We start from the raw sequence: 57,162 nt of genomic DNA, 5'->3' as shown, positions 1-57,162 counted from the left end.
AACGGATGCCCAGGCGCTGAATATAGTCGTCGGCCACCGATGCTTCGGCCGCATCGTTGAGCCAGCCAGCGCCGCTGACGGTGTCGAGCGAGGCCAGGGTCGTATTGACGGCGATGGACTGGCGCAACAACAAGCCTTGTCCCTTGCGGTCTTCCGTGATCATGGCGATGCCCGCTTTCACGGCTGCCTGCGGCGAGGCCAGGGCGGCAGGTGTTTCGCTGTCGCCAAGGAACACGTCACCGGCGTCGGCGCGGTCGGCGCCGAAGATCAGGCGCAGCAATTCCGTGCGGCCCGAGCCGATCAGGCCGGCGATGCCGAGGATTTCGCCCGCGCGCAAGTCGAACGAGGTCGGATTGACGACCTTGCCGCGCGCCAGGCCGCGCACGCGCAGCAACGGCGCGCCGATGGTGCGTCCGCTCAGGTCGACGGCGTCATCGGCCGAGCGGCCCACCATCAGACTGACCAGATCGGCGGCCGAGTGGCCCGCGATATCGTCGTCGCACACGAGCTGGCCGTCGCGCAGCACGGCGATGCGGTCGGCCACGCGCTTGAGTTCTTCCAGGCGGTGGGAAATATAGATGATGCACACGCCTTCGGCTTTCAGGCGCTCGATTTGCAGGAACAGCAATTCCACTTCGCGGTGCGTCAGCATGGCCGTCGGCTCGTCGAGCACCAGCAGGCGGCAGGCGCCGATCAAATTGCGCGCGATCTCGATCATTTGCTGGTGGCCGATGCCCAGCTCGCCCACGAGGGTCCACGGGTCGAGTCCGCCCAAGCCCACTTTTTCCATCTGTTCGCGCGCGTCGCGTTCGAGGCGGCCGCGGTCGATGAAGCCGAAACGCTGCGGCAGATTTTTCAGGTACAGGTTTTCCGCGATCGACAGGGTGGGAATCAAATTGAGTTCCTGCATCACCATGCGGATGCCCAGCGCCTCGGCGGCGCCGCGCGAGGCGGGCTGGTAAGGCTTGCCGTCGAGCAGCATCGTGCCCGTGGTGGCTGGCTCCAGGCCGCAGATGATCTTCGACAGGGTGCTCTTGCCCGCGCCGTTTTCGCCCGTCAGCGCCAGCACCTGGCCGGGGGCAAAGCGCAAGCCCACGCCGCCCAGCACGGGGCCGACATAGGACTTGCCGATGTTATCCAGGGTCAATAGAGGGGTGGCGGCTGATGGCGCCGGGGGGATGTCGGTAGGCATGATAAAACTCCGCGGAATAAGACGGCGGGGCCGGCGCCAGCAATGTTGCTATGGCGCTGGCCCCGGCGGGATCAAACGATCAGGACTTGGCGCCCTTGGCGACCAGTTCGACCTTGGTTTCGATGACGCCACCCAACTCGGCCTGTTTCTTCTTCTGCGCCAGGGCTTTCAGCACGGTGTCGATGCCGAACACGGCTTGCTGCGAACCGAACTGGTCGGCGGTAGCCAGCACGCGGCCATCGGCCAGCATCGGCTTGATGGCGTTGATGTTGTCGTAGCCGACGACGATGACTTTGCCCGTCTTGCCTGCCGCCTTGATGGCGGACACGGCGCCGATGGCCATGTTGTCGTTACCGCACAGCAAAGCCTTGATGTTCGGGTTGGCGTTCAGCATGGCGGCCGCCACCGTGTTGGCAGGAGCGATTTCCCACTGGCCCGACTGCACGCTGACAACCTTGGCACCGGCCGCGTTCATCGCGTCCTGGAAGCCCAGGGTGCGCTGCTGCGCGTTGTAGGTGGTGGACACGCCCTCGATGATGCCGACCGGGTCGCCCTTCTTGATCTGCTTGGCCAGGAAGTCGCCGACGACCTTGGCGCCCTTGCGGTTGTCCGGGCCGACGAACGGCACGCTGATGCCCTTCTCTTTCAGCGCGCCCTCGTCGAGCTTGTTGTCGATATTGACGACGATGATGCCCGCGTCAATGGCTTTTTTCAGCACCGGCACCAGCGCCTTCGAGTCGGCCGGGGCGATCACCAGCGCGTTGACGCGCGAGACGATCATTTGCTCGACCAGCTTGATCTGGCTCGACGTATCCGTTTCATCCTTGATGCCGTTCGACAGCAGGTCGTACTTGGCGGCATTGGCCTTCTGATGCGCCTTGGCGCCATTTTCCATGGTCAGGAAAAATTCATTGGCGAGCGACTTCATCACCAGCGCCACCTTCGGTTTGGCAGGCGTCTGCGCCATGGCCGGCACGGCGGGCAAGGCACACGCCAGGACAGCGGCGGCAATCATTTTCAGGCGAATACGGGATGTCATGAGCGTCTCCAGAGTTGTTGGTCAAGCACGTGTACTGCATGCTTTTTAGGAAATTCGTTGCGCGCAAACGTTTGCGCGAAGCGAATAGTGCCTCAATGCCCTATTACAGTGCAAGCAAAACTGTATGTGCGGTGCAGCAAAAAGGGAGCGCCCAGAGGGAAACGGTCAGGCCGATGCAATCAGCCTGCCGAGGAGAAATGCGTAGCAATCAGACGTTTGTTGCGGGACGGGCACTGGCCCACTGCACCGCCAGCACGCTGGCCAGCACCAGCAGCAAGCCCAGCATCGACCAGCCCGTCATGGCCTGGCCCAGCAAGACCCAGCCCAGCACCACGGCCATCAGGGGACTGAGCAAGCCCAGCGAGGAGACGGCCACGGGCGACAGCCTGGCGATGCCGCGGAACCACAAGGCGTACGCCAGCAGGGCACCGGCCAGGCACAGGTAGGCGTAGGCCAGGACTTGCTGCCAGGACAGCGCCGGCAAGGGCGCATCGGCCAGCCAGGCGACGGGCGCCAGCATCAGGCCGCCGAGCAGCAATTGCCAGCCCGTCAGCGCCAGCACGGGCAAGTCCGGCTTCCAGCGCCGCGTCAGATAGGTGCCGGCCGCCATGCAGGCCGTGCCGCCCAGCGCGGCGGCGATGCCGATCGGTTCCCACACCGTGCGCGGCGACAACAACAAAACGGCCATGCCGGCCACGCCCAGCACGCTGGCAAGCAAGGCCAGGCGGGCCGGACGGCGCCCTTCCACGCCCCAGGCCAGGCCCATCACCAGCAGCGGCTGGATGGCGCCCACCACGGCCGCCAGGCCGCCGGGCAGGCGGTAGGCCGCCACGAACAGCAGCGCCTGGAACACGCCGATATTCAGTGCCGACAGGATCAGCACGCGGGCCCAGTCGCGCCGCGCGGGCAGGCGCCGCATGACAAGCAGCAACAGCAGGCCGGCCGGCAGCACGCGGATCAGGGCAGCAGTGAAGGGCCGGTCCGGCGGCAGCAATTCGGACGTGACGATATACGTGGAACCCCAGATCAGGGGCGCCAGCGCCGTGAGCACGATATCGCCCCAGGCGGGACGGGCAGGAGAGGCTGACATGCACTATCTCGACATGAAGATAAAAATGGAGTGTGGACGCGAACTATCTTTACGTCAAGATAAATGCTGTGCTGTAGCGTGGTATCCATGAAAAAAGCCCGGCATGGCCGGGCTCTGGGAATAATACAAGGCGGCAAGCTGCGCCGCCTGGAGACAGGGCTAATCCCGTACGCGCTGCAGCACCGCGACCGGCATGCCGCCGACGGTGAGCGTGGCCGTGTTGCTGCTGTTGCTCAGGCTGATCTGCATGGCCATACCGCCCCCCTCTTCCGAGGCGATGGTCACGACATTGCCTTCCGTTGCAAAGGTGGCCTTGCTTGCATTGCCGTTCTCGATAATGCTGTCCTTGGTAAATTCCAGGACGCTACCCGTCGAGCCCTTCCATTTGCCCACCAGCGGGTGGCCGCCAAAGCTGAACAGGCCTTTCAGCTTGTCCAGCATGCCCGGTCCTTGCGCGCCGGACGCATGGCGCGCGGCGCCCGCCATGGCCATGGCGGCCTGGTGCATTTGCGCGCGGCCGGTGGTGACTTGCCATTGCTTGTCGACCAGCGCCAGCGGCAGTTGCACTTCCAGGTCGTCGCCCGGCAAGCGTTGCAGGATCAGCGCGCGGTCCGGCGATTTGGCCAGCCACGCCGCTTCATCGGTCAGCGCCAGCGTCGCTGTCGCCATCGCCACCTGCTGCCCGCCCATGTCGCGCACCTGCTCGTAGCCGTTGACACTGGCCACTTTCACGCCCTTGGCCACGCACAGCTTGTCGCCGCGCAAAGCTGCCTTGCCGGGCGCGGCCAGTGCGTAGACAAATTGCGATTGCGCAATCCAGCCACCGCTGCTTTGCTCGACGGGAGCGTTGTACAGGCCGCCACGCACGAGGATATCGAGCCATTGCCGAGTGGAGCTGTCGTACGACGCCACGCGGATTTCTTCCTTCTGGTACGGCAAGTTGGTGAAGCACAGCAGCTTGTCGCGCGCCGCCTCGTCGGCCGCCAGATGGGCGTCGATGGCGCGGCTGAAACTGCTGGCCGATGCCGCCTCGGGCGCCAGCAGCCACGCCAGCGCGCCACCTGCCACGATGACCACCGCCAGCACGCCGCCGGCGATCATCACGTGGCGCCGCTTCACACCGGGCAGCGCCGGAGTCGCGGCCGGCGCGGGTGATGGGGCTGGCGCGGCATTGACGGCCTTGCCGCACTCGTCGCAAAAGCGCGCGTCGGGCGCGTGGGCGGTGCCGCACTGTTTACAGAATTGCGCCATGGTCTGCCTTACTTGAGTTTATGCGCGCATTCGCCGCAGAACACGTCGTCGGACGCGACCGGGGCCTTGCAGCTCGGGCAGTGCAGGCTGTCAGCCGGCGCAGCGGCCGGTGCGGCCGGCGCTGCAGGTGCCGAAGGCGCGGCTGGTGCAGTCGCCTGTTCAGCCAGAGCACGCGCGCGTTCACGCGCTTCCTCGGCTTTTTTCTTGACGGTGGCCAGGCCGTCGTTCAGGCTCGCTTCCGAGGCGCTGAAATCGACATTGCGCGTGGCGTTCAGGTAAATGATGCACACGCCCTTGGTGAAGATCAGGCCCGGCACCACGGCCGCGGCCGCCAGCAACAAGCCGCCACCCAGACCGGCTGCGATGATGTAGCCGGAACCGCCGCTCAGGCCCGAAGCGAAGGAATACATGTTCATCTGGCCGCCCAGGCCCAGGATGCCAGCCGACATGCCGCTGGTCAGCGACACGCCGGTACCGATCACGCCAAAGATCAGCAGCGCGACAAACGAGGTGATCAGGAACAGCAGCACTTCCAGCAGAATCACCGAGACCAGCTTGGTGCGCACGATCAGGTTCAGGCGGGCAATGATCTGGAACACGGTGGCGCCCGACCAGGCGGCAGGGCCGGCCAGTGGCAGCATCACGTAGAACAGCGCAAACACCAGCACGCCCAGCACGATGGCCGACAGCGGGAAGACGACCGTATACAGCACGGGACCGAGCACGGGGATCTTGCAGACGAACAAGATGATGGCGATGGCGAGCATGGCCGCCAGCACGATCAGAAATTCCAGGAAGACGACCGCGATCAGGCGGTGGCTCGTGTACAGCGAGACGAGCACGGCATCAACCAGGCTCATGCCAGGCTGGCCTTGTACATCGCGCATCAGCAAAATGCCCACGGCGTTGGAACCGTAAAACATCACGAGGAAGGCCATCAGACCGCCCAGGAAGCCCAGCAGCACGCTGCTCATGCTGCCGGCGAGCATCGTCAGTACGCCACCGACGAGCACGGCGCCGATAAAGGTCAGGGCCAGCAGGGCAATCGCGCGGAAGTTCTTGATGGCGTCGGTCGCTTCGATCAGCGAACCGAGCGCGGAGGAAAAGGGAAGAGATTTAGGTACTTCTGTGGAAATGGTCATGTCTAGCCTGGAAGGGGGAAATCGGAAGGGGACGGCCTGCCTGGCCGCCCCGTGGTCATGCTGTGTTAGTAGGCCAGCGCCAGTTGCAGGTCGGACGCAGGCGCCTGGCGCTGGACGATCTGCAGCTTGACGTCCTGGCCACCGACGCGCTTGCTATTCAGGTACAGCGCCGTGCGTACCGGGTAAATGCCTTGCGGCACGCCTTCGGGCATGGGAATCGAGAAGCCACCCTTGTAGGCGCCGCTGCCGTTGTTGCTGCTGACCACCTTGCGCACGGTTTTGATCAAGTCGCCATTGGGCTTGTACAGGCTCAATTCTTCTTCCACCAGCGGGTTCGGATCGCGCGTGCCGGCCGCCACTTCGATATACGAATTGGTCTGCGCCTTCTGGCCCGGACGCACGGACGACGGCGTAAAGCCCGTCTCGTATTTCACCAGGGTCGACTGCTCGGGCAGCTTGCCCTTGTTGGCCACCTTGTAGTCGGCCTGTACCTGCTGCGACGTCTTGACTTGCTGGCTTTGATAATTCAAGGCCACGCAGGCGAGCGCGCCCAGGCTGGCGCCCAAGGCCGCACCGCGCACGGTGTTGTTGCCGCCGCCCAGCAAGCCGCCCACGACGGCGCCGATGCCGGCCAGCATGGCCGTATTGCATTCGCCGCTGGCCGCGTCCGTGCCTGCGGTGGTGGTATTACCCGTGGCGCCAGGCCCGCCCGGGGCGGCGCAGCCGGCCAGCATCGAAGACACGACCAGCAGCGCCACCATGGGCTTGGCAATTTGTTTCAAGTTTTTCACGTTATTCTCCGAAAGGAACAAAATAGGAATAGAGGCAAGCTACGGCTTACTCGATCTGGATCTGCGACAGCGCCTTGTCTTGCGCTTCTTTCGCCTTGCGCTTGATGTCGAGCGCATGACGGTTGCCCGTGTCCATGCGGAGCACGGCATTCGCATTGGCAATGGCACAGTCGTATTTGCGCTGGCTCATGCAGTGGCTCGCTTCCGACAGGCTCTCCGTGATCACGCTTTCCAGGCCGGTCGTCTGTTTGACGGGCGCCGGCGGCGGTGTCACCTTGGCGGGCTTGACCGGCTTTTCCGCGACGGGGGCCGGGGCGGGTGCCGGCTCCGGTGGTGGAGCAGGAACGGCGGCCGGCACTGGCGCCGGTTCGGCTGCGGCCGCCGCAGATGCCGTGGCAGACTCGGTCGCCGTGGCGCCATCGAGCACAGGGTCGCTGATGGCCAGCGGCTGCTCGGCGGCAGGCGCAGGGTCCGCCTGCGCGGGCACGGCTGGCGCGGCTTCTGCCACCGCTGCAGCCGGCTTGCTTGACATGAAATAGTAAGCGCCCGCACCGCCCAGCAGCAGCACCGCTGCGACGGCGGCGGCGATCAGTTTCGTGCGGTTGCCAGCCGGTGGACTGTCCGTCTGCACATCGGGGGCGGGAGCTGGCTCGGGTGCAGGCTCGGGTGAAGCTTCGGGCACGGGCTCGGCACGGCGCTTTTCCAGTACGGGCGGTGGCGGCGGTGGGGCGACCGGTTCCGGCCCCGGCCCCGGCGCCGGGGCAGGCTCAACAACAAGCTCAACTGCGGACTCAGTCACTGGCTCGATAGCGGGCGCAATGACGGGTTCCGGCAGCGGCGGCGGCACCGGCACGGCAACGGGCGCCACGGCAAAGCTGAACGCGCACTTGGGGCAGAACTTGGCGTCAGGCTTGCAATCATGGCCGCACTGGCCACAGGCTTTGCCTGGTACGGGAGCGGCTGCGGCAGGAGCAACGGCAAACGTCGTGCCGCAGGAAGAACAGAATTTGGCGCCCGGCTTATTCTCGGCCTGGCAGGAAAGGCATTTCAATTGGCATCTCTTTTCATATCAACGCTGGGAGTCGCGTACGCTGGCGCTTGCCAGAATGGCAGCTTTGTTGCTGTACGGCTAAATATTCAACGAGTATATTTTCAAACCCCAAGTTGCCACAAGGGAAAATTGCCTTTTGCTCTATCCAATTTTTAAATATTGGTAAAAATCCCGCCGTCACGGCAGTCCGCCGCCCCATCCTGGTGCGCAGATAGCAAAAAACCCGGCAACGCTGTACGCATTGCCGGGTTTCAGTCGATGCCCAAGGGCACAGGGTCGTTTACTTGCGCCCGCCCCGTGCTGGCGCCCCATGGCCGCCCTTGGCTGGCGGCTTGCTGCCGCGGCCCATCGGCGCGGCGGCCGGCTTGGCCTTGGTCTTGATGGTCGACAGGATCGATGGACGCACCTTCGACTCGGCGGCCGACGCTTTGGGCGCCGCTGCCGTACCGCCCAGGGCGATGCGGTTCTTGCCCGGCGTGACCTTGAACTTGTCCGGCGTGCCGGCCCCATGCGTCTGGCGGCTGCGTTCGCCTGCTGCCAGGCCGCCCGACTCCGACGACGTCCAGGCGGGGATCAAATGCTTGTCGCCATTGCCGATCAAGTCGCCACGGCCCATGTTGACCAGCGCTTCGCGCAGGATCGGCCAGTTGGCCGGATCCTGGTAGCGCAGGAACGCTTTGTGCGTGCGGCGGATCTTGCCGCTGCGCGCCGTTTCCACCACTTCCGAATCCGCTGTCACCTTGCGCAAAGGATTCTTGCGGGTGTGATACATCGTCGTGGCCATGGCCATCGGCGTGGGCATGAAGGTTTGCACCTGGTCCAGCTTGAAATTGTTTTTCTTCAGCCACAGGGCCAGGTTCAGCATGTCCAGGTCCGTCGTGCCAGGATGGGCGGCGATGAAATACGGGATCAGATACTGCTTCTTGCCCGCTTCCAGCGAGAAGCGGTCGAACATTTCCTTGAACTCGTCATACGCGCCGATGCCGGGCTTCATCATCTTCGACAAGGTGCCCTCTTCCGTGTGCTCAGGGGCAATCTTCAAGAGGCCGCCGACGTGGTGCGTGACCAGCTCTTTCACATACTCGGGCGAACGCACGGCCAAGTCATAGCGCAAGCCCGAGCTGATCAAGACTTTCTTGATGCCAGGAATGGCGCGCGCCTTGCGGTACAGCGAGATGAGCTTGCTGTGATCGGTGCCCAGGTTGACGCAGATGGACGGGTACACGCAGGACAGGCGGCGGCACGACACTTCGATCTCTTTTTCCTTGCAGGCCAGGCGGTACATATTCGCCGTCGGGCCGCCCATATCGGAAATGGTACCCGTAAAACCTTTGGTTTTATCGCGGATATGCTCGATTTCACGCAGGATCGACGGTTCCGAGCGGCTCTGGATGATGCGGCCTTCATGCTCGGTAATCGAGCAGAAGGTGCAGCCGCCGAAGCAGCCGCGCATGATGTTGACGGAAAAGCGGATCATTTCCCAGGCAGGGATATGCGCCTTGCCATAGCTCGGATGCGGGGCGCGCGCGTAATTCATGTCGTACACGCCATCCATCTCGTCCATGGCCAGCGGCAGCGGCGGCGGGTTGAGCCACACGTCGCGTTCGCCGTGCGCCTGTACCATGGCGCGCGCATTGCCGGGATTCGATTCCAGGTGGAACACGCGCGATGCGTGCGCATACATGACGGGGTCATCCTTGACGACGTCGTAGGCGGGCAGGCGCACGACCGTCTTGTCGTGCTTTTCCTTGGCCATGGCCAGGCGCTCTTCGCGGCTCATGATGCGGATCGGCTTGATGACTTCGGCCGATTTCGACGCATTTTCCGTGGCGCAGGCGGTCTTGTCTTCCTGCACCATCTCGTAGGGGCTGTAGTGCGGATCGATCTTGCCGGGCACGTCGACGCGGGTGGAATTGTGCACGCCCCAGTCGTCGCCGGGCAGCCAGCCGGACGGCACCATGAAGGCCGTGCCGCGCAAGTCGCGGATATCCTTGATCGATTCGCCGGCGGCCAGGCGGTGGGTCAGGTCGACCAGCGCCCGTTCGGCATTACCGAAGATCAGCAGATCGGCCTTGGAATCGGGCAAGACGGAACGGCGGACCTTGTCCGACCAGTAATCGTAATGGGCGATGCGGCGCAGCGATGCCTCGATGCTGCCGATGACGATGGGCACGTCGGGATACGCTTCGCGCGCGCGCTGCGCATACACGGTGACGGCGCGGTCAGGGCGCTTGTTCGGTTCCGCATTCGCCGTGTAGGCGTCGTCGGAGCGGATCTTGCGGTCGGCCGTGTACTGGTTGACCATGGAATCCATGTTGCCGGCGGTAATGCCGTAATACAAACGGGGCTTGCCGAGGATGCGGAACGCTTCGGCCGACAGCCAGTCCGGCTGGCTGATGATGCCGACGCGGTAGCCTTGCGCTTCAAGCAGGCGGCCAACGAGGGCCATGCCGAAACTCGGATGGTCGATGTAGGCGTCGCCCGTGACGAGGATGACGTCGCACTGGTCCCAGCCCAGCGCGTCCATCTCGGCACGCGACATCGGCAGGAAAGGCGCCACGGCAGCGCGGGCAGACCGCTTGGGAACGGTCGCAAATAAATTGGTAGGGGAGCTCATAGGGTACGGATTGTACCGGAATTGGCCATTTCCAACCTGACGGCCTGCTTTTTACTGTTGGATTTCAGTACAAAAAACGTTTATTTTTCAATCACTTGGGGAAATGTGGCCCTTGGGGTCAAACCCTTCAGGGGTCTGACCCCAGCTTTTCCCCGGGTTACATCAGATTCCCATATTCGCCAGAATCTCACCAAGCTCCCGCAGCGCCGGCTCCAGTTTCGGATGCTTGACGGCAAACTTGGCCGACAATTCCTGGCTGCGCTCGGCCAGGCCATAGGTGGTCGACTCTTCTTCCTGTTCCTGCGCGGCGCGCTTTTCCATCAGCAACTTGATGTCGACATCGAGTTTTTGCAGCAAACCATGCAGTTCTTCATCGACGGGGCCGCTGGTTTCCAGTGTCGAATGCAGTTGTTGCAACGATTCCTTGAGTTTGCTATCCATGTTTTTTCCTGTCAGTCAGTAAATTGCGTGTCCAGGAACAATTGTTCCACCTTGCTCCTGGCCCACGGGGTCTTGCGCAAAAACTTCAGGCTCGACTTGATGCTGGGATCGCTGATGAAGCAATTGATATCGATGTGCTTGGCCAGGCCGTCCCAGCCGTAGTGGGCTTGCAGGCGCGTCACGATACCTTCCAGGGTGATGCCATTCAAATCTTGCTGACTCATATACTCTTTCGACTGCCTTCTTGTTTACATCTTACTCAATTCTACGCCGCCGGCACGGAAAGCTTGCGTGCGCCATGTCAACGCAACGCAAGCTTCTGATGAGGACGGCTTACTTCGCGTTCAAGCCGCGGCGTTCCAGCAGCGGTTCCACGGTGGCATCGCGGCCGCGGAAGTCGCGGAACAGTTGCAGCGCATCGACGCTGCCGCCGCGCGACAGCAATTTGCTGCGGAACCAGTCGCCATTCTTGCGCGTCAGGCCGCCGTTTTCCTTGAACCAGTTGACCGATTCCGCATCCAGCTTTTCCGACCACAGGTAAGCGTAATACGCGGCCGAGTAGCCGCCCGAGAAGCTGTGCGAGAAGTAGCTGGTGCGGTAGCGTGGCGGCACGGGCGCGTAATCGACACCCGCGTCTTTCAGCGACGCCGCTTCAAAGGCCAGCACGTCGGTCGGGATCTGGCTCGGCGTCAGCTGGTGCCAGCGCTGGTCCAGCAGGGCCGCCGACAGGTATTCCGTCGTCATGAAACCCTGGTTGAATTTCTTGGCCGCCGTCACCTTGTCGAGCAATTCCTGCGGCATGGCCGCGCCGCTCTGGTAGTGCTTGGCATAGTTTTGCAGCACTTCCGGCCAGACGGCCCACATTTCATTGACTTGCGATGGATACTCGACGAAGTCGCTCGGCACGCTGGTGCCGGCAAAGCGCGGGTATTTCACGTTCGAAAACATGCCGTGCAGCGCATGGCCGAATTCGTGGAACATGGTCGTCACTTCATCGAACGTCAATAGCGTCGGCTGGCCGGCAGGCGGCTTCGGAATGTTCAACTGGTTGGCCACCACCGGATGGGTGCCCATCAGCATTGACTGCGACACGTATTCATTCATCCACGCGCCGCCATGCTTGTTGCCGCGCGCATAGAAGTCGGCAATGAACAGGGCCAGCGGCTTGCCGTTGGCGTCCGTCACGTCGTAGACGCGCACGTCCGGGTTGTACACCGGTAGATCTTTACGTTCCTTGAAACTGATGCCGTACAGTTTATTGGCGGCAAAGAAGACGCCGTTGTTCAGCACGCTGTTCAATTCCAAGTATGGCTTCAGCTCGTTTTCATCGAAATTGAAACGCTGCTTGCGCAGCTTGTCCGTGTAGATGGCCCAGTCGGCCGCCGCCACCTGGAAACCGCCTTTTTCCGCATCGACCACTTGCTGCAGGTCGGCCGCTTCGCGGCGCGCGTTGGCGACGGCAGGTTTCGCCAGTTCCGACAGCAGCGTATTGACGGCCGTCGTGGTCTTGGCCGTCTGGTCTTCCAGCGAGTACGCGGCGTAGTTGGCGTAACCGAGCAAGGTAGCCCGTTCGGCGCGCAGTTTCGCCAGTTTCAATACGATGGCGCGATTGTCGAACTCGCCGCCCTGGCTACCCCGGTTCAGCGACGCATCCATCAGGCGCTGGCGTGTCTTGCGATCCGTCAATACGGCCAGCGGCGGCTGGCCGCTGGTGTTCACGAGAGCGATGACGAACTTGCCCGTCAAGCCGCGTTCCTTGGCGGCGGCGGCAGCCGTATCGATATCGCTGTCCGTCATGCCGGCCAGTTCGGCGCGCGTGTCGACGACGATGCTCTTGGCATTCGTTTCCTTCAGCACGTTTTGCGCGAAGGCCGTTTCCAGGCCCGCCTGCTCGGCGTTGTAGGCTTTCAATTTTTCCTTGTCCGCATCGGACAGCTTGGCGCCGGCGCGCACGAAATCCGTGTGATAGCGGGTCAAGAGGCGCAGGGATTCGGCATCGAGACCCAGCTTGTCGCGCTTGGCGTACAGGGTGTCGATGCGGGTAAACAGTTTTGGATTGAGGGTAATCGCATCACCATGCGCGGCCAGTTTTGGCGACACGTCCACTTCCACCGCTTCCAGCACGGCATTGGTATTGGTCGATGTCATGTTGCTGAAGATGCTATTCACGCGGTGCAGCAGCTGCCCCGTGCGCTCGAGGGCCACGATGGTGTTCTCGAACGTAGGCGCCTGGCGGTTATTGGCGATCGCATTGACTTCGGCCAGCTGGCGTTTCATGCCTTCGGCAAACGCCGGCGCGTAGTGCGCATCCTTGATCAGGCCGAACTGCGGCATCTGGAATGGCAGCGGGCTCGCTTTCAGCAGAGGGTTCTGGGCGCTGACGGCGGCGGCGGGCGCGGATTTTGCAGTGGCGGCAGCCATGGCGGATGGAGCGGCGTGGGCCAGCATGACGCTGGCGGCGATGACGAGCAGTTGTGGACGGATCATGACATCTTTCTGAAAGCGCGGGGAAGAGCCGCGATCGCGTCGCGGGCCAGTGGCAGATCATAGCAGCCTGTCACACAGGCGTCATCCAACATGGGCGATCCTGTGGTGCATCGCGCCAACTGCGCGGTTTACCACGGTTTGCGTGGCGATTCGCCAAATAAAAATGGCCGCCCATTGCATGGCGGCCACTGATGTTCATCACCGGCCAGGCCGGTGACGGGTACGAGGATTACTTGCCGTTCAAGCCGCGGCGTTCCAGCAGCGGCTCGATCTTCGCATCGCGGCCGCGGAAGTTGCGGTAGATGTCGAGCGCATCGGCGCTGCCGCCGCGCGACAGCAGTTTATTGCGGAACCAGTCGCCGTTCTTGCGCGTCAGGCCGCCGTTTTCCTTGAACCACTCGACCGTGTCGGCGTCGAGCTTTTCCGACCACAGATACGCGTAGTAGCCGGCCGAATAGCCGCCCGCGAACGCGTGCGAAAAGTAGGTGGTGCGGTAGCGCGGCGGCGCCGGGGCGAAATCGACGCCAGCATCCGTCAAGGCGGCCTTTTCAAAGGCCAGCACGTCGGTCGGGATTTGCGCCGGGGTCAGCTGGTGCCAGCGTTGGTCCAGCAGGGCCGATGCCAGGTATTCCGTAGTTTTATAGCCCTGGTTGAAATTGTCGGCCGCCGTCACTTTCGCCAGCAGCTCGGCGGGAATAGCCGCGCCCGTCTGATAGTGCTTGGCATAGTTTTGCAGCACTTCCGGCCACAGCGCCCACATTTCATTGACTTGCGACGGGTATTCGACGAAGTCGCGCGGCACGCTGGTGCCGGCGAAGCGCGGGTATGTCACGTTCGAGAACATACCGTGCAGCGCATGGCCGAATTCGTGGAACATGGTGTTGACTTCGTCAAACGTCATCAGGGTCGGCTGGCCCGCTTCCGGCTTTGGAATGTTGAGGTTATTCGCGATCACCGGCTTGCGGTTCAGCAAGGTCGATTGGCCCACGTAGGCATTCGCCCAGGCGCCGCCGCGCTTGTTGCTGCGCGCGTAAGGGTCAAGCGTAAAGATGGCCAGCTGCGTGCCGTCTTCATTGAAAACGTCGTAGACCAGCATGTCGGACGTATAGACGGGCAAGTCGGTGCGCTGCTTGAACGTGAGACCGTACAACTTGCCTGCAGCAAAGAACACGCCCTTGGTCAGCACGCTGTGCATTTCAAAGTACGGTTTCAACTGCGTCTCGTCGAAATTGTAGCGTTCGGCGCGTACCTTGTCGCTATAGAAGGCCCAGTCGGCGGCACCCACCTTGAAGCCGCCTTTGCCCGCATCGATGACCTTCTGGATATCGTCCGCTTCGCGGCGTGCATTGACGACGGCCGGCTTCGCCAATTCGCCCAGCAGGGCGTTCACGGCGGTCGTGTCGTGCGCCGTCTGGTCTTCCAGCGAATACGCCGCGTAGTTCGGGTAGCCCATCAGCGCGGCACGTTCGGCGCGCAGTTTCGCCAGCTCCAGCACTTCCTGGGTGTTGTCGAACTCGCCGCCACGGCTGCCGCGCGCCTGCGAGGCGGCCATGATGCGTTCGCGCAAGGCGCGGTTGGTCAGCAGCGACAGCGGCGCCTGGCCCGTCGTGTTGACGAGGGCGATCACGTATTTTCCGTCCAGGCCGCGCTTCTTGGCCAGGCCGGCGGCCACTTCGATGGCGGCCGGCGACAGGCCGTCCAGTTCCTCGCGCGTATCGACGACGACGGCCGACGCGTTCAATTCCTTCAGCACGTTCTGCGCGAACTTGGTCGACAGGGCGGCGAGCTGGCCGTTGTAGGCGCGCAGCTTTTCCTTGTCAGCCGCCGACAGCTTGGCGCCGGCGCGCACGAAGTCCGTGTGGTAACGCTCGAGCAAGCGTTTCGATTCGGCATCGAGGCCCAGCTTGTCGCGCTTGGCGTACAAGGTGTCGATACGCTTGAACAATTTGTCGTTGAGCATGATCGCGTCGCTGTGGGCCGCCATTTTCGGCGCCAGTTCGCGTTCCAGGCCCTGGATCGTGTCATTCGTATTCGAGCCGGACATCACGGAAAACACGGTGCGTACACGGCTCAGCAACTGGCCCGAGCGCTCCATGGCCACGATGGTGTTGTCGAACGTGGCAGGTTTCTTGTTATTCGCAATCGCACTGATTTCCGCCAGGTTGGCGGCCATGCCTGCCGTAAAGGCGGGCGCGTAGTCGGCGTCCCGCACCTTGTCGAACGGCGGATAGTTGAATGGCAGGCTGCTCGCTTGCGCAAACGGGTTCGAGGCGGGCAGGGTTGCCGCCGCGGTAGCGGCAGTGGCAGGCGCGGTGGCGGCGGTGGCAGCAAAGGCGGCGGCTGGCGCCAGCATCAGGCTGGCGGCGATGACGAGCATTGTAGGACGGGTCATGTCTTCTTTCAAGAAACGCAAGAGAGCCGCGATTGTGTCGCGGGCCAGCCTGAAATAATAACAGCCTGAAACACTTGCGTCACCAGCAAAACCGATGGTAGCGCACCCGCCTTTGATGAACGGTTTTCATGTGTCCCACGTCACGATGCCGATTTAATAATGCGGCGGACGCTCGTTGACCAGCCCGCCATTCGCCTGCTGTGCCCCATCGCGCACGTGTTCGCCCAGCTTGTGCAGCATCGCCTCGAGCTGGTCGATGCGCTTGCCTTGCTGGTACACCATCTGGTTCAGCGATTCGACCAGGTCCTCCTGCTGCGCCAGCTTGATTTCGATATCGACGAAACGTACTTCCATCTGTTCTGCATTGTCCATGGTGCTCACGGTGACTCCTGACTGAAAGGGGCATTTTACCGCCACAGCGGCGTGAGCCAGGACAAACAAGCGGCATTCTTCCCGGACGGGTACCGATTTCTGCCTATTCTCTCCATATGGCTGAATCAAACCGCTTGACGAATGAGAACAAACGATTACAACGGACGTATCCACTTTGCCTGACCTGATCGACACGCGCAAGACCGACACGCGCAAGACGGCTGAATACCGTCGCTGGGAAGACTCGCTGCACGACGATGGCGGCGGCCGCCATCGATGCGCGCATCCAGCATTTGCAGCGCGGTAAAAAGGGCGACTGGCGGCCCGTGGGCGAAGGCGTGTGCGAGCTGCGTTTTTTACAGACGGGGCCCGGCTGGCGCGTGTATTTTCACGAGACCAATCTAGGCCCCCTGATCTTGCTGCTGCTCGGTGGCGACAAGTCGAGCCAGCGGCGCGACATCAAGCACGCGCAGGCGATACTGCAAACACTGAAGGCCCAACAGGCGGCCATCCGGAAGCAAAAAGCGGCGGCCAGCCCATCGACAGGAGCACGAAAAAAATGAACGACCCTACTGACGCTGACGGCTTCGACCTCGACGGCCTCGACGCACTGGGATTGAGCAAATTTGATCCGACGCAACACCTGACCAGCAAGGAAGCCGTGGCCGCCTACATGAGCGAAATCGTCGCCACCGGCAATGCCGAGCTGTTCCAGTCCGCCATGAATGACGTGGTACGCGCCTACGGCATGGGCAAGGTGGCGGCCCGGGCCGACATCACGCGCGAAGGCGCATATAAAGCCTTGCGCGAAGGCAGCAAGCCGCGCTTTGAAACCATTTTAAAATGCTCGATGCGCTAGGCATGCAGCTGGCCATCGTACCGAAAACCACGCCCGACGGCGCCGTGGAAGCGTGAACGCCGCTTAGCCCTTCGGCGCGGCCAGCAAGGCCTTCATGCGCGCCAGGCGTTCCTTGGGCGAAATCACTTCCGCCTCCGTCGGCACGGCGTCGCCCACGTCGAGTTGCATTTCCTTGATGAAGCGCGACGGGTCGCAATGGACTTGCTCACCAGCCCGCTTGCGCTTCTTGCACCACGTGATGTGCAAGGTGCGCTGCGCCCGCGTGATGCCCACGTACATCAAGCGCCGCTCTTCCTGGATGCGCGCGGCGATGGTTTCGGCCGGCGCGTCAGGATCGCCCTTGTGCGGCAAGATGCCCTCTTCCACACCCACCAGAAACACGTGCGGAAACTCGAGGCCTTTCGACGCGTGCAGGGTGGACATGCGCACGGCATCCTGCTCCTCGTCCTTGCCTTCGAGCATGGTCATCAGGGCCACCATCTGCGTCAGTTCCAGCACGTTCTTTTCTTCGCCGTCGCGGTCCTTGCCGCCCCTGCCCCGTTCCTTGAGCCAGTTGACGAATTCCAGCACGTTCTGCCACTTGCTTTGCGCTTGGCGTTCCTCGAAAGCATCGTACAGATACGATTCGTAGTGGATTTCCTTCATCATGTCGTCGAGCACTTCGGCCGCGTTGTCGCCGCTGCCGGCCGCGCCGGGACGGCTGGCGCGCGATTCGAGGTCGTTGATGAAGTTGCAGAAGTCGCGCAGCGGCCCCAGCTGGCGGTCCGTCAGCTTGGCCTCGATGCCGCCCTTGAACACGGCCTGGAACAGCGAGCACTGCCACTGCCCCGAAAACGCACCGAGCACCTCCAAAGTCGATTGCCCCACGCCACGGCGCGGCGTCGTCACGGCGCGGATGAAAGCAGGGTCGTCGTCTTCATTCGCCAGCAAACGCAGATAGCTGATGATGTCCTTGATTTCGGCCTTGTCGAAGAAACTCTGGCCGCCTGAAATCGTGTACGGGATGCGTTCCTTGCGCAAACATTGCTCGATGATGCGCGCCTGGTGGTTGCCGCGGTACAGAATCGCGTAGTCGGAAAATTTGTTCTTGCGCTCGAAATGGTCGGCCGAGATCATGATGGCGACCTGCTCCGCCTCCTGCTCGTCCGTCTGCATGCCCAGCACCTTGATCGGCTCGCCCAGGCCGTGCTCGGACCACAGCGACTTTTCAAACAGTTTCGGGTTGTTGCCGATGACGGCATTGGCCGCGTTCAGCACGCGCATGGTGGAGCGGTAATTCTGCTCGAGCTTGATCACGCGCAGATCGGGGAAGTCCGTTTCCAGGGTCTTCAGGTTTTCCACGGTGGCGCCGCGCCACGCGTAAATGGCCTGGTCGTCGTCGCCCACGGCCGTAAACATCGGCTTCTTGCCGATGCCCGTCACCATCAGTTTCACCAGTTCGTACTGGCAGGTGTTCGTGTCCTGGTATTCGTCGACGAGCAGATAGCGCAGGCGCCGCTGCCACTTGTCGCGCACGGGGCCGTTGTTGCGGAACAGTTCCACCGGCAAACGGATCAGATCGTCGAAATCGACGGCCTGGTAGGCGGAGAGCGTGGCCACATAGCTGCGGTAGATGCGCGCCGCGTTCGCCTCGTCTTCATCCTTGGCTTGCGCCAGGGCCATGTCCGGATCGATCAGGCCATTTTTCCACAGGGACATGGCGTTCTGGATGCCACGAATGACCTGTTTATCGGTGGTAATGGCGAGGTCTTGCACGAGGGAAAAGCAGTCGTCGCTGTCCATGATGGAAAAGCGGTCCTTCAAGCCCACGCCATTGGCTTCCTGGCGCAGGATTTTCACGCCCAGCGAGTGAAAAGTCGACACCGTCAACTGCTTGGCCTGACGCGGCTGTTTCAACAGCTTGGCGATACGCTCCTGCATTTCCAGCGCCGCCTTGTTGGTGAAGGTCAACGCGGCGATGGTGCGCGGGTCATAGCCGCGGTCTTCGATCAGGTGGGCGATCTTTTGCGTGATCACGCGCGTCTTGCCCGAACCGGCGCCCGCCAGCACAAGGCAAGGGCCGTCGAGGTAGGTAACCGCTTCGCTTTGGGGCGCATTCAGACCGAACTGTGGTGCTTTGGACATCAGGGTATTTCCGCAGGGAACAGCAGCCCATTGTAACAGCGTCGCGTGGGCTATTTGCATGGCGGACCATGCCTGAAAAACAGGCATTGGCATTGATATATCGCCATATGCCGCCATCTTGGCCGATTCAATGCGTGCGGCGATGCCACGCCTGGAGTACCATTCCGCCTATATCGCCCGTGCGCGCCCACTTACCGAATGGCAGTCCCATGAAATTTGAACACCTGATTGAAATCAACGATCCCTTGAACCCGCTGATCGACACCTTGACTCTGGAACAGGTCTGGCGCGGCCTGGTCTTGCGCGCCGAGTCGCCGAAGCTGTTCGTGCCGCACCTCGACGAATGCCAGATCAGCGAGCGCAGCGATGCCGGTTTCGCGCGCAGCCTGCGCTATGGCGAGCTGGTCATCAACGACAAGGTGGTGCTGATACCGCAACTGCAGGTGCGCTACGAAGTGCCGGCACAACAGGATATCAGCGCCTCCTCATTGGTGATGACCATCGAGATGCCCGACGAAGCGAGCATGTGGGTGCGCTTCCAGTACGACGACGGCCACGACGCGGCCACCGATGCGGCCAACGCCCTGTACGACGACTTCCGCCGTTCCGCCTACAAGGAGTCCGATATCGACACGGTGCGCATCATGCGCGAGCTGGCGCTCGAAGGACGGCTCGATGCTGGTCTGCTGAATTAAGCTCTTAACGTAGAGAGTGTCTGGAAGACGTTCAGGGCTAGGCGCATTGCCGAAGGCAGTACGAAAGTACGACTAGGCAATGCAACAACGCCATGGGCGTCTTTCCAGGCGCTCTACACTCTTGCGCTGCGGCCCCATAGCTGGTCGGGGCGAAATTGCAGTCCAGCCTGCTCCGCGCTGAGCACTTCGCGAATCGCATGCAAGTCCACGCGCGTATCGCGCCGCAGCGGCACGTCCAGGCGCGCGCCGCGAGGGCCGATCAGCGACTGCACGTGCGGCGTGGTGGCATTCAAGCCCTTGCGCGTGACAACGCCGATTTCCCCATTCAACAGTTTGACGAAAGTGCCGACCGGGTAGATGCCCAGTTCGCGCACCAGCAAGGATGCCAGCGGCGCATCGAGGGTGGCCTTGTCGGCCATCAGCATTTCGCGCAGGGCCACGTTCGGCAGCAAGGGCTGGCGGTAGCTGCGCTTCGATACGCGCGCGCAATAGCGGTCGGCCAGCATGATCAGGCGCGCGCCGATGCCGATCGCCTCGCCTTGCGTGCCCAGCGGATAGCCGCTGCCATCGATATTTTCATGGTGCTGCAGCACGGCTTGCAGCCAGACGGCGTCCGTGAGACCCGCCGCGCGCAGCAAGTCGACACCGGCTTGCGGATGAGCGCGCAAATAGGCGCGTTCCTGCGCGTCCAGCGGCCCCGCCTTGTGCTGGAAATGCGCATGGCGTTCCAGCATGCCCACATTCATGCTCAGCGCGGCCAGCACCACGCTGCGCATCACGCCATCATCGAGTTTCAGGGCACGCGCCAGCAGGGCCGTGATGACGGCCGTATCGACACTGTGGCGCACGGCAAAGTCGCCCGCGCCCTGGTTGTGCAGGATGCAGGCCAGCGCCACGTCGGCGTCCAGTACAACGGCCTCTTCCACCAGCTGCGCCAGCGGCGCGAGGGATAGGTGGCTGCCCGCCTGCCCGGCGGCAATGGCCGGCAAGACGAGGGCCAGGCCGGCCGTGACGAGGTTGAGCATGCGCAGGGCCGACGGCGCTTCCGTGGCCGTGCGCGGCACGTCGGCGCTGGTATCGGCGATGACGCCGCGCGCCAGCAGTAATGCGATCTGGTTCTCGCTACTGATGACATGGCCCAGCCTGGCCAGCAAGCCGCCCGTTTCGCCGTGCACGTCCCAGGGCAGGGCCACGCCCAGGGCGAGTTCTCCCGCGTAAATGCGCCGAATTTTCACATCGTCTCCGTGTCATCGCCAGCCGCTCCTTTTTACCATTGCGGCATGGGCGGCATATACCAATTGAAATATTTTTTGCTTTTAATCAATATTTCAATGTGGCAGCGATGATCGCGCAATCATGTGAGCTTGTCTACAAAATTATGTAAATCATAAAGTTGCCTTCAAGGTCCCGGTGTGCAGTCGGCGCAGCCGGGCGCGTGTTCCGGGTCTTTTTCCAGGTGCAGCGCCAGTTCGCGCAAGGCCGTGCGCACGCCTTCCTCGATGACAGGGTGATAGAACGGCATGTCGAGCATGGCCGGCACCGTCAGCTGGGCTTGGCAAGCCCAGGCGAGCAGATGGCCCAGGTGTTCCGCCCGTGGGCCGATCAGTTCGGCGCCGAGAAAGCGCTTGCTGCCGAACTCCGCATATACGCGCAGCAAGCCCTGGTTTTGCAGCATCACGCGGCTGCGGCCCTGGTTGCCGAACGACACGGCGCCGACGGCGAAGCGGCCCGCGTGGCTCACGCACAATTGCCGGTACGTGGCACCCAGGGTGGCGATCTGCGGTTCCGTGAAGGCGATCGTCAACGGCGTGCGGCGCAAGCCCGGTTTGACGTCAGGAAAGCGCGCCGCGTTGTCGCCCGCGATGCGGCCCTCGTCGGCCGCTTCGGGCAGCAGCGGTAACTCGTTGTCGGCGTCGCCGGCGATGAAGATGGCGCTCTTGCCGCATTGCATGGTGTGCGGATCGTGCAAGGGAATACCGTGACGGTCGAGCTCGATTTGCGCCGTTTCCAGGCCGATCTTGTCCACGTTCGGCGCGCGGCCGATGGCGGCCAGCACATACTCGAACTGCTCGCTTTTTTCCACGCCGGCGGTATCGCGACTGGTCAGCACGATACCGCTGCCGTCCGGCGTTTTTGCCATGTGCGCGACCTGGGTCATGAAACGGATATCGAGTTCGCGCGCCAGCACGGCGTCCGCCTCGCGCAGCACCAGCGGGTCCGTCAGCTGCGCGACTTTATTGCCGCGCGCAAACAAGGTCACGCGCACGCCCAAGCGGGCCAGCGCCTGGCCCAGCTCCAGGCCGATGACGCCGCTGCCAACCACGGCCACCGAGCTGGGCAAATCCGTCCACTCGAACACGGCGTCGCTGGTGATGAGGCGCTCGCCCGCCGCCTGCCACTCGGGCGGCACGATGGGCGTGGAACCGGTGGCGATCACCACGCTGGCGGCCTCGACGATCGTATGCTCATCCACCTGCAGCTTGCCTGGGCCGATGAAGCGCGCATGGCCGCGCAGTTTTTCTTCGTCGGGAATCGCATTGACGCCGTCGAGCACGAAGCCGACAAAGCGGTCGCGCTCGCTGCGCACCCTGGCCATCACTTGCCGGCCATCGATGCGCACGGGGCCCGGATGCACGCCAAAAGCCGGCGCGGCGGCCACGGCATGGGCCGCCTCGGCCGCCGCGATCAGGAGTTTGCTGGGCATGCAGCCCACGCGTGCACAGGTCGTACCGTATGGTCCGCTTTCGATCATCAGCACGCGCTTGTCATGCATGCGCGCCGCCCTGTGCGCCGTCATGCCGGCCGTGCCGCTGCCGATCACGGCCACATCCACTTGTATCGTCTTCATGGTGCTATCCATCCACTGAGGTTGCTCACAGCGTTCGATACTACCCGTTTGCTGAAAATAAGGTTTTACTTTGCAGCAATATATGCATTAGTATAACTAATCATTTTCAAAATTTATAAGCTGAGCTAATGGGATCACTCGATTATCGCGCGCTGGCCGTACTGGACGCCGTGGCCAGCCATGGCAGTTTCGACAAGGCCGCCCTGGCGCTGGGCATCACCCAGTCAGCCGTCTCGCAGCGCATCAAGGCGCTGGAAGACGCCAGCGGGCGCTTGCTGATCATCCGTGGCCAGCCGGCCGTGCCGACGGGCCTGGGCCAGCGCCTGATCGTGCATCACCGCAACGTCAAGCTGATGGAAGCGTCGCTCGACATCGACCTGGGCAACAGCGTCAGCATGCCGGAAATCGCCATCGCCATCGATGCCGACAGCCTGGCCACGTGGTTTCCCGACACCTTGCCGGCCCTGCTGGCGCCCCCGCGCTGCCAGCTCGACGTACGGCTGGCCGACAGCGACAGCGCCCTGCAAATGGTGCGCGACGGCTCCGTGTTTGGCTGCGTGGCAGCCGAGTCCGGCACGGCGATCGACGCGGCGGCCGCCACCAGCGTCACGCCGCTGGGTACCTTGCGCTATGTCTGCGTGGCGACACCCGTGTTTGCCGGGCACTGGTTCGGCGATGGTTTTATTGCCGAAGCGGTGCAACTGGCGCCGGCCGTCGTGGGCCAGCACGGCTTGCTGGCGCGTTTCCTCGCCGAACAATTGAGCATGCGTGAACCCTTCCCCCACCACACCTTGCCCGTGGAAGCGGCGCGCCGCGGCTGCGTCCAGGATGGCCTGGCCTACGGCCTGATGCCGCAGCGCCTGGCCGCGCAGGCGCTGGCGACGGACAGGCTCGTCGATCTGCTGCCGGGCAGCACCCTGGACGTAGCACTGAGCTGGCACTCCTGGACCCTGGACACGCCGTTTACCAAGCTGCTGTCGGAACAGATCGTCAAGTCGGCGCGCGATTACCTGCAGTAATTCAGATATCGAGCGGGTCCACTTCCAGCGACCATTTCACGCGCGTCTTCATGGCGCGCAGCTCGGCTAACCATTCCTTCAAGAACGCCTGCAGCGCGGGCCGCGAGGGCGATTCCAGCAGCAGCTGGGCGCGGTCCACGTTGTAGACGCGCGTCATGCTCATGGGAATCGGGTCATTGATGGTCACCTGCGGGTGTTGCATGCACTCTTTCGCCGCCTGCAGGAATTCGATCGCCGTGGCCAGCTCGGGCGCCTCGGCGCGCAGCAGGGCCTGGAACAGATACGGCGGCAGCGCCGCCTGCGCCCGCTCTTCCAGCAAGGTCGTGGCGAAATGGTCGTAATCGTGGTTGACGACGGCGTCGTACAGCGGATGGCGCGCATAGCGCGTCTGGATCAGCACTTCACTGACGCTGCCCCCTTGCGTCTGCGCGGCCCGCCCGGCGCGGCCCGCCACCTGCATCAGCTGGGCGAACAGCCGTTCGCTGGCGCGGTAATCCTGCGAAAACAGGGCCGTGTCCGGATTCAAGATGCCGACCAGGGTCAGCTTTTTGAAATCGTGGCCCTTGGCCACCATCTGCGTGCCGATCAGAATATCGACTTCGCCCCGGTGCACGGTGTCGAACGCTTCCTGCGCGCTGCCCTTCTTGCGCGTGGAATCGGCGTCGATGCGCAAAATACGCGCCTCGGGAAACAATTGCTGCAAGCCCTCTTCCACGCGCTGCGTGCCGCGTCCCAGCGGCTGCAAGTCGACGTTGCCGCACGTGGGGCAATGGCGGGGGATGCGCAGTTCCAGACTGCAATGGTGGCAGCGCAGGCGGTGTTCGGGCTTGTGCAGCACCATGAACGAGGTGCAGCGCGTGCAATTGCTGATCCAGCCGCACGATTCGCAACAGATCACGGGCGAATAGCCGCGCCGGTTCAGGAACAGCAGCGACTGCTCCCCGCGTTCCATGCGCAGTTTCAAGGCGGCTACCAGATGCGAAGTCAGGCCATCTTTCGGCTTGTCGCGCTCCATGTCCAGGATCTTAACCCGCGGCAACACCGCATTCCTGACGGCCCGTTCGCGCAATTCCAGCTTGCGGTAGCGCCCCGTCTGTGCGTGGTGCCAGCTTTCCAGCGAGGGCGTGGCCGAACCGAGCACGATGGGAATCTGCAATTGCCAGGCGCGCCACACGGCCAGGTCGCGCGCCGAATAGCGCAAGCCTTCCTGCTGCTTGTAGGAAGGGTCGTGTTCCTCGTCGATGACGATGAGTTTGAGCTTCGGCAAGGACGCCAGGATGGCCAGCCGCGTGCCGAGCACGATGCGCGCCTGGCCCTGGTGGGCGGCCAGCCAGTGCAGCATGCGCTCGCCTTCGGACAGGCTGCTGTGCAAGGTCGCCAGCATGACGCCGGGAAAGCGCGCGCGGATATTGCCTTCCAGCTGGGGCGTGAGGTTGATTTCCGGCACCAGAATCAGGATTTGCGCATCGTCCTCGCGCGCCAGCACCTGGGCGCAAGCTTGCAGATACACTTCCGTCTTGCCGCTGCCCGTCACGCCGTACAGCAGGGTCGGCTTGAAACCCTGGGCGCCGCCGATGGCGTCCGCCGCTTCCTGCTGGGCGGCATTCAGCGCCGGCATGTTCAGCGGCGTGCCGTCGTGCGCGTCGGCCAGCTTGCCCAGCTTCTTGATGGCGCGGTCGAGCGCCACGGTGGTGAGCACGCGCAAATTTTTCGGCAAACCGGGCAGCGCCACTTCACCGAGCGGGCGCTGGTAGTAATCGGCGGCAAAGGCAGCCAGCGCCAGCCACTGTTCCGACAAGGGCGACAGCTGGCCGCGCACGGCCAGCACGTCCTTCAATTTCGCGGCGGGCACGTCGGTGCTGTCGGAGACGCCGACGATCAGCCCCATCACTTCGCGCCGGCCGAACGGCACCAGCGCCAGCTGTCCCACTTGCGGCAGCGGTGCGGCAGCGTCCGCGCCAGCATCCGCATCCACCGCCGCGTTCCAGCGGTAGTCGAACAGGGCGTTCAAGGGCGTGTCGAGCGCGATTTTCAGGATGCACGACGTCAAAATGCACTGCGACATGGGAGGTGGGCCTATCTCAATAAAAAAGCGCGCCGCAGGGTCGATGGCGCGCGGGATGTCCGGCATCAAGCCAGCGGGCCATGATACTTGTTTCGCCCATCAAACACCTAACGGCAGGCAGGACAGCGTGTCATCGTGCCTGAAGTAAATTCTGTGGATAACTTTGTGGACAAAGCAAAATTAACTTTCAGAAAAATGTGGACAGAAAATTTCGATCGCCGTCAAGAGCGGCACGCAAGAAAAATTAATCTTTTAAAATCAACGGCTTAAAAATTGATGCCCGGGAAGCTACAAATCCACAGGGCATTTCCGCCGCTGTGCATAACTGAACCATTTGTAATGTATTTATACAGAAATCAGCACCATTTTGAGGCGTCCGAGCGGGAAAAACGGGGCCGGCATGGAGCAAAGTTGACAATTGCCGGGCAAGCGTTCGTTTTTAGCTGACGAGCGGCGAAACATTGTTCAATTATCATGCACTGCAACATGCACTTCAGGTGAAACCTGAACATCGGCGCTAAGTATCGGTTAACAAAATACTTTTCAATTTTATCCACAGAATCTGTTGATAACTTTGTGGACAATGAAGGAACAAGGCAGGCGAACGACAGAATAACCTTATCAATAGCAACAAAGTCCGCCGAACAATGGATTTTTTATGTCTTAATAATCAAGCACTTGCAGAACATCCCCGGGCATGGCTTTTATAGTGCCTCTTATTTCCGCAGCAAAAAAAATTGTGCATAAGTCGGTATTTCTTGCTACGGCGCAGCAAAGAAAAAGGCAGGCTTCCGCTGGAAAGCCTGCCTTGACCGCCCCTGAACCAGGGGGAAGCGAATACTTACTGGCCGCTGCGCATGGCGCGGCTCATGTTGTGCACGGCGTCCACCATGGCTGCCACGGATTCCGGCGGCGTGAACTGGGAAATGCCATGGCCCAGGTTGAACACGTGGCCCGTGCCTGCCGATGGCGCGCCAAACGCGTTGAGCACTTTCGCCACTTCGGCGCGGATCTGCTCGGGGCTGGCGAACAGGATGGCCGGGTCGAGGTTGCCCTGCAAGCCTACTTTATGACCGACCAGCTGGCGCGCGCGCGTCAGGTTGACGGTCCAGTCCAGGCCCACGGCATCGGCGCCGATGTCGGCGATCTGCTCGACCCACTGGCCGCCGCCCTTGGTAAACACGATGGCGGGAATTTTGACGCCATCCTTGTCGCGTTTCAGCTGCGCCACCACTTGCTGCATGTAGGCCAGCGAGAATTCCTGGTAGGCGCCGTCGGCCAGCGCACCACCCCACGAGTCGAAAATCATCACGGCTTGCGCGCCGGCATCGATTTGCGCATTCAGGTATTGCGCCACGGAGGTGGCGTTGATCGCCAGGATGTGGTGCATCAGGTCCGGGCGGTTGTACAGCATCTTTTTGATGGTATGGAACTCTTTCGAGCCGCCGCCTTCCACCATGTAGCACGCCAGGGTCCACGGGCTACCGGAAAAACCGATCAGCGGCACGCGGCCATTGAGTTCCGTGCGGATTTGCGTGACGGCCTTGAAAACGTAGTCGAGCGACTCCAGGTCCGGCACGTGCAGCGCCTTCACGTCCTGTTCCGTGCGCAGCGGGCGCTCGAACTTCGGTCCTTCGCCATCGGCGAAGTACAGGCCCAGGCCCATGGCGTCAGGCACCGTCAGGATGTCGGAAAACAGGATGGCCGCGTCGAGCGGGAAGCGCTCCAGGGGCTGCAAGGTCACTTCGGTGGCGTAATCGGGATTCTTTGCCAGGCCCAGGAAAGAGCCGGCCCGCTCGCGCGTGGCGCGGTATTCGGGCAAATAGCGGCCCGCCTGGCGCATCAGCCAGACAGGGGTGTGCTCGGTCGGCTGGCGCAGCAGGGCGCGCAGGAAAGTATCGTTCTGGAGCGGAGCAAATTGTGGCATGGCAGGCAATCGGGCTTGGAGAAGCGGTATTATCGCATCCAATCGCTGCCATTTCATTGATTCCGGTGCCGCTTTGCAGCATTTGCCACGCACAGCGATGACTTTCGTTGTGCCTGCCCTTCCATTATGATGATGCACGCCGCCGCGCGCCCTGACCCTGCCTGGCGGCCCTTGATTCCCTCACTACACGGAGCCCGCATGACCTCGACCGCATCCAGCACCCCTTATGGCATCTGGCCATCGCCGATCAGCGCGGCCATCGTCGCCGCCGGCGCTTCGCCGCTGACGCAGCTGGCCTTGGGGGGGACGGATGGCGCCGACGTGTTCTGGCTGGCCGGGCGCGCCAGCGAAGCGGGCCGCAATACCCTGCTGCGCCAGCGCGGCGCCAAGGTTGATGAATTGACGCCGGCACCGTTCAATGTGCGCACCCGCGTGCATGAATACGGCGGCGGCGCGTATGCCGTGGCCGGCGATACCGTATATTTTTCGCATTTCGCCGACAATTGCCTGTACCGCGTGGCCGGCGATGGCGTTCCCGAAGCGTTCACCACGGGCGGCAACACGCGCCACGCGGACTTCGTTGTCGATGCGGCCCGCGCCCGCCTGATCGCCGTACGCGAGCAGCACCCGGCGGAAGGCCATGCGCACCCGGAAAACAGCCTGGCGGCCGTCGGCTTCGACGGGCGCGAAACGGTGCTGGCACGGGGCCACGATTTTTATGCGGCGCCGCGTTTGTCGCCGGACGGCAGCCAGCTGGCCTGGATCAGCTGGGACCACCCGCGCCTGCCGTGGCAAGGTACGGAACTGTGGCTGGCCGACGTGCAGGCGGACGGCAGCCTCGGTTCGCCGCGCCTGATCGCCGGCGGCGCGCGCGAGTCGATTTGCCAGCCGGAATGGTCGCCGAACGGCTTGCTGCACTTCGTTTCCGACAGCAGCGGCTGGTGGAATCTGTACCGCCTGCATGGCGCCGACATCGAGGCGCTGTGCCCGATGGAAGCGGAATTTGCCACGCCGCACTGGACCTTCGGCGGCAGCATGTACGGTTTCCTTTCCGGCGACGAAATCGTCTGCACGTATATCCAGGCCGGCGTCAGTTACCTGGCGCAATTGAACGTGGCGGCGGCCAAGCTCGAGCCGATACCGCATCCGTACCAGGAAATCCGCGAACTGCGCGTGGGGCCCGGCTTCGTCGCGCTGCTCGGCGGCAGTCCCACCATCGCGCTGGAACTGGCGCGCATCGATTTGTCCAACCATGAGCTGGAAGTACTGGCCCAGTCGATCGCACAATTGCCCGCGCTCGAGTATTTGTCCGTGCCGCGCAGCTTGAGTTTCCCTAGCAGCAATGGCCGCACGGCGTATGCCTTCTTTTATGCGCCGACCAATGGCGACGTGCAGGCGCCGGCGGGAACGTTACCGCCCGTCATCGTCATCAGCCATGGCGGCCCCACCAGCATGGCCAGCAATACCTTGAAACTGGCGACGCAGTACTGGACCAGCCGCGGCATCGGCGTGCTCGACGTCAACTACGGCGGCAGCAGCGGCTTCGGCCGCGAATACCGCGACGCGCTGCGCGGACAATGGGGCATCGTCGACGTGGAAGACTGCATCGCCGGCGCGCGCTACCTGGCCGCCAACGGCCTGGCCGACCCGGAACGCCTGATCATCCGCGGCGGCAGCGCGGGCGGACTGACGACCCTGTGCGCACTGACCTTCCACGACGTCTTCAAGGCGGGCGCCAGCTACTATGGCGTATCCGACCTGAAGGGCCTGGACGACGATTCGCACAAGTTCGAATCGCGCTACACCGATTACCTGATCGCTTCGCAGCCGCAAGCCGAGGCGCTGTACCGCGAGCGCTCGCCCATCCACCACACGGATAAACTGTCGCGCCCGATGATTTTCTTCCAGGGCCTCGACGACAAAGTCGTGCCGCCGCAGCAATCGCAGCTGATGGTCGACGCCCTGCAGGCGCGCGGCGTGCCCGTCGCATATGTGCCGCTCGAAGGCGAGGGCCACGGCTTCCGCAAGGCGGAAAACATCGTGCGCACCCTGGACGCGGAACTGTATTTCTACCAGCGCGTGTTCGGCCTGCCCGTGGCGGCCGGCACAGCCCCTGTTCACATCGCCAATTTGCCCGCATGACAGACCAGCTCTTGCTTGACGAATTTGCCGCCCTGGAGCAGCACGAACAGATGATCCTGGCCCTGCTGGCCATCGCGGGCGAACCGGTGGGCAAGCATGCCGTGTATGAACACTTGCAGCGCGCCAATGTCGTCGAGCCGGACGGCACGCCATTCGCCCTGCTCACCGTCACGAACATGCTGCAGCATTTGACGCGGCACGCGCTGGCGTCCGAAGTGGTGGGACGGGGCTTCGCCTGCGAAGCGAAATTGCGCTGGCCCGCCATGCGCGCGGCCATCGAGCACCTGGTGTTTCGCGACCTGTGCCAGGCCATCGAGCTGATCAACCCTGTGCGCCGCAACTGGGATGGCTATGTGGAATTGCGCAGCTACCGGCAAGGCGTGGCGCGTTTGCGCATCGCCCTGCTGCGCAACGACGAGGTGCGCCACGTGGCCGCCATTCTGGCCGCCTGCATGGCGTGCTACGAAGCGCAGCAGCTGCATCCGCTGATCGAGATTTTCGGCCGGCCGTTCGAGCCGGAAATGCTGTCTTTCGTCATGCCGCAACTGCAGGATGACATCCTCGCCGTGCTGCTGGGCAACGCCCCGCGCGAACCGGCCACGGCGCACGCCATCCGCACGTACGCGCGCGCCCACCATGCGCGCCAGGCGGCCGCCGGCGACCATATCGGCGCCGCCCTGCCGCTGGCCTTGGCCGAGGATGCCCTGCTGTGCGGCGAACTCGACGCGGCCGCCCGCTACCTGGCGGGCCAGCAGGGGCCGCAGGCGCTGTTTGTCGACAGCAGCATCGCCTTGTTGCGCGGCGAACATGCGCACGCCGTGGCCGGCTACGAAACGGCCTTGAAGGGACTGCGCAAGGAAAGCGGCAAACGCAAGCTGTGCTTTACGGGCATCGGCGGCCACCTGTACGTGCTGGCCCTGCTGCGCGGCAACGACGCCAAGCTGCTGAAAAACGCGGAAACCTACCTCGATATCGCGCTGCATGCGCAGCCGAACCACGACAGCATCGTCTACCAGCAACTCAATACCTTGCGCCTCGTGCGCGCCGGCGTGCAGCAGGCGGAAAGCATCCCCACGCGCAGCTGGGAAACGGGACTGCAGGCGCAGCTGTTCCAGGCCTTGCTGTACTACTGGCTGGCCCTGCCGCAATTGAGCGAACGCAAGGACCAGCTACGAGCGCTGGTGCAGCAAGCGGATGCCGCCGGCTACGATTTGATCGCAGCGCAGGCGGCCGGCTTGCTGGGCTTGATGGGCGAGCCGCAGCAGGAGCGTTACGCGACCGCCAAGCGGGCGCAGCACGGCTTGACGGACATGGCGCCGTGGTTCGAGCGCCAGGAAGCGTGGCAACGCCAGCTGAGCGCCCTCATCAACCTGCAGCAGAACGCGCCCGCCGAAGCGCTGGGCGGCGTCTCGCGCCTGGTCTGGCTGGTGGCGTTCGATCCGCGCTTTGGTCTCACCGCCGTGGAAGTGCGCGAGCAGAAGCGCGACGCGCGCGGCGGCTGGAGCAAGGGCCGCGCCATGGGTCTCAAACGCCTGGCCGAGGAAGCGGGCGACATCGATTTCCTCACGCCGCAAGACGCACGCGCGGCCGGCAGCATCGCGCCGTTCAAACAATACTATTCATCGGCGCCGCGCTATGAGGTCGAGCTCGACAAGGCCGCCATCTTGCTGGTGGGCCACCCGCTCGTGTTCTGGCTCGACAACCCCGACACGCGCGTGGAACTGATCGCCGGCGCGCCCGAACTGCTGATCAAATCGCACGAGGGACAGCTGTGGCTGGGCATGCAACCGCCCCTGCCCGACAGCGGCAGCAATGTCGTGGTGCAAAGGGAAACGCCGACGCGCTTGCGCGTGGTGCACATCCTCGACGAACACCGGCGCATCGGCGCCATCGTGGGCCTGGGCCTGTCCGTGCCGCTGCATGCGGAAAAACAGGTGATGCAGGCGATCGGCGCCATCTCGTCCATGGTCACCGTGCAGTCCGATATCGGCGGCGGCGCCGGCGACGCGGAAGCGATCACGGCCGACCACCGCCTGCACGTGCATTTGCTGCCCTACCAGCAGGGTCTCAAGATGCAGATTCTCGTGCGGCCACTGCTCGACAACGGCGCCTATTACGCGCCCGGCAGCGGCGCCGAAAGCGTGTTTGCCGACGTGGCGGGCCGTGCCGTGCAGGCGCGGCGCGACTTGAACGCGGAACGCGAAGCGCAGCGCCAGCTGATCGGGAAATGCCTGGTGCTGGAAGAGGTGGAAGAAGAGCATGGCGAGTGGCTGCTGGGTCAGCCAGCGCTGGGCCTGCAACTGCTGGTGGAACTGCAGGCGCTCGACCCCGCTGGCATCGTGCTGGCCTGGCCGGAAGGCGAAACCATGCGCGTGTCGAAACGCATCGACAGCGGCCAGATGCGCCTGAACATCAAGAGCGAGAAGGACTGGTTTGCCGCCAGCGGCGAAGTGCGGATCGATGAAGACAAGGTGATGGATTTGCGCGCCCTGCTCGACTTGATGCAGAACAATAAAAGCCGCTTCGTGGCCTTGGGCGACAACCAGTTCCTCGCCCTCAGCGACGAACTGCACCGGCGCCTGTCGGAACTGGCCGCGTATGGCGAGGCGCATGCCGACGGCGTGCACATCCACCCGCTGGCCGCGTTTGCGCTGGAAGAGCTGGCCAAAGACGCGGGCGGCGTGAACGCCGACAAATTGTGGCGCGAGCACTTGCTGCGCCTGCGCGCGCTTGACGACTATCAACCGCAGCTGCCCAGCACCTTGCAGGCGGACTTGCGCGACTACCAGCTGGCCGGTTACGAATGGCTGGCGCGCCTGGCGCACTGGGGCGTGGGCGCCTGCCTGGCCGACGACATGGGCCTCGGCAAGACCTTACAAGCGCTGGCGCTGATCCTGGCGCGCGCGCCGAACGGCCCCACCCTCGTGGTGGCCCCCACGTCCGTGTGCATGAACTGGATCAGCGAAGCCCAGCGCTTCGCGCCCACCTTGAACATCAAACTGTTCGGCGGCGGCGACCGCGCCGACATGCTCGATACATTGCAGCCGTTCGACGTGGTGGTGGCCAGCTACGGCTTGCTGCAGCAGGAAGCGGCCATGTTTGCCGGCGTGCACTGGCATACGATCGTGCTCGACGAAGCGCAGGCGATCAAGAATGGCGCCACCAAGCGCTCGCAAGCCGTGATGGCCCTGCAAGGCGATTTCCGCATGGTGGCCAGCGGCACGCCGCTGGAAAACCATTTGGGTGAATTGTGGAACCTGTTCCGCTTCATCAACCCCGGTTTGCTGGGCACCCTCGACCAGTTCAACCTGCGCTTTGCCGGTCCCATCGAAAAGGATCAGGATAAACGGGCGGCGGCCGGCGCGCGCTTGCGCTTGCGCCGCCTGATCGCGCCATTCATCTTGCGCCGCACGAAGACGCAAGTGCTGTCGGAATTGCCGTCGCGTACGGAAATCGTGCTGGAAGTGGAATTGTCGCCGCAGGAAACGGCGCTGTACGAATCCTTGCGCCGCGAAGCGCTGGAAAAGCTGGCCATGGTGGAAGGGCCGGCATCCAAGAAGGCGATCCAGATCCTGGCCGAGATCATGAAGCTGCGCCGCGCCTGCTGCAATCCGCAACTGGTGGCGCCGGAATTGGGCCTGGCCAGCAGCAAGCTGGCGGCGTTCGCGCAACTGCTATCGGGCTTGCTGGAAAACCGCCACAAGGTGCTCGTCTTCAGCCAGTTCGTCGACCATCTGACCCTGATCCGCCAGCACCTGGAACAGCATGGCGTGCGCTACCAGTATCTCGACGGCAGTACGCCGATGCAGGAGCGCAAACGCCGCGTCGACGCCTTCCAGGCGGGCGACGGCGACGTCTTCCTCATCAGCCTGAAGGCGGGCGGCATGGGCATCAATTTGACGGCGGCCGACTACGTGATCCACATGGACCCGTGGTGGAACCCGGCCGTGGAAGACCAGGCCTCGGACCGCGCCCACCGCATGGGGCAATTGCGCCCGGTCACCATCTACCGGCTGGTGGCGAAACATACGATCGAAGAAGGCATCGTCGAATTGCACCAGCACAAGCGTGACCTGGCCGACAGTCTGTTGGAAGGCAGCGACGCGGCCGCGCGCATGTCGGCCAATGACATGCTGGGCATGCTGCAGGAAGGGTTGAAGCGATGAGATTGAAAAAATGAGCGGGGCCACCGCGTTCCATGCGATGATCCATTTTCCCTGTTGCCCTCCCACGCCATGACCGACTACATCGCCACCAGCGCCGGCCAGCGCGCCACCTTTTTGTGCGGCAAATCCTGGACCGCCTATGTCAGCACGTTCATCATTGCCGTGCTGCTATTTTTTGCCGCCCTGCCGCTGGCCTTCAAGTACAACACGCGCGCCGCCTTCATCGTGCTGGTCGGTTCGGCCCTGATCGTCGGCTACCGCCTGCTGACGATACGCAGCTACCAGCTGTACTATGATGAGGCGGGCGTGTGGCTGGCATCCGGTATCTTGCCGTGGAAAAAGAAACTCACGGGCGTCAAATGGCGCGACATGGATGAAGCCGTCTATGAAACGAACTTCTGGAGCTGGCTGTTCCAGTCCTACACGGTGCGCGTCAGCCAGCGCTACACGCAGGAAACGGAAATCCACGCCACCGGCATGGCGCGCGGCAAGGATGCCGTGGCTGCCATCAATGCGCGCCACCAGGAACTGCTGCACGGCAGCGCCATCGTCGTCTAGCGCCGCAGGGGCAATTAGTGCTAATCTTTGGGCCGCCCAGGCAAGCAAGGCCAACCTTTCAATAGTTGTTTGTTACTTATATTATCAGTTTATTATTTTCTGATGACGGCAAACAACAAAATATTCAAGAGATAAACGATGCTGATAAAAAATAAAGTTGCGCTCGCCGCATTGATGATGGCCTTTACCTTGACACCGGCCAGCGCCGCGAAGAAGCCGCAGAAAAACGGCAAGGCCAGCACCAGCAGCAGCAAGAAGAAAACCGTCGCCAAAAAAGCGGCCGTCGTCACGGCGGCAACGGCAGCCACGGTCGCGGCCGTCGCCAGCGAGAACAGCAGCGACCGTTCCATGAATAACCTGAGCGGCCAGTTCCTCACGGCCCTGTGGCGCCTGGACCCGGAAAGCGCGATTTCCGTCGGCAAGTACGATGGCGCCGCCAACCTGAGCATTCCCGACGCGGCCAGCCGCCAGAAGCAACTGGCCTTCATCGAAGAATGGCTGGGCAAGTTCGGCAAGCTCAATGCCGGCAAAATGTCGGACAAGCAACGTACCGACCTGGCCTTGCTGACGAATAAACTGCAATCGGACCGCTGGTATCTGACCACCTTCCGCGAATTCGAATGGAATCCCGCCCAGTACAACGTGGCCGGTTCCATCGACTTCATCCTGAACACGGAATACGCGGCCCAGCCGCAGCGCCTGCGCACCTTGCTCAAGCGCATCGCCACCGTGCCGCAATACTATGCGGCCGCGCGCGCCAGCATCGTCAACCCGACGCGCGAACACACGCAGCTGGCCATCGCCCAGAGCGCCGGCGTGCTCAGTGTACTTGACGACCTGAACAAGACGGCACAGGGTTCCATCCTGACGCCGGCGGAAAAACAGCTGTACAACGCGCGCATCGCCGCGGCCCGCACGGCCGTGCAAGGCTATGCGGCCTGGCTGACGGAACAGGATGCGGCGCTGGCGCAGAACGGCAATGCGCGCTCCTTCCGCATCGGCAAGGATTTGTACGAACAGAAATTCGCCTACGATATCCAGGCCGGCGTGAGCGCCGAGCAGATGTACCAGAAGGCCCTGGCCGCGCGCGAAAAGCTGCTCGAGCACATGGATAGCCTGTCCGACGAGCTGTGGGTGAAAACCATGGGCGCCACGGCCAAGCCGGCGGACCGCACGGCGAAGATCGGCATGGTGATCGACAAGCTGTCGAGCAACCACGTGGCGGCCGCCGATTTCGTGCCGGAAATCCGCCGTCAGATTCCCGAGCTGCAGGAATGGGTGAGCAGCCACAACCTGCTGACGATGGACCCGAAAAAGCCCCTCGTCGTGCGTGAAACGCCCGCTTACCAGCGCGGCGTGGCCGGCGCCAGCATCGAGGCGCCCGGCCCGTACCGCCCGCAAGACCGCACCTATTACAACGTGACGCCGCTCGATGGCGAAACGCCGGAACAGGCGGAAAGCAGCTTGCGCGAATACAACCACTGGATCTTGCAGATCCTGAACATCCACGAAGCCATTCCCGGCCACTACACGCAGCTCGTGTACGCCAACAAATCGCCGTCGCTGGTCAAGTCGATCTTCGGCAACGGCGCCATGATCGAAGGCTGGGCCGTGTATGGCGAGCGCATGATGCTCGAATCGGGCTATGGCAACAACGCGCCGGAAATGTGGCTGATGTATTCGAAGTGGAACTTGCGCAGCGTCACCAACACCATCCTCGATTACAGCGTGCACGTGCTGGGCATGACGGAAGCGCAGGCGCTCGACCTGCTGACGCGCCAGGCCTTCCAGACCCAGCGTGAAGCCAAGGAAAAATGGCGCCGTGTGCAGTTGAGCTCGGTGCAACTGACCAGCTATTTCAGCGGCTACAGCGAAATCATGGATTTGCGCGAACAGCGCAAGCAAGCGCTGGGCAGCAAGTTCGTGCTGAAGGATTTCCACGAGCAATTCCTCAGCTACGGCAGCGCGCCCGTGAAAGTCATCAAGGAACTGATGAATTAACTCGTACGCATCCTCTCCTTGCAAAGGGCGCCGCGGCGCCCTTTTTGCATCCGTTTGCGCCGCCGCAAACCGCCGGCATCCCTGTCCATTACGCTGACGGGAAGGCAGGCGCCACCGCACTCCTCACTGGCAATTGCCGATTTTCCTGCTAGGCTGGATACAGGAGCGTCCATGCATATGCCCATCCAGTTCGACACCCTCGATTACGCCAAACGCCTCGCCTCGGCCGGCGTGCCCACGAAGCAGGCGGAAGCCCATGCCACGGCCTTGGGCGACGTACTGGGTTCGGCCGTGGTCGTGCATGGCGAACTGGCGGCGCTCGAGCGCAATCTGCTGGGGGAACTCAAGCTGGTGTCGCACAACGTCGATACCAAGGTGGGCGCGCTGGAGTTGAAGATCGATGCGCTGGAGCTCAGGCTCGATACCGGGATCGATGCACTGGACCTGAAACTCGATACGAGGATCGGTGCGCTTGAGCACAAATTCGATACCAAATTAGACGCCTTGGAACACAAATTCGACGCCAAATTTGACGCATTCGAGCACAAATTCGACGCCCGCCTGGAACGCCTGGACTTGCGCCATGGCGCGGACATGAAACACGTGTACTGGATGATGAGCACCCTGATCCTGCTCAACCTGGGCATCCTCAGCAAACTGATGCTGCAGTAAGCACCCACCAACTTTCCGGACGATAAAAAAGCCGCTGCTCCCGAAGGAGGCCAGCGGCTTTTGCCTGTACGTGTAGTCAATCGTCTAGGACACTTCTTCCGGCGCCTGGGTTGCCTTGACGAAGATGGGCGCTACCAGCAGGCCCAGCTCGAACAGCAGGCACATCGGGATGGCCAGCGAGAACTGGCTGACGACGTCCGGCGGCGTGACGATGGCGGCAATGACGAAGGCGCCGACGATGATGTAGGGACGCACTTCCTTGAGTTTCGCAATAGAAACAATGCCCATGCGCACGAGGATCACCACCACCACGGGCACTTCGAACGTGGCGCCAAAAGCCAGGCACATCGACATGACGAAATCGAGGTAGTTTTCGATATCGGGCGTGACGGCGATCGACGATGGCGAAAAGTCGCTGATGAAGTGGAAGACGCGGCCAAACACAAAGAAGTAGCAGAAGGCCACGCCGGCCATGAACAGCAGGGAAGACGAGATGACGAGCGGTGCGATCAGGCGCTTTTCATGCGTGTACAGGCCGGGGGCGATGAACGCCCACATCTGGTACAGCACCCAGGGCAAGGCGACGATAAAGGCGATCACCAAGGTCACTTTCATGGGTACCAGGAACGGCGAAATGACGCCGGTGGCGATCATTTTCGAGCCGGCCGGCAGCGAGGCGATCATCGGCGCCGCGATAAAATCGTAGATCTGCGAGGGGCCTGGCCAATAGAACAGTACGGCGCAGACGACGGCGATGCCGATCGACGCCTTGACCAGGCGGTTGCGCAGCTCGACCAGATGCGAGATAAAAGTTTCTTCCACCGGGGATTTGCTACTCATGAGTAAAAGGAGGAGGAACTGGCGCGCGGACGGAAGCGCGCCACGCGGGCGGCCGCCGACTGCACGTGCAGCTTGCCGCCATGGCGCTGCTTGTACCAGCCAGGGATGGCGGAATTGCGCACCAGCTTCTTGCGGCGGAATTCGCGCGCCTTGCGGGCCAGGTCTTCATTGGTGGCGCGCAGCATGGCTTCATGGGCATCGTGATGCTCATCATACGAACTCGAATCGCCGCGCCAGGCGTTTTCCACCTCGGCCAGGTTGCCGGAAATCGAGTTTTCCACGCCATGCATGGATTTCTCCACGCTTTGCTTGACGGAATGGGCCGCATCCTGCACTTCCTTCTGCAGGTTTTTCAGCTCTTCCATTTCAATCTCGCGCGAGACTTCGGATTTCACCTGGTTCAGATAGCGTTGCGCGCGGCCATATAAGGTGCCAGCCATGCGCGCCACTTTCGGCAACTTTTCAGGGCCGATGACTATCAACGCAACCACGCCGATGATGGCGATTTTAGAGAGACCGAGATCGATCATAAGCGGACAAGGGCCGTTACCGGACGAGGCAAGCGCCCCGCCACGCTATCAGGACTTGCTTTTCTCTTTCGTCTCGACGTCGATGGTGCTTTTGTCGGCCACTTGCGATGGCGCGGCAGGAGGGGTATGGGCTGCCGGGGCGTCATCTTCGCCCTTGACGCCATCCTTGAAGCCTTTGACGGCCTTGCCGATATCACCGCCGATATTGCCCAGTTTCTTGGTGCCGAAGACCAGCATCACAATGACCAGAACGATCACCCAGTGCCAAATACTCAATGAACCCATCACATTCTCCTTGCGGGACGGTGCCCGAATAGCGTCAACCAATGCCGGTAGTATACACGTGAACCCGGCGCGCAGCGAAATCAGTGTTGACCGCGCCAGGGACGGGGACCGCCGTACACGTGCATGTGCAGGTGATACACCTCTTGCCCGCCGTTCGGGCCGCTGTTGATCATGGTCTTGAAGCCGCCGGCAGGCGCGCCATCGGCGTCATAGCTGACGGCGCAGCCGAACTCGGCAGCAAGTTTCGGCGCCAGGCGCAGCAGCTTGCCCAGCATGTCCGTATGGCTGTCGTCGCAGTCGGACAGGCTGGCCACATGACGCTTCGGGATCAGCAGCAGATGCACGGGGGCGGCCGGGTTGATATCCTTGAAGGCGAGCAAGTCCTCGTCTTCATACACGATGGTCGAGGGAATTTGTTTTGCAGCAATCTTGCAAAAAATACAGTTATCCACGCACGCTCCAATAGGTCAGTGTTTGTCTGTTTCGCCGGCGTCGCGCAGCTCATCCTTGCGCGCCGCCTTTTCTTCGAGGCCGGACAGGCCTTCGCGGCGCGCCAGCTCGTCGAGCACCTGCTGCGGCGTCAGGTCGAACTGCGCCAGCATCACCAGCGAGTGGAACCACAGGTCGGCGCATTCGTACAGGACCTTCGACGGGTCGTTGTCGCGGCGCGCATCCTTGGCGGCCATCACGGTTTCCGTGGCCTCCTCGCCGATTTTTTTCAAAATCGCGTCATCGCCCTTGGCAAACAGGCGCGCAACATAGGAAGTAGCGGGGTCGCCGCCATTGGCCAGCTTGCGCGATTCGATCACGGCGGCCAGGCGCTTCAGGGTTTCGCTCATTTGCTCTTGCTTTCCGCGTAAATCGTCTCAGGGTCTTTCAGGACGGGATCGGTGACTTGCCATTCACCCGTTTTTTCGTCGCCTTCGAATTTCTGGAAGAAGCACGAATGGCGGCCCGTATGGCAGGCGATGCCGCCCGCCTGCTCGATTTTCAGCAAGACCACGTCTTCATCGCAATCGAGGCGGATTTCCAGCACCTTTTGCGTGTGGCCCGACTCTTCACCCTTGTGCCAGAGTTTCTTGCGCGAACGGCTCCAGTACACGGCTTCGCCCAGCTCCACCGTGCGCGCCAGCGCATCGCGGTTCATCCAGGCGAACATCAGCACGTCGTTGCTGCCCGCTTCCTGCGCGATCACGGGCACGAGGCCGTGCTCGTCCCATTTGACTTTTTTCAGCCACTTGGCATTGCTTGCTACGATGGTTCCGTTTTGCATGTTCTTCTATCCTGCTGATTTTACGCGAGACGCATGGGGATGCCCTGCTGCGCCATGAAACGCTTGGCTTCCTGCACCGTGTGCTGGCCATAGTGGAAGATGCTGGCGGCCAGCACGGCGTCCGCGCGGCCCACCTTGATGCCGTCGACCAGATCCTGCAAGCCGCCCACGCCGCCCGAGGCGATGACGGGGATGCCGACGGCGTCGGACACGCCGCGCGTCAGGCCCAGGTCGAAGCCGACTTTGGTGCCGTCGCGGTCCATGCTGGTAAGCAAGATTTCGCCGGCGCCCAAGCTTTCCATTTTACGCGCCCATTCGAACGCGTCCAGGCCCGTGGCGGTGCGTCCGCCATGGGTAAACACTTCCCACTTGCCGGGCGACACCTGCTTGGCGTCGATGGCGACGACGATGCATTGCGAGCCGTGCTTTTGCGAGGCCTCGTACACCAGTTGGGGATTCGTCACGGCCGAGGTGTTGATGCTGACCTTGTCGGCGCCCGCGTTGAGCAGCCGGCGCACGTCTTCCACCACGCGCACGCCGCCGCCCACGGTCAGCGGAATGAACACTTGCGACGCGACTGCTTCGATGATGTCGAAGATCAGGCCGCGGTTGTCGCTGGACGCGGTAATGTCGAGGAAAGTGATTTCATCGGCGCCCTGCTCGTCATAGCGGCGGGCGATTTCCACCGGATCGCCGGCGTCGCGCAATTCCGTGAAATTGACGCCTTTGACGACGCGGCCATTGGTCACGTCGAGGCAGGGGATGATACGTTTTGCAAGCATGATGGTATCCAGATTGTCGCCAGGCCAGGGCGTGCGCAGGCACGCTCCCGGCCGGGCAGGCTTAAACGGCGGCGTCGGTCAATTCGTCGGCGCGTTCTTGCGCCTGCGCCAGGTCGATCGTGCCTTCATAGATGGAACGGCCGCAGATCACGCCTTCGATGCCTTCGCCCTGGACCGCGCACAGCGCTTCCACGTCGCCGATATTGTGCAGGCCGCCCGAAGCGATGACGGGGATCTTGACGGCTTGCGCCAGCTTGACGGTGGCGTCGATATTGATGCCGCCCATCATGCCGTCGCGGCCGATGTCCGTGTAGATGATAGCTTCGACGCCGTAGGCTTCGAATTTTTTCGCCAGGTCGATCACTTCGTGGCCCGACATCTTGCTCCAGCCATCCGTTGCCACCTTGCCATCCTTGGCATCGAGGCCGACGATGATGTGGCCGGGGAAAGCGCTGCAGGCGTCATGCAGGAAGCCGGGGCTTTTCACGGCCGCCGTGCCGATGATGATGTAGGTGATGCCGGCGTCGAGGTAGCGCTCGATGGTGTCGAGGTCGCGGATGCCGCCGCCCAGCTGCACGGGGATTTCCTCGATGTCGTTTTCCACGGCGAAATCTTGCACGGCCTTCAGGATGGCCTTGACGGCGCCCTCGTTCTTCGGCTTGCCGGCAAAGGCACCGTTCAGGTCGACCAGATGCAGCCGGCGCGCGCCTTGCATCAGCCAATGGCGGGCCATGTCGGCCGGGTCTTCGGAAAATACGGTGGCAAGTTCCATATCGCCTTGTTTCAGGCGTACGCAGTGACCGTCTTTCAGGTCGATGGCGGGAATGAGCAGCATGGTCAGTGTGATTTAAAAGTGAGTGAGGGGCGGAAAAAAAGCCGGAGAGCTAACGTTAAGGTTGCCAGTGAACGAAATTCTTGTATAGCTGCAAGCCAGCGGCAGCACTTTTTTCAGGGTGGAACTGTGTCGCGAAAATATTATCACGGGCGACGGCGCAAGCGAACGGCGCACCATAGACAGTCTCGCCCACCGTGTGCAACGCCTCTTGAGGTTGAGCAAAATAGCTGTGCACAAAGTAAAAATAGGCGTTGTCGGCGATACCATCCCACATGACATGGGACGCCGTTTGTCGCACTTGGTTCCAGCCCATTTGCGGCACCTTGAAGCGCGAGCCGTCTTCCTGCACCTGGCCGTCGAGCTGGAAGCGCACGACTTTGCCGGGTAGCAAGCCCAGACCGGCCGCGTCGCCCTCTTCGCTGCCGTCGAACAGCATCTGCTCGCCGATGCACACGCCCAGCACGGGCTTGCTGTCGGCGGCGCGCAGCAGCGCTTCGAGCACGCCCGATTCGCGCAGGCTGCGCATGCAGTCGGGCATGGCGCCCTGGCCCGGCAAGACGATGCGGTCGGCGCTGTCGATGTCTTGCGCCAATCCGGAAATGCGCACGTCGGCTTCCGGCGCCACGGCACGCAGCGCTTGCGCCACCGAGCGCAAATTGCCCATGCCGTAATCCACCACCACAATTTTATTCATGTTTGATCCCGGAATCTACAATATAGCGAGAGCGGCGCTCACAGGCTGCCCTTGGTCGATGGAATGATGCCGGCCGCGCGCTCATCGAGCTCGGCAGCCATGCGCAGCGCGCGGCCAAAGGCCTTGAACACGGTTTCGCATTGATGGTGGGCATTCGTACCGCGCAGGTTGTCGATATGCAAGGTCACGCCCGCATGGTTGACGAAGCCGCGGAAAAATTCCAAGGTCAGGTCGACGTCGAAGCCGGCGATCATGGCGCGCGTAAACGGGATATGGTATTCGATGCCAGGACGGCCCGAGAAATCGAGCACCACGCGCGACAGCGCCTCGTCCAGCGGCACGTATGCATGGCCGTAGCGGCGGATGCCCTTCTTGTCGCCGATGGCCTTGGCCACGGCCATGCCCAGAGTGATGCCCACGTCTTCCACCGTATGGTGGTTGTCGATATGCACGTCGCCCGTCGCTTCGATATCGAGGTCGATCAAGCCATGGCGGGCGATCTGGTCCAGCATATGGTCGAGGAAGGGCACGCCAGTGTTCAGCTTTTGCTGGCCGGTGCCATCGAGGTTGAGGGCGACGCGAACTTGCGTCTCATTGGTGTTGCGCGTGATTTCTGCGGTGCGGTTCATGGGAGGCTCTGGCGGTAGGCTAAACGAGGGATGCCTTGAAGGCATCGTAAAAAAGGGAATTTTCTTCCGGGGTGCTGACGCTGATGCGCAGGCAATTGGCCAGCGCAGCATGCATTTTACTCATATTTTTAATTAAAACCCGGCGGGCAAGCAGTTTTGCGCAAACATCGTCGGAATCTGCCACACGAATCAGAAGAAAATTTGCCTTCGAGGGGAACACGGTCACGCCGGGCAGCTCTGCCAGGCGTCGTGCCAGCGCATCGCGCGCGCTGTTGAGCAAGTCCGCCTGGGCATTCAACACATCGAGGTGCTCGAGCGCGAATTCGGCCGCCGTCTGTGTCAGCACATTCACATTGTACGGCGGGCGCACTTTCTCGAATTGCGCCAGCAGGGCCGGCGCGGCCGACATGTAGCCGAGGCGAATGCCGGCCAGGCCCAGTTTCGACACGGTGCGCATTACCACCAGGTTCTCGAACTCGGGCAAACGGCCCATGAAGCTGTGCTGCGCGAACGGCTCGTAGGCTTCGTCGACGACGGCGATGCCCGTGTCACCGAGCGCCGCGAGGATACGTTCGATGTCGGCGCTGGCAAACAGGTTGCCCGTCGGGTTGTTCGGATAGGCGAGGAAGACCAGCGCCGGGCGGTGTTCTTCGATGGCCGCCAGCATGGCCGGCATGTCCAGACTGAAGTCCGGGTTCAACGGCACGCCGACGAAATCCATGCCGGCAAACTGCGCCGAGCGTGCATACATGACGAAGGCGGGAACGGGCGCCAGCAGCACGGCGCGCTTGCCGGGCTCCTGGTGGGCGCAGGCCATGGCCAGGATGGAAATGAGTTCATCGGAGCCGTTGCCCAGCATGACGTCGTAGCCGGCGGGCACGCCGAGCTTGGCGCAGATGGCCGCCTGCAGGCTGGCATACGACGGCGGATAGCGGTTCAGCGCCACGCCAGCCAGGCGCGCGCCCAGTTCCTCGCGCAGATGCGGCGGCAGCGGATACGGGTTTTCCATCGCATCGAGTTTGATGTAACCGCTGGCCTCGGCGACCTGGTAGCTTTTGACGGCCCGCACATCGGAGCGCACGGTGTTGCTGATTAACTGATCGAGGAAAGACATGCTGCAAACACTCCTGATGAAATGAAATGGAGACTAAATGACGACGTCTTCCGGCACGCTGGCGCTGCGCGCCTTGCGGGCCGGCGCTTTTTTCACGGCGGGCGGTTTCTTCACGGCGGCCGGCTTCCTGGCAGCCGCCGGCTTTTTCGCTGCCGCCTTGGCGGCTTTCGGCGCGGCCAATGTGACCGGTTCGGCCAGCTCCTGGGTCAACGCCGCCAATCGCTGTTCGATGATGGCGCAGTAGTCGGGGTTCAATTCAAAGCCGACGAAATCGCGCCCGCAGCGCTTCGCCGCCAGGGCCGTGGTGCCACTGCCCATGAACAGGTCGAGCACCACGCCGCCGGGCGGGCACGACGCCTTGACCATGCGCTCGATGATTTCGAGCGGCTTTTGCGTCGGGTGGTCGGCCCGTTCCGGGTGTTCCTTGTGCAGGCGCGATACGCTCCACAAGTCTTTCGGGTTGTAGCCCACTTCCAGCCATTTGGCGCCGATGAAGATCGAGCGCGAACGGGCTTTCTTGGTGGCCGCGTCGTAGGCGATGCGCACCGCGTCAAGGTCGAAGTAGTAATCCTTGCGCTTGACGAAGAAGCCGATGGTGTCGTGCACCGATGAAAAGCTGCGCACGCTGCCGCCCATGGACGGCACGCGGCGGTCCCAGATGATTTCATTCATCATCGCCATGCGCTGCTTCAGCATGACGAAGATCTCCGGCGAATAGCGCCAGGTGAGGAAGATATACAGGCTGCCGTTGGCTTTGAGCTTGGGCAGCGCCGCATCGATCCACTGTTCCGTCCAGCGCAGGTAGTCGGCCACCGACTGCTGGTCCGAGGCATTGCCGTAATCCTTGCCCAGGTTGTACGGCGGATCCGTCAGGATCAGGTCCACCGAGCCATCGGGAATGCGCGCCAGCCCCGCCAGCGCATCTTCGCAATAGACCCGGTTGACCCAGTCCGGCTGCTCCGCCAACTTCGTCATGGCTGCGGCTTCAGGCGCAGTTCGGCGCTGCGCGCGTGCGCCTGCAAGCCTTCGCCGTACGCCAGCGTGGCGGCGACACGGCCCAGGGTCTGCGCGCCCGCTTCGCTCACGTGAATGATGGACGAACGCTTCTGGAAGTCGTACACGCCCAGCGGCGACGAAAAGCGCGCCGTGCGCGACGTCGGCAGCACGTGATTGGGACCGCAGCAATAGTCGCCCAGCGATTCGGACGAGAAGCGGCCGAGGAAGATGGCGCCCGCGTGGCGGATCTGCTCGGCCCACTGCTGCGGGTTTTCCGCCGAGATTTCCAGGTGCTCGGCCGCGATGGCATTGGCGATCTCGCACGCCTCTTGCATGCTGCGCACCTTGATCAGGGCGCCGCGGTCGGCCAGCGAGGTGCTGATGGTGGCCTGGCGCGGCATCGTCGGCAGCAGCTTGGCGATGCTCTCTTCGACTTTCGCGATGTAGTCCGCGTCCGGACACAGCAGAATCGCCTGCGCCAGTTCGTCGTGCTCGGCCTGCGAAAACAGGTCCATCGCGACCCAGTCCGGGTCCGTCGTGCCATCGCACAGCACGAGGATTTCAGACGGCCCCGCGATCATGTCGATGCCGACGATGCCGAACACGCGGCGCTTGGCGGCGGCCACGTAGGCGTTGCCGGGGCCGACGATTTTATCCACGGCGGTGATGCTCTGTGTTCCATACGCCAGCGCGCCGACGGCTTGCGCGCCGCCGATCGTGATCACGCGCGTCACGCCGGCGATCGCGGCGGCGGCCAGCACCATCTGGTTTTTCACGCCATCGGGCGTCGGCACCACCATGATGATTTCGCCCACGCCCGCCACGTGCGCGGGAATGGCGTTCATCAGCACGGACGACGGATACGCGGCCTTGCCGCCCGGGACGTAGATGCCGACCCGGTCCAGCGGCGTGATCTTCTGTCCCAGCACCGTGCCGTCGGGCTCGGTGTAGGTGAAGCCGCGCAATTCCTCGCGCTGGCGTTCGTGGAAGGCGCGGATGCGCTGGGCGGCGATCTGCAGCGCCTCGCGCTGCGCCGATGGCAAGCCGTTCAGGGCCGCCTGCAATTCGGCTTGCGAAATATCGAAGGCCGCCATTTCCGCCGCGCCGCCATGCGGGATGCGGTCGAAACGGTTCGTGTATTCCAGTACCGCGGCGTCGCCGCGCGTTTTCACGTCGGCCAGGATTTTTGCGACCGACGTTTCAATCGCCGCATCGGTGCCCGCCTCGAACGCCAGCAAGGTGTCGAGCGATTGTTGGAAACCATCCTGGCTTGAATCGAGCTTGCGTATCTGTATCGGCATAATCGGCTTTCTGCTACTGAAGGTGTCTAGGCTTGCGAAGCGCGTTCAAACGCCTCGATAATCGGCTGCAAGCGCTCGCGCTTGAGCTTGAGCGCGGCCTGGTTGACCACCAGGCGCGACGAAATTTCCATGATGTGCTCGACCTCGACGAGGTTGTTCGCGCGCAGGGTGCTGCCCGTGCTGACCAGATCGACGATGGCGTCGGACAGGCCGACCAACGGTGCCAGCTCCATCGAGCCATACAGCTTGATCAGGTCGACGTGCACGCCCTTGGCGGCGAAGTGCTCGCGCGCCGTGTGCACGAACTTGGTGGCCACGCGCAATCGCGCGCCCTGGTGCACGGCCTTTTCGTAGTCGAAGCCGGCCTGCACCGCCACCGACATGCGGCAAGAAGCGATATTCAGGTCGATCGGCTGGTACAGGCCTTCGCCGCCGTGTTCGAGCAGGACATCCTTGCCCGCCACGCCGAAGTCGGCCGCGCCGTACTGCACGTAGGTCGGCACGTCGCTGGCGCGCACGATGATGACGCGCACGTTCGGATCGTTGGTGGCCAAAATCAGCTTGCGCGAGGTCTCCGGGTTTTCCAGCACCTTGATGCCGGCCGCTTCCAGCAGCGGCATGGTGTCCTCAAAAATGCGGCCTTTCGACAGCGCCAGAATCAGCTGGGAGCTGTCACCGTTGTTCGATCCGTTCATGCTCGTTCCTTGTTATTTGATGCGTACGATATTCGCGCCGACGGCCGACAGCTTCACTTCCATGCGGTCGTAGCCGCGGTCGAGGTGATAGATGCGGTCGATCAGGGTTTCACCATCGGCGGCCAGGGCCGCGATCACCAGCGACGCCGACGCGCGCAGGTCGGTCGCCATCACGGGCGCGCCGCGCAGCTGCTTGACGCCGGCGATGATGGCCGTGTTGCCCTCGATGGTGATGTCGGCGCCCAGGCGGTTCATTTCCTGCACGTGCATGTAGCGGTTCTCGAAGATCGTCTCGGTGACGCGGCTGGCGCCATTGGCGATCGTGTTGACGGCCATGAACTGCGCCTGCATGTCGGTCGGGAAGCCCGGGTACTCCGTCGTGCGGAAGCTGACGGGGTTCGGACGGGCCGACATCTCGGCGCGGATCCAGTCGGCGCCGAAGGTCATCGTCAGGCCCATGGCGCGCAGCTTGTCGAGCGCAGAGTCGAGGATATCGGTGCGCACGTTGCGCAGGGTGATATCGCCGCCGGTGGCCGCCACGGCGCACAGGAAGGTGCCCGTTTCGATACGGTCGGCGATCACCGCGTGCGAGGCGCCGTGCAGGGCGTCCACGCCCTGGATCACCAGGCGGCTGGTGCCGATGCCGTCGATCTTCGCGCCCATGGCCACCAGCAGGTGGGCCAGGTCGGTCACTTCCGGTTCGCAGGCGGCGTTTTCCAGGATGGTCTCGCCTTCGGCCAGGGTCGCGGCCATCAGCAAATTCTCGGTGCCGGTGACGGTGATCATGTCGGTGACGATGCGCGCGCCTTTGAGCTTGGCGCACTTGGCGTAGATGTAGCCCGCTTCGATGCGGATCTCGGCGCCCAGCGCCTCCAGCCCCTTGATGTGCTGGTCGACGGGGCGCGAACCGATGGCGCAGCCGCCCGGCAGCGAGACCTTGGCTTCGCCGAAGCGCGCCAGCATGGGGCCCAGCACGAGGATCGAGGCGCGCATGGTTTTTACCAGTTCATACGGCGCTTCCAGGGTGTCGATGGCGCTGCCGTTGAGGACCACGCGGTCGCCGTCCTGCCGCACTTTCAAGCCCGTCTGGCCCAGCAGTTTCAACATGGTGGCCACGTCGTGCAGGTGCGGCACGTTGGTCAGATCCAGGTCGCCCGCGGTCAGGAGACCCGCGCACAGGATGGGCAGGGCGGCGTTTTTCGCGCCGGAGATGGCGATGTCGCCGTTCAGGCGGTTGCCGCCGTTGATGAGGAGCTTGTCCATGTGCTTATCCTTGGAATTCTTCAGGTGTCAGGGTTTTCATCGACAGCGCGTGGATTTCCTCGCGCATGCGGTCGCCCAGCGCCGCGTAGACGATCTGGTGGCGCTGGATCAGACGCTTGCCGGCAAACGCGGGCGAGACGATCACGGCCTGGAAGTGCTGGCCATCGCCCTCCACTTCGAGGTGCGTGCATTCGAGGCCGGCAGACAGATAGCCGTGGATCAGTTCTGGAGTGGTGGTCACGATAATTCCTTGATATTGAATAGTGTAGTGATGTGATGTGCCGCAATCAACGGCGCAATTGGTGTCGCAACTAGTGACGCAAACGATAGCCGCTTTTCAGCAGGCGGATCGATGCCAGCGCCAGGATCACGAGGAAGCCGGCGACGATGGAAAGACTGAGCCATGGGCTGACGTCGGACACGCCGAAGAAGCCGTAGCGAAAGCCGTCGATCATGTAGAAGAAGGGGTTCAAATGCGATACCGTCTGCCAGAAGGCGGGGAGCGAGTGGATCGAATAGAACACGCCCGACAAAAAGGTGGCCGGCATGATCAGGAAGTTCTGGAAGGCGGCCAGCTGGTCGAATTTCTCGGCCCAGATGCCGGCGATCAGGCCCATGGTGCCCAGCATGGCGGCGCCGAGAAACGCGAAGACGACGATCCACAGGGGCGCGACGAACGACAGGTCGGCGAACCAGCACGTGATGGCGAACACGCCAAAGCCCACGGCCAGGCCGCGCGCGACGGAAGCGAGTACATACGCCGAGAAGATTTCCCAGTGCGACAGGGGAGTGAGCAGCACGAACACCAGGTTGCCCGTGATCTTCGACTGGATCAGCGAGGACGAGGAATTGGCGAACGCGTTTTGCAGCACGCTCATCATCACCAGGCCGGGAATCAGAAAGGCCGTGTAGCTGACGCCGGGACTCGGCTCCACGCGGCCGTCGAGCACATGGCCGAACACCAGCAGGTACAGCATCGACGTGAGCACGGGCGCGGCCACGGTTTGCGTCGCCACTTTCCAGAAGCGCAGCGTCTCTTTGTAGACGAGGGTGCGAAATCCTGTCGAAATCATACGGTACCTTTATCCATGATCTGCAAGAAGATATCTTCCAGGTCGGCTTGTTGCAATTGCATTTCATCGATCTCGGCACCCGCTTCGCGCAGGCGGGCGAGGATTTTTTCGACTTCGCTGTATTCGTTGACGCGCAGGCTGAACTTGTTCGGCGCCTGCTGCTCTTCCGCATGCAGCACCAGGTGCCGCAGGTCGTCCGGCAGGCTGCCGTTTTTGAGGTGCACCTGCAGTTGCGAGCCGGCGATGCGGCGGATCAGGGCCGACATGGTGTCGAGCGCCACCACCTTGCCCGTCTTCAGCATGGCCACGCGCTGGCACATGGCTTGGGCCTCTTCCAGGTAGTGGGTGGTCAGCACAACCGTGTGGCCGCCTTCGCGGTTCAGGCGCGAGATGAACTTCCACAGGGTCTGGCGCAGTTCCACGTCGACGCCGGCGGTCGGCTCATCGAGCACGATGACGGGCGGCTTGTGCACCAGCGCCTGCGCCACGAGCACGCGGCGCTTCATGCCGCCGGACAGCGCGCGCATGTTGGTGTCGGCTTTGCCGGTGAGGTCGAGGTTTTCCATGACCTCGTCGATCCACTTGTCGTTGTTCGGCAGGCCGAAATAGCCGGACTGCAGGCGCAAGGTTTCGCGCACGGTGAAAAACGGATCGAACACCAGTTCCTGCGGCACCACGCCCAGGTTGCGGCGCGCGCTGCGAAAGTCCTTGACCACGTCGTGGCCATGGATCTTGACGGTGCCCGCGTCGGGGCGTATCAGGCCGGCGATGATGGAAATGAGGGTGGTCTTGCCGGCGCCGTTGGGACCGAGCAGGCCGAAAAACTCGCCTTCTTCGATGGCCAGCGACACGCCGCCCAGCGCCTTGAGCGATTTATAGCTCTTTTCTACATTCGTTATTTGAATTGCGGTCATGTGCTTGTTTCAAGTGTAATGCGTCTGGTGTGATGCGCCAGTTGCCGGAGACATCGAGGCCGGCAGGCCGGTGCAGGGCGCCACCTTCAGGCGAGGACGGCGCAACAGTCAATTATAGTTGGAAAATTCGTGGAACACTTGGAGATCAATCCGGCGGCGCTGCTGGCCTGCCGGCTTGAAAGCTACTGCTGATGCGGGGAGTGGGACAGGATCAATGATGATGCAGGTCGGACGGGCTGCGTTCGGCGTGGCCGCCGGCGCTGGCGCAGTCGTCGGCCGTCAGCGTGCTCGAGACGAGCGAGCAGACGCCATACAGCTTGGTGAGGTTTTTCAGGTTGTTCGGCAGGTTTTTCAGCTCCAGCACGCCGCCGGCATCCTGCGCGGCGCGCTGCCACGTCAGCATGACGGAAACGGCGGCCGAATCGACAGCCTTGACGTTGCGCAAGTCGAACTTCGTCTGACCCGAGCGGATGGCGTCCAGACCCTGCTCCAATGCCGAAGTGGCATTGTGCACGGTCAGGGAAGTCAGGGACTGCAAGGTGTCGAGAGAGTCGGGCATGGCGTCGGGCTGCGCTGGTCTGGAGCTGGGTCAGGAGCTATATGATAGCCGATTATTTGGCTTTGGCAGCGGGACGGCTGGCCAGGGCCTTGTTTTTCGCGGCCAGGGTCTTGATCAGGCCATCGATGCCGCCCTTGCTGATCTCGCTGGCGAAGCTGCTTTTGTACGTTTCCACCAGCCACGCGCCCAGCACGTTGATGTCATAGATCTTCCAGCCGGACGGGGTTTTCGCCACGCGGTAGTTCAGGGGCACGGGTTCACCGCGCGCCACGTTCACTTGCGAACGGACTTCCACTTCCGTGTCGGCCGGGTCGGCGCGCAGCGGCTTGAATTCCACGGTTTCGTTCTTGATCTGCGACAGGGCGCCCGAGTACGTGTAGATCAGCAAGGTACGGAATTCCGCGGCCAGCTGCTTTTGCTGGTCGGGCGTGGCGTCGCGCCAGTGGCGGCCGGCAGCCAGCGACGTCATGCGCTGGAAATCCACGTACGGCAAGATCTTGCTTTCCACCAATTCGGTGACGCGCTTGATATCGCCAGCCTGGATGGCCTTGTCGGCCTTGGCCGTGTCGATCACGTCCTGGCTGATGCGTTTGACCAGCACGTCCGGTGCTTCGACAGCAGGGGCGGCCTGGGCGGCGGTGGCAAAGGCGATGGTGGCCATCGCCAGCAGTTGTTTCATCAATTTCATGGTTTTACCTTTCATGGTGTTGCTATGCACCGGCTGGCGTTGATCGCAGCCGTGGTGTTCTTGCGTCCAGTTTACTCCTGCGGCCTGGCCTGCGAAGCAACGGTATTGCTACCAGATGTTACGAGGTCCGCCGGCGCCACATCGGCGGCGGCCGTGGCCGCAGGCGCGTCATTGGCAGGCTGCGGTTTTGCCTCGTACTCCGGCTCGTAATCGCTGGTGTCGTTTTTTGGCACTTTGCGGTCGCGGCGGTCCGTATCGCCATCGAACACCTTGCTTTCGCGCGCCTGCAGGAAGCCGTCGCGGATGAACTCATAACGGTCCAGCGCGGCCGCTTCCATCAGGTTCGTCGCGTCGAGCAGCGCGGCGCGCTTGTCAACCACGCGCGTCACCGTGCCGATATTGCGCACATAGGCCGGATCCTTGTAGCGCCATGGGTCGCCCGCGATATCGAGCGGCAGGGCCGCCGTGTCGCGCACGGTCGATGGGCCCAGCAGCGGCAGCATCACGTACGGACCGGACTGGACGCCATACCAGCCCAGGGTCTGGCCAAAGTCTTCGTTATGCTTGGGAATGCCGGCCTGCGAGGCGATGTCGATCAGACCGAAGATACCGAAAGTCGAGTTCATGCTGACGCGCACGACATCTTGCAAGCCCGCTTCGCCCTTGCCTTGCAGCAAGTTGTTCATGGCGCTCCACACATCGGACAAGTTGCCGAAGAAGTTGCCCACGCCTGTTTGCACGAACGATGGCGTGACCTTCTTGTAGGCTGTGGCGACCGGCTTCAAGGCCACCTGGTCGACGGTGTCGTTGAACTTGAACATGGCGCGGTTATACCCTTCCAGCGGGTCGCGCGGATTGGGGCCGGTGGCGCAAGCGCTCACGCTGGCGGCGATGGCCAGGGCCAGGCCGATACGTACCAGACTGCCTTGGGATTGTTTGTTCGACTCGCTCATTTGCTGTCCTTTCCTTCCGCTGCCTTGCTGTAGATGAACTGATTGATCAGGTCTTCCAGCACTGTGGCCGATTGAGTACGGGCGATCTTGTCGCCCTCTGCCAGGTTGGCCAAATCGCCGCCTGCTTCCAGGCCGATATATTGCTCACCCAGCAAACCGGCCGTCAAAATCTTGGCCGAGCTGTCTTTCGGAAATTTGTAGCCATCTTCGATGTCGAGTTTCACCAGCGCCTGGTAGGTCTTGTCGTCAAAGACGATTTCCGAGACCCGGCCCACCACCACGCCAGCGCCCTTGACGGGCGCCTGCGGCTTGAGGCCGCCAATATTGTCGAACTTCGCACTAATGGTATACGTCTTGCTGAAAGACAGCGAGCTCATATTGCCGGCCTTGAGCGCCAGAAACATCAATGCCGCCACACCGAGCAAGACGAACAAGCCGACCCAGATATCCAAAGATTTACGTTGCATAAACAATCCTAAATAATTTTTACTTGCCGCCACCTGCGCAGAACACTGCCCAGGCCGATAATTTTGTCGCCTATCGGCAATTACTTGCTAAACATCAATGCCGTCATCATGAAGTCGAGCCACCACACCATCAACGACGAAATGACCACCGTGCGCGTGGTGGCGCCGGACACGTCTTCCGGCGTCGGCTGTGCCTGGTACCCCTGGAACAGCGCGATGAAGGTCACCGCGATGCCGAACACCAGGCTCTTGATGGTGCCGTTGCCCACTTCTTTCCAGACATCCACGCCGCCTTGCATCTGCGACCAGAACGAGCCTTCGTCGACGCCGATCAGCACCACGCCGACCAGGTAGCTGCCGATGATGCCGACGGCCGTGAAGATGGCGCCCAGGATCGGCATGGCGATCACGCCGGCCCAGAAACGGGGCGCCAGCACGCGCTGGATCGGGTTCACGGCCATCATTTCCATGGCCGACAGTTGCTCGCCCGCCTTCATCAGGCCGATTTCCGCCGTCAGCGACGTGCCGGCACGGCCCGCGAACAGCAGCGCCGTCACGACGGGGCCCAGTTCGCGCGTCAGGGACAGCGCCACCAGCAAGCCCAGCGACTGCTCGGCGCCATACGTGGTCAGGGTGTAATACCCTTGCAAACCCAGCACCATGCCGACAAACAGGCCGGAGACGGCGGTAATCACCAGCGAGCGGTTACCGATAAAAAACAGTTGTTCAATCACCAGGCGCGGACGGCGCCACAGGCCGCCCGACGAGGCGATGATGATGAAAAACGAACGCACGGCAAAGCCGAGGTCTTGTACCGAACGACGCAACCACGCTCCGATCGCCGCCAGGAAGCGCGCGATCATCGGCCGCCCCCCGCCTGCAGACCCAGGTCGTCGGCCAGCGACTTGCCCGGATAATGGAACGGCACGGGGCCATCGGCCTCGGCATTGACGAACTGCTTGACGTACGGATGCGTCGACACGGCCATCTCGGCCGGCGTGCCGTGCGCCACGATCTTGCCCGATGACAGAAAATAGACGTAATCAGCGATGGCGAAACACTCCTTCACATCGTGCGATACCAGGATAGACGTGGAGCCCAGCGCATCGTTCAAATTGCGGATCAAATTGGCCGTCACGCCCATGGAAATCGGGTCCAGGCCGGCGAACGGCTCGTCGTACATGATCAGTTCGGGGTCGAGCGCGATGGCGCGCGCCAGCGCGACGCGGCGGCCCATGCCGCCCGAGATCTCGGCCGGCTTCAACTGCGCCGCATTGCGCAATCCCACGGCGTGCAGTTTCATCAGCACCAGGGTGCGGATCAGCTCTTCATTCAAGTCCGTGTGTTCGCGCAGGGGGAACGCCACATTTTCGAACGCCGTCAAGTCCGTAAACAGCGCGCCGTGCTGGAACAGCATGCCCATCTTGCGGCGCAGCTGGTATAACTCGTCGGTTCCCAGCGTATGCACGATCTGGCCGTCCACATTTACGGAACCGGAACTGGGGCGCAGCTGCCCGCCGATCAGGCGCAGTACGGTCGTCTTGCCACTGCCGGAGCCACCCATGACGGCCACAACTTTTCCACGTGGGAAATCCATTTGAAGGCCCGATAAAATCGAACGTTCTCCATAGGCAAAGTGTAAATCACGGATCTCAACAAGATTTGGCACGACGAAGCTCACTATTTTAATGGCGTATTGTAGTGCAGAAACGCCAACCTCTGCTGAGACACCCCTGCTTACAGCCCGGGACAGGGGAAGAATACAACACTAATGAATCGAAAGTCAGATATTGTAGTGGAAATTCGGCCGCCATATCGCGTCCCCATCGAGCCGCGTTCACGGCCATTGACCTGACAGCCAAAAATAACAAAAGCCACGTCGCGATCCGCGCCGTGGCCCTGGCAAAAAACGAACAATTGCTCGTTTTTTTAGCGCGGCAGCAGCGATGCCCCCATCAGGAACTCATCGACGGCGCGCGCGCACTGGCGCCCTTCGCGGATGGCCCAGACCACCAGCGACTGGCCACGGCGCATGTCGCCGGCAGCAAACACCTTGGCCACCGACGTCTGGTAGCAGCCGGCGCCATCCGTTGTCGCCTTGACATTGCCGCGCGCATCCGTATCGACGCCGAATGCTTCCAGCACTTGTTGTACAGGTGAAACAAAACCCATGGCCAGGAAGACCAGGTCGGCCTTCATCTCGAATTCCGAGTTCGGCACCTCGCTCATCTTGCCGTCTTTCCACTCGACTCGGCAGGCGATCAGCTTTTCCACCTTGCCGCCCTTGCCTTCGAAACGCTTGGTGGCCACGGCCCAGTCGCGCTCGCAGCCTTCCTCGTGCGAGGACGAGGTACGCAGCTTGGTCGGCCAGTACGGCCAGACGAGCGGCTTGTTTTCCTGTTCCGGCGGCTGCGGCATCAGTTCGAACTGGGCCACCGAGGCGGCGCCATGGCGGTTCGACGTGCCGACGCAGTCGGAACCCGTGTCGCCGCCGCCGATCACCACCACGTGCTTGCCCGTGGCCTTGATCTGGTCCTTGAGCTTGTCGCCCGCGTTGACCTTGTTTTGCAGCGGCAGGAAATCCATGGCGAAATGCACGCCTTTCAGTTCGCGGCCCGGTACGGGCAAGTCGCGCGGCTGCTCGGCGCCGCCGGCCATGATGACGGCGTCAAATTCTTTTTCCAGGTCTTCCGGGAAAATGGTTTCCTTGGCCCAGTTGTTCACGTGGGCAGGGAAATCCTTGCCGACCAGCACGCTGGTGCGGAACACCACGCCTTCGGCTTCCATCTGTTTCACGCGCAGGTCGATGTGCGATTTTTCCATCTTGAAGTCGGGGATGCCGTAACGCAGCAAGCCGCCGACCCGGTCGCTCTTTTCAAACACGGTGACGGCGTGGCCGGCGCGCGCCAGCTGCTGCGCGGCCGCCAGGCCGGCAGGGCCGGAACCGACGATGGCTACTTTCTTGCCGGTGCTGAATCCCGCCGGCTGCGGCGTGACCCAGCCGTGCTCCCAGCCCATGTCGATGATTTTATGTTCGATCGACTTGATGCCGACCGGATCTTCGTGGATGCCCAGGGTGCAGGCCGATTCGCACGGCGCCGGGCAGATGCGGCCCGTGAATTCCGGGAAGTTATTCGTCGAATGCAGGACGTCGAGCGCTTCGCGGTAGTTACCGCGGTACACCAGGTCATTCCAGTCGGGAATGATGTTATTCACGGGGCAGCCCGTGGTGCAGAACGGGATGCCGCAGTCCATGCAGCGCGCGCCTTGCACAGTCGCTTGCGCATCCGACAGGTGCAGCACGAATTCCTTGTAGTTCTTCAGGCGCGCGGCAGGCTCCAGATAGTGTTCGTCCTGGCGCTTGAATTCCATGAAGCCGGTAATTTTACCCACGATAGTTCCTTTGTATTTGGCTGGCGGGGAGCGGCCGGGCCGCTCCCTGGTCATTCATTTGGCAATGAGCTTGGCTGGCTCAGGCGGCGACGGCTTGGACTTCCATGGCGGCGTCAGCTGCCATTTCAATCAGCGCACGCTTGTATTCGTTCGGGAAGACTTTCACGAACTTGCCGCGCGCCGCGGCCCAGTCGTCGAGCAAGACGCGGGCGCGGGTGCTGCCCGTGTGCTTGAAATGACGCTCGATCAGGCGCTTGAGGATGACCTCGTCCGCTTCCGGCACGCCGTCGCGGTGCTGCGTGTGCCAGGCGTCGCGGTCGACGTGCTGTTCCGCCGCCGACACGACCTTGTCCAGGCTGACCATGGCCGTGTTGCACTTGCTGGCAAAGTCGCCGGCCGGGTCATACACATAGGCGATGCCGCCCGACATGCCGGCCGCGAAGTTGCGTCCCGTGTTGCCCAGCACCACCACCGTGCCGCCCGTCATGTATTCGCAGCCATGGTCGCCCAGGCCCTCGACCACCGTGGTGGCGCCCGAGTTGCGCACGGCAAAGCGTTCGCCGGCCACGCCGTTGAAGAACGCTTCGCCGGCGATGGCGCCGTACAGCACCGTGTTGCCGATGATGATGTTGTCCACGGCCCAGCCGCGGAACTCGGTATTGGGCCGCACGATGATGCGCCCGCCCGACAAGCCTTTACCGACGTAATCGTTGCCTTCACCCACCAGGTCGATCGTGATGCCGTGCGCCAGGAAGGCGCAGGCCGACTGGCCCGCCGTGCCTTGCAGCTGGATGTGGATGGTGTCGTCCGGCAAGCCGGCGTGGCCGTATTTCTTCGCCACTTCGCCGGACAGCATGGTGCCCACCGTGCGGTTCAGGTTGCGCACGGGCGAGATGAACGAGACGCGCTCGCCCTTTTCCAGCGCCGCGCGCGCTTG

The 57,162-nt window shown here is 62.6% G+C and carries 53 protein-coding genes and 1 pseudogene (2 of these 54 running past the window's edge); 9 read left to right on the top strand and 45 right to left on the bottom strand.

The features are described 5' to 3' along the window. The 14 genes and pseudogenes from IGS55_RS22430 to IGS55_RS22365 form a co-directional block, all read right to left on the bottom strand. Positions 1-1,192: the 5' portion of a sugar ABC transporter ATP-binding protein gene (locus tag IGS55_RS22430; protein ID WP_230518907.1), read on the bottom strand. It extends 362 nt beyond the left edge of the window; only the first 1,192 of its 1,554 coding nucleotides appear in the window; the start codon lies at positions 1,190-1,192; its stop codon lies off the left edge, out of view. A gap of 79 nt (positions 1,193-1,271) precedes the next feature. Further along, positions 1,272-2,231 (bottom strand): sugar ABC transporter substrate-binding protein, encoded by a 960-nt coding sequence (locus tag IGS55_RS22425; RefSeq protein ID WP_442908200.1) that lies wholly within the window; start codon positions 2,229-2,231, stop codon positions 1,272-1,274. A gap of 208 nt (positions 2,232-2,439) precedes the next feature. Next, on the bottom strand, positions 2,440-3,321 hold the full coding sequence (locus tag IGS55_RS22420) for an EamA family transporter (protein WP_230518908.1): 882 nt from the start codon (positions 3,319-3,321) through the stop codon (positions 2,440-2,442). Between the two features lie 159 nt (positions 3,322-3,480). Further along, the gene (locus tag IGS55_RS22415) at positions 3,481-4,572 is read right to left on the bottom strand and encodes a zinc ribbon domain-containing protein (protein ID WP_230518909.1); all 1,092 of its coding nucleotides are present in this window, start codon (positions 4,570-4,572) and stop codon (positions 3,481-3,483) included. A gap of 8 nt (positions 4,573-4,580) precedes the next feature. Continuing rightward, positions 4,581-5,714, bottom strand: a complete 1,134-nt coding sequence (locus tag IGS55_RS22410; RefSeq protein ID WP_230518910.1) for a zinc ribbon domain-containing protein — start codon at positions 5,712-5,714, stop codon at positions 4,581-4,583. Positions 5,715-5,779: 65 nt separating this feature from the next. Then, positions 5,780-6,505, bottom strand: coding sequence for a hypothetical protein (locus IGS55_RS22405; RefSeq protein WP_230518911.1), 726 nt, complete (start codon positions 6,503-6,505; stop codon positions 5,780-5,782). A 46-nt stretch (positions 6,506-6,551) separates the two neighbouring features. Beyond that, entirely contained in the window at positions 6,552-7,187 is a 636-nt protein-coding gene (locus tag IGS55_RS22400) for a hypothetical protein (RefSeq protein WP_230518912.1), read from the bottom strand. A 261-nt stretch (positions 7,188-7,448) separates the two neighbouring features. Next, a pseudogene (locus IGS55_RS28050) lies at positions 7,449-7,556 on the bottom strand (zinc-ribbon domain-containing protein); the annotation flags it as partial. A 280-nt stretch (positions 7,557-7,836) separates the two neighbouring features. After that, positions 7,837-10,098 carry a YgiQ family radical SAM protein gene (locus tag IGS55_RS22390; RefSeq protein ID WP_230518963.1) on the bottom strand — a complete coding sequence of 754 codons (2,262 nt, stop codon included), beginning with the start codon at positions 10,096-10,098 and terminating at the stop codon, positions 7,837-7,839. Between the two features lie 237 nt (positions 10,099-10,335). After that, entirely contained in the window at positions 10,336-10,614 is a 279-nt protein-coding gene (locus IGS55_RS22385; RefSeq protein ID WP_034753883.1) for a DUF4404 family protein, read from the bottom strand. 11 nt (positions 10,615-10,625) lie between these two features. Beyond that, complete coding sequence (locus tag IGS55_RS22380) at positions 10,626-10,838, bottom strand: VF530 family DNA-binding protein (protein ID WP_034753881.1); 213 nt, start codon at positions 10,836-10,838, stop codon at positions 10,626-10,628. A 109-nt stretch (positions 10,839-10,947) separates the two neighbouring features. Further along, a complete protein-coding gene (locus IGS55_RS22375; RefSeq protein WP_230518914.1) occupies positions 10,948-13,101 on the bottom strand; it encodes a M3 family metallopeptidase in 2,154 nt (717 codons plus the stop codon). A gap of 229 nt (positions 13,102-13,330) precedes the next feature. Then, a complete protein-coding gene (locus tag IGS55_RS22370) occupies positions 13,331-15,493 on the bottom strand; it encodes a M3 family metallopeptidase (RefSeq protein ID WP_230518915.1) in 2,163 nt (720 codons plus the stop codon). A gap of 153 nt (positions 15,494-15,646) precedes the next feature. Then, on the bottom strand, positions 15,647-15,865 hold the full coding sequence (locus IGS55_RS22365; protein ID WP_034753936.1) for a SlyX family protein: 219 nt from the start codon (positions 15,863-15,865) through the stop codon (positions 15,647-15,649). Between the two features lie 257 nt (positions 15,866-16,122). Between IGS55_RS22365 and IGS55_RS22360 the strand changes: the two genes are divergently transcribed. Further along, entirely contained in the window at positions 16,123-16,428 is a 306-nt protein-coding gene (locus tag IGS55_RS22360; RefSeq protein WP_230518916.1) for a type II toxin-antitoxin system RelE/ParE family toxin, read from the top strand. Further along, the gene (locus IGS55_RS22355; RefSeq protein WP_230518917.1) at positions 16,425-16,724 is read left to right on the top strand and encodes an addiction module antidote protein; all 300 of its coding nucleotides are present in this window, start codon (positions 16,425-16,427) and stop codon (positions 16,722-16,724) included. Before IGS55_RS22360 ends, IGS55_RS22355 begins: the two co-directional genes overlap by 4 nt. Before the next feature lie 63 nt (positions 16,725-16,787). Here IGS55_RS22355 and IGS55_RS22350 read toward each other — a convergent pair whose 3' ends face one another. Further along, positions 16,788-18,848, bottom strand: a complete 2,061-nt coding sequence (locus IGS55_RS22350) for a UvrD-helicase domain-containing protein (RefSeq protein WP_046683205.1) — start codon at positions 18,846-18,848, stop codon at positions 16,788-16,790. Between the two features lie 209 nt (positions 18,849-19,057). On the opposite strand from IGS55_RS22350, the gene IGS55_RS22345 reads away from it, so the two are divergent. Beyond that, a complete protein-coding gene (locus IGS55_RS22345; RefSeq protein WP_046683204.1) occupies positions 19,058-19,543 on the top strand; it encodes an SRPBCC family protein in 486 nt (161 codons plus the stop codon). Between the two features lie 113 nt (positions 19,544-19,656). On the opposite strand, the gene IGS55_RS22340 is transcribed toward IGS55_RS22345, so the two are convergent. Continuing rightward, the gene (locus IGS55_RS22340) at positions 19,657-20,778 is read right to left on the bottom strand and encodes an HD-GYP domain-containing protein (protein WP_230518918.1); all 1,122 of its coding nucleotides are present in this window, start codon (positions 20,776-20,778) and stop codon (positions 19,657-19,659) included. Positions 20,779-20,942: 164 nt separating this feature from the next. Further along, complete coding sequence (locus tag IGS55_RS22335) at positions 20,943-22,391, bottom strand: dihydrolipoyl dehydrogenase (protein ID WP_230518919.1); 1,449 nt, start codon at positions 22,389-22,391, stop codon at positions 20,943-20,945. A gap of 128 nt (positions 22,392-22,519) precedes the next feature. On the opposite strand from IGS55_RS22335, the gene IGS55_RS22330 reads away from it, so the two are divergent. Beyond that, positions 22,520-23,410, top strand: a complete 891-nt coding sequence (locus IGS55_RS22330; protein ID WP_230518920.1) for an ArgP/LysG family DNA-binding transcriptional regulator — start codon at positions 22,520-22,522, stop codon at positions 23,408-23,410. A gap of 1 nt (position 23,411) precedes the next feature. Here IGS55_RS22330 and IGS55_RS22325 read toward each other — a convergent pair whose 3' ends face one another. Further along, the gene (locus IGS55_RS22325; RefSeq protein WP_230518921.1) at positions 23,412-25,475 is read right to left on the bottom strand and encodes a primosomal protein N'; all 2,064 of its coding nucleotides are present in this window, start codon (positions 25,473-25,475) and stop codon (positions 23,412-23,414) included. Positions 25,476-26,316: 841 nt separating this feature from the next. Continuing rightward, positions 26,317-27,402: a uroporphyrinogen decarboxylase gene (hemE, locus tag IGS55_RS22320; protein ID WP_230518922.1), complete on the bottom strand. Its 1,086-nt coding sequence runs from the start codon at positions 27,400-27,402 to the stop codon at positions 26,317-26,319. Between the two features lie 198 nt (positions 27,403-27,600). On the opposite strand from hemE, the gene IGS55_RS22315 reads away from it, so the two are divergent. From IGS55_RS22315 to IGS55_RS22295, 5 genes are all read left to right on the top strand, one after another. Continuing rightward, complete coding sequence (locus IGS55_RS22315; RefSeq protein WP_230518923.1) at positions 27,601-29,544, top strand: dipeptidyl-peptidase 5; 1,944 nt, start codon at positions 27,601-27,603, stop codon at positions 29,542-29,544. Beyond that, positions 29,541-33,710, top strand: coding sequence for a DEAD/DEAH box helicase (locus tag IGS55_RS22310; protein ID WP_230518924.1), 4,170 nt, complete (start codon positions 29,541-29,543; stop codon positions 33,708-33,710). The genes IGS55_RS22315 and IGS55_RS22310 overlap by 4 nt, the downstream gene beginning before the upstream one ends. Positions 33,711-33,779: 69 nt before the next feature. Next, positions 33,780-34,268, top strand: coding sequence for a hypothetical protein (locus IGS55_RS22305; RefSeq protein ID WP_230518925.1), 489 nt, complete (start codon positions 33,780-33,782; stop codon positions 34,266-34,268). A gap of 141 nt (positions 34,269-34,409) precedes the next feature. Continuing rightward, positions 34,410-36,269, top strand: coding sequence for a DUF885 domain-containing protein (locus IGS55_RS22300; protein ID WP_230518964.1), 1,860 nt, complete (start codon positions 34,410-34,412; stop codon positions 36,267-36,269). Positions 36,270-36,440: 171 nt separating this feature from the next. Continuing rightward, a complete protein-coding gene (locus IGS55_RS22295; protein WP_230518926.1) occupies positions 36,441-36,941 on the top strand; it encodes a hypothetical protein in 501 nt (166 codons plus the stop codon). Positions 36,942-37,025: 84 nt separating this feature from the next. On the opposite strand, the gene tatC is transcribed toward IGS55_RS22295, so the two are convergent. From tatC to IGS55_RS22165, 26 genes are all read right to left on the bottom strand, one after another. Continuing rightward, the gene (tatC, locus tag IGS55_RS22290) at positions 37,026-37,781 is read right to left on the bottom strand and encodes a twin-arginine translocase subunit TatC (protein WP_128140601.1); all 756 of its coding nucleotides are present in this window, start codon (positions 37,779-37,781) and stop codon (positions 37,026-37,028) included. Then, positions 37,778-38,311: a Sec-independent protein translocase protein TatB gene (gene tatB / locus IGS55_RS22285; protein ID WP_230518927.1), complete on the bottom strand. Its 534-nt coding sequence runs from the start codon at positions 38,309-38,311 to the stop codon at positions 37,778-37,780. Before tatB ends, tatC begins: the two co-directional genes overlap by 4 nt. Positions 38,312-38,359: 48 nt before the next feature. Continuing rightward, positions 38,360-38,596, bottom strand: a complete 237-nt coding sequence (tatA, locus tag IGS55_RS22280) for a Sec-independent protein translocase subunit TatA (RefSeq protein WP_230518928.1) — start codon at positions 38,594-38,596, stop codon at positions 38,360-38,362. A gap of 80 nt (positions 38,597-38,676) precedes the next feature. Then, entirely contained in the window at positions 38,677-39,048 is a 372-nt protein-coding gene (locus IGS55_RS22275) for a histidine triad nucleotide-binding protein (protein ID WP_230518929.1), read from the bottom strand. Between the two features lie 15 nt (positions 39,049-39,063). Then, positions 39,064-39,435, bottom strand: coding sequence for a phosphoribosyl-ATP diphosphatase (locus IGS55_RS22270; RefSeq protein ID WP_034753849.1), 372 nt, complete (start codon positions 39,433-39,435; stop codon positions 39,064-39,066). Continuing rightward, entirely contained in the window at positions 39,432-39,869 is a 438-nt protein-coding gene (gene hisI, locus IGS55_RS22265; protein ID WP_034753847.1) for a phosphoribosyl-AMP cyclohydrolase, read from the bottom strand. Before hisI ends, IGS55_RS22270 begins: the two co-directional genes overlap by 4 nt. Before the next feature lie 20 nt (positions 39,870-39,889). Then, positions 39,890-40,651: an imidazole glycerol phosphate synthase subunit HisF gene (hisF, locus tag IGS55_RS22260; protein WP_070303800.1), complete on the bottom strand. Its 762-nt coding sequence runs from the start codon at positions 40,649-40,651 to the stop codon at positions 39,890-39,892. Positions 40,652-40,712: 61 nt separating this feature from the next. After that, complete coding sequence (gene hisA, locus IGS55_RS22255; RefSeq protein ID WP_230518930.1) at positions 40,713-41,486, bottom strand: 1-(5-phosphoribosyl)-5-[(5-phosphoribosylamino)methylideneamino]imidazole-4-carboxamide isomerase; 774 nt, start codon at positions 41,484-41,486, stop codon at positions 40,713-40,715. Positions 41,487-41,541: 55 nt separating this feature from the next. Next, positions 41,542-42,180, bottom strand: a complete 639-nt coding sequence (gene hisH / locus IGS55_RS22250; RefSeq protein ID WP_072457435.1) for an imidazole glycerol phosphate synthase subunit HisH — start codon at positions 42,178-42,180, stop codon at positions 41,542-41,544. 38 nt (positions 42,181-42,218) lie between these two features. Continuing rightward, the gene (hisB, locus tag IGS55_RS22245; RefSeq protein WP_010402123.1) at positions 42,219-42,809 is read right to left on the bottom strand and encodes an imidazoleglycerol-phosphate dehydratase HisB; all 591 of its coding nucleotides are present in this window, start codon (positions 42,807-42,809) and stop codon (positions 42,219-42,221) included. 19 nt (positions 42,810-42,828) lie between these two features. Then, a complete protein-coding gene (gene hisC, locus IGS55_RS22240) occupies positions 42,829-43,923 on the bottom strand; it encodes a histidinol-phosphate transaminase (protein WP_230518931.1) in 1,095 nt (364 codons plus the stop codon). Positions 43,924-43,956: 33 nt separating this feature from the next. After that, the gene (locus IGS55_RS22235) at positions 43,957-44,898 is read right to left on the bottom strand and encodes a DNA-methyltransferase (RefSeq protein ID WP_230518932.1); all 942 of its coding nucleotides are present in this window, start codon (positions 44,896-44,898) and stop codon (positions 43,957-43,959) included. Beyond that, positions 44,895-46,220, bottom strand: a complete 1,326-nt coding sequence (gene hisD / locus IGS55_RS22230) for a histidinol dehydrogenase (RefSeq protein ID WP_230518933.1) — start codon at positions 46,218-46,220, stop codon at positions 44,895-44,897. The genes IGS55_RS22235 and hisD overlap by 4 nt, the downstream gene beginning before the upstream one ends. A 26-nt stretch (positions 46,221-46,246) precedes the next feature. After that, entirely contained in the window at positions 46,247-46,915 is a 669-nt protein-coding gene (hisG, locus tag IGS55_RS22225; protein WP_070219646.1) for an ATP phosphoribosyltransferase, read from the bottom strand. 12 nt (positions 46,916-46,927) lie between these two features. Next, positions 46,928-48,178: a UDP-N-acetylglucosamine 1-carboxyvinyltransferase gene (gene murA, locus IGS55_RS22220; protein WP_230518934.1), complete on the bottom strand. Its 1,251-nt coding sequence runs from the start codon at positions 48,176-48,178 to the stop codon at positions 46,928-46,930. 4 nt (positions 48,179-48,182) lie between these two features. After that, positions 48,183-48,419, bottom strand: a complete 237-nt coding sequence (locus IGS55_RS22215; protein WP_034753824.1) for a BolA family protein — start codon at positions 48,417-48,419, stop codon at positions 48,183-48,185. 70 nt (positions 48,420-48,489) lie between these two features. Further along, positions 48,490-49,251 (bottom strand): ABC transporter permease, encoded by a 762-nt coding sequence (locus IGS55_RS22210; protein ID WP_034753822.1) that lies wholly within the window; start codon positions 49,249-49,251, stop codon positions 48,490-48,492. Further along, complete coding sequence (locus tag IGS55_RS22205) at positions 49,248-50,165, bottom strand: ABC transporter ATP-binding protein (RefSeq protein WP_230518935.1); 918 nt, start codon at positions 50,163-50,165, stop codon at positions 49,248-49,250. The genes IGS55_RS22210 and IGS55_RS22205 overlap by 4 nt, the downstream gene beginning before the upstream one ends. A gap of 211 nt (positions 50,166-50,376) precedes the next feature. Continuing rightward, positions 50,377-50,724, bottom strand: a complete 348-nt coding sequence (locus tag IGS55_RS22200; RefSeq protein WP_070219654.1) for an STAS domain-containing protein — start codon at positions 50,722-50,724, stop codon at positions 50,377-50,379. 52 nt (positions 50,725-50,776) lie between these two features. Beyond that, the gene (locus IGS55_RS22195) at positions 50,777-51,412 is read right to left on the bottom strand and encodes an MlaC/ttg2D family ABC transporter substrate-binding protein (RefSeq protein ID WP_128140606.1); all 636 of its coding nucleotides are present in this window, start codon (positions 51,410-51,412) and stop codon (positions 50,777-50,779) included. 71 nt (positions 51,413-51,483) lie between these two features. Continuing rightward, positions 51,484-52,365, bottom strand: coding sequence for an MlaA family lipoprotein (locus IGS55_RS22190; RefSeq protein ID WP_230518936.1), 882 nt, complete (start codon positions 52,363-52,365; stop codon positions 51,484-51,486). After that, entirely contained in the window at positions 52,362-52,832 is a 471-nt protein-coding gene (mlaD, locus tag IGS55_RS22185) for an outer membrane lipid asymmetry maintenance protein MlaD (protein WP_230518937.1), read from the bottom strand. The genes IGS55_RS22190 and mlaD overlap by 4 nt, the downstream gene beginning before the upstream one ends. Positions 52,833-52,912: 80 nt before the next feature. Further along, on the bottom strand, positions 52,913-53,695 hold the full coding sequence (gene mlaE, locus IGS55_RS22180) for a lipid asymmetry maintenance ABC transporter permease subunit MlaE (RefSeq protein WP_034753807.1): 783 nt from the start codon (positions 53,693-53,695) through the stop codon (positions 52,913-52,915). Continuing rightward, complete coding sequence (locus IGS55_RS22175; RefSeq protein WP_034753922.1) at positions 53,692-54,501, bottom strand: ABC transporter ATP-binding protein; 810 nt, start codon at positions 54,499-54,501, stop codon at positions 53,692-53,694. Before IGS55_RS22175 ends, mlaE begins: the two co-directional genes overlap by 4 nt. Positions 54,502-54,761: 260 nt before the next feature. Continuing rightward, complete coding sequence (locus tag IGS55_RS22170; protein ID WP_034753804.1) at positions 54,762-56,225, bottom strand: glutamate synthase subunit beta; 1,464 nt, start codon at positions 56,223-56,225, stop codon at positions 54,762-54,764. 79 nt (positions 56,226-56,304) lie between these two features. Further along, positions 56,305-57,162, bottom strand: the 3' portion of a protein-coding gene (locus IGS55_RS22165; protein WP_230518938.1) for a glutamate synthase-related protein. The gene runs 3,843 nt beyond the window's last position; 858 of the gene's 4,701 nt are visible here — the last part of the coding sequence; its start codon lies beyond the right edge, outside the window — the gene reads right to left on this strand; its stop codon occupies positions 56,305-56,307.

This window comes from Janthinobacterium sp. EB271-G4-3-2, assembly GCF_020858035.1.
Taxonomy (GTDB): domain Bacteria; phylum Pseudomonadota; class Gammaproteobacteria; order Burkholderiales; family Burkholderiaceae_D; genus Janthinobacterium; species Janthinobacterium aestuarii.
The sequence above is the reverse complement of the archived record's forward strand: the minus strand, read 5'-3'. Positions and strand labels throughout refer to the sequence as shown.

What these genes read in the sequence shown, in the direction of transcription:
- IGS55_RS22425 (WP_442908200.1), bottom strand. Translation starts at nt 2,231, where the DNA reads ATGACATCCCGTATTCGCCTGAAAATGATTGCCGCCGCTGTCCTGGCG.
- IGS55_RS22420 (WP_230518908.1), bottom strand. Translation starts at nt 3,321, where the DNA reads ATGTCAGCCTCTCCTGCCCGTCCCGCCTGGGGCGATATCGTGCTCACG.
- IGS55_RS22415 (WP_230518909.1), bottom strand. Translation starts at nt 4,572, where the DNA reads ATGGCGCAATTCTGTAAACAGTGCGGCACCGCCCACGCGCCCGACGCG.
- IGS55_RS22410 (WP_230518910.1), bottom strand. Translation starts at nt 5,714, where the DNA reads ATGACCATTTCCACAGAAGTACCTAAATCTCTTCCCTTTTCCTCCGCG.
- IGS55_RS22390 (WP_230518963.1), bottom strand. Translation starts at nt 10,098, where the DNA reads ATGTCGCGTGCCGAGATGGACGCGCTGGGCTGGGACCAGTGCGACGTC.
- IGS55_RS22385 (WP_034753883.1), bottom strand. Translation starts at nt 10,614, where the DNA reads ATGGATAGCAAACTCAAGGAATCGTTGCAACAACTGCATTCGACACTG.
- IGS55_RS22380 (WP_034753881.1), bottom strand. Translation starts at nt 10,838, where the DNA reads ATGAGTCAGCAAGATTTGAATGGCATCACCCTGGAAGGTATCGTGACG.
- IGS55_RS22375 (WP_230518914.1), bottom strand. Translation starts at nt 13,101, where the DNA reads ATGATCCGTCCACAACTGCTCGTCATCGCCGCCAGCGTCATGCTGGCC.
- IGS55_RS22370 (WP_230518915.1), bottom strand. Translation starts at nt 15,493, where the DNA reads ATGACCCGTCCTACAATGCTCGTCATCGCCGCCAGCCTGATGCTGGCG.
- IGS55_RS22365 (WP_034753936.1), bottom strand. Translation starts at nt 15,865, where the DNA reads ATGGACAATGCAGAACAGATGGAAGTACGTTTCGTCGATATCGAAATC.
- IGS55_RS22360 (WP_230518916.1), top strand. Translation starts at nt 16,123, where the DNA reads ATGGCGGCGGCCGCCATCGATGCGCGCATCCAGCATTTGCAGCGCGGT.
- IGS55_RS22355 (WP_230518917.1), top strand. Translation starts at nt 16,425, where the DNA reads ATGAACGACCCTACTGACGCTGACGGCTTCGACCTCGACGGCCTCGAC.
- IGS55_RS22350 (WP_046683205.1), bottom strand. Translation starts at nt 18,848, where the DNA reads ATGTCCAAAGCACCACAGTTCGGTCTGAATGCGCCCCAAAGCGAAGCG.
- IGS55_RS22345 (WP_046683204.1), top strand. Translation starts at nt 19,058, where the DNA reads ATGAAATTTGAACACCTGATTGAAATCAACGATCCCTTGAACCCGCTG.
- IGS55_RS22335 (WP_230518919.1), bottom strand. Translation starts at nt 22,391, where the DNA reads ATGAAGACGATACAAGTGGATGTGGCCGTGATCGGCAGCGGCACGGCC.
- IGS55_RS22330 (WP_230518920.1), top strand. Translation starts at nt 22,520, where the DNA reads ATGGGATCACTCGATTATCGCGCGCTGGCCGTACTGGACGCCGTGGCC.
- IGS55_RS22325 (WP_230518921.1), bottom strand. Translation starts at nt 25,475, where the DNA reads ATGTCGCAGTGCATTTTGACGTCGTGCATCCTGAAAATCGCGCTCGAC.
- hemE (WP_230518922.1), bottom strand. Translation starts at nt 27,402, where the DNA reads ATGCCACAATTTGCTCCGCTCCAGAACGATACTTTCCTGCGCGCCCTG.
- IGS55_RS22315 (WP_230518923.1), top strand. Translation starts at nt 27,601, where the DNA reads ATGACCTCGACCGCATCCAGCACCCCTTATGGCATCTGGCCATCGCCG.
- IGS55_RS22310 (WP_230518924.1), top strand. Translation starts at nt 29,541, where the DNA reads ATGACAGACCAGCTCTTGCTTGACGAATTTGCCGCCCTGGAGCAGCAC.
- IGS55_RS22305 (WP_230518925.1), top strand. Translation starts at nt 33,780, where the DNA reads ATGACCGACTACATCGCCACCAGCGCCGGCCAGCGCGCCACCTTTTTG.
- IGS55_RS22295 (WP_230518926.1), top strand. Translation starts at nt 36,441, where the DNA reads ATGCATATGCCCATCCAGTTCGACACCCTCGATTACGCCAAACGCCTC.
- tatC (WP_128140601.1), bottom strand. Translation starts at nt 37,781, where the DNA reads ATGAGTAGCAAATCCCCGGTGGAAGAAACTTTTATCTCGCATCTGGTC.
- tatB (WP_230518927.1), bottom strand. Translation starts at nt 38,311, where the DNA reads ATGATCGATCTCGGTCTCTCTAAAATCGCCATCATCGGCGTGGTTGCG.
- tatA (WP_230518928.1), bottom strand. Translation starts at nt 38,596, where the DNA reads ATGGGTTCATTGAGTATTTGGCACTGGGTGATCGTTCTGGTCATTGTG.
- IGS55_RS22270 (WP_034753849.1), bottom strand. Translation starts at nt 39,435, where the DNA reads ATGAGCGAAACCCTGAAGCGCCTGGCCGCCGTGATCGAATCGCGCAAG.
- hisI (WP_034753847.1), bottom strand. Translation starts at nt 39,869, where the DNA reads ATGCAAAACGGAACCATCGTAGCAAGCAATGCCAAGTGGCTGAAAAAA.
- hisF (WP_070303800.1), bottom strand. Translation starts at nt 40,651, where the DNA reads ATGCTTGCAAAACGTATCATCCCCTGCCTCGACGTGACCAATGGCCGC.
- hisA (WP_230518930.1), bottom strand. Translation starts at nt 41,486, where the DNA reads ATGCTGCTCATTCCCGCCATCGACCTGAAAGACGGTCACTGCGTACGC.
- hisH (WP_072457435.1), bottom strand. Translation starts at nt 42,180, where the DNA reads ATGAATAAAATTGTGGTGGTGGATTACGGCATGGGCAATTTGCGCTCG.
- hisB (WP_010402123.1), bottom strand. Translation starts at nt 42,809, where the DNA reads ATGAACCGCACCGCAGAAATCACGCGCAACACCAATGAGACGCAAGTT.
- hisC (WP_230518931.1), bottom strand. Translation starts at nt 43,923, where the DNA reads ATGTCTTTCCTCGATCAGTTAATCAGCAACACCGTGCGCTCCGATGTG.
- IGS55_RS22235 (WP_230518932.1), bottom strand. Translation starts at nt 44,898, where the DNA reads ATGACGAAGTTGGCGGAGCAGCCGGACTGGGTCAACCGGGTCTATTGC.
- hisD (WP_230518933.1), bottom strand. Translation starts at nt 46,220, where the DNA reads ATGCCGATACAGATACGCAAGCTCGATTCAAGCCAGGATGGTTTCCAA.
- hisG (WP_070219646.1), bottom strand. Translation starts at nt 46,915, where the DNA reads ATGAACGGATCGAACAACGGTGACAGCTCCCAGCTGATTCTGGCGCTG.
- murA (WP_230518934.1), bottom strand. Translation starts at nt 48,178, where the DNA reads ATGGACAAGCTCCTCATCAACGGCGGCAACCGCCTGAACGGCGACATC.
- IGS55_RS22210 (WP_034753822.1), bottom strand. Translation starts at nt 49,251, where the DNA reads ATGATTTCGACAGGATTTCGCACCCTCGTCTACAAAGAGACGCTGCGC.
- IGS55_RS22205 (WP_230518935.1), bottom strand. Translation starts at nt 50,165, where the DNA reads ATGACCGCAATTCAAATAACGAATGTAGAAAAGAGCTATAAATCGCTC.
- IGS55_RS22200 (WP_070219654.1), bottom strand. Translation starts at nt 50,724, where the DNA reads ATGCCCGACTCTCTCGACACCTTGCAGTCCCTGACTTCCCTGACCGTG.
- IGS55_RS22195 (WP_128140606.1), bottom strand. Translation starts at nt 51,412, where the DNA reads ATGAAATTGATGAAACAACTGCTGGCGATGGCCACCATCGCCTTTGCC.
- IGS55_RS22190 (WP_230518936.1), bottom strand. Translation starts at nt 52,365, where the DNA reads ATGAGCGAGTCGAACAAACAATCCCAAGGCAGTCTGGTACGTATCGGC.
- mlaD (WP_230518937.1), bottom strand. Translation starts at nt 52,832, where the DNA reads ATGCAACGTAAATCTTTGGATATCTGGGTCGGCTTGTTCGTCTTGCTC.
- mlaE (WP_034753807.1), bottom strand. Translation starts at nt 53,695, where the DNA reads ATGATCGCGCGCTTCCTGGCGGCGATCGGAGCGTGGTTGCGTCGTTCG.